Below are 55614 nucleotides of genomic sequence, written 5' to 3' on the forward strand. Positions count from 1 at the left end.
AACATCGCCACCACGCCCGGCGGCTACGCCATCCTCACCCGCTCCTGGACCTCCGGCGACACCGTCACCGTGCGCCTGCCCATGCAAATCGTCATGCGGGCGGCCAACGACAACGCGAACGTGGTCGCGGCGACCTATGGACCGGTCGTGTTGTCCGGTAACTACGGCAACACCACGCTCAGCTCCCTGCCGTCCCTGAACACCTCCTCGATCAGGCGGACCAGCGGCACCGAGCTTGCCTTCACCGCGACCGCCAACGGATCCACGGTCAACTTAGGCCCGTTCTATGAGGCGCACGGCCACAACTACACGGTCTACTGGAACGCCAGTGGGCAGAGCGTCGCGAGCCACCGCCTCGTGAACGTGGGCAGCGGCCTGGTGCTGGGCATCCAGAACATGTCCACAGCCGACGGCGGCCTCGCGCTGCAGTGGTCGGACTCCGGTACCGCCGACCACAACTGGGAGATGATCGCGGATGGCGACGCAGTACGGTTCCGCAACGTCAACAGCCGTAAGGTGCTCGGCGTGCGCGACATGTCAACCGCGGACGGCGCACAGGTACTCCAATGGTCCGACAACGGCACCGCCGACCACCGCTGGACCCTCGTCGACCTCGGCGACGGCACCTACAAGATTCGCAACGTGAACAGCGGCAAGCTGCTCGCCATCCAGAACAACTCCACGGCTGTCGGCGCATTCGCGGTCCAGGACTCGGACAACGGCACCGCCGACAATCGGTGGCGGCTCGTGCGCAACGGCTAGCTAGGAAGACTTGACCGTGAGAACCCATCGCCCTGCGCTACCGCCTGGCCGGGGAGGTCTCAGCTGCCCCGCTCGTTGGCAGGGGCGACGTACGAGGCCGGCATGCAGGACCCGCGCCGGTGGCGTGACATCCTCGCGGCGATGAGCGATGAGTTGACCTCGGCTATCAGCGGCAGAACGCCAGCACTCGCTTGGCCACGACCCGGGCTGATTTGCCTTCCGGGCCAAAGTGGTTCAACCCCTCCAGGGTTTCGTAGGTGGCGTGGGGCAGGGTGTCGCGCAGAGCGGCGCAGTTGGCCTTGGCGGCGGGGGTGCTGCGGCTGCCGTCAAGGATCAGCACCTGCGCGCTGACGGCGGCGAACTCGGGGAGCCGTCCGTATTGGGCCGCTAACTGCTCGTGTTCGGCCAGGTTGGGCTCGAGCAGGCTCCGCCAGGCCGGCCCCCGGAAAACGACGCGGAGCACCAGGCGCAGATACCAGTCCGGCATCTTGGTCATGAAGGCCGGTGCGCCTCCCGAACCGCGAATGAAATGGATGAACGCGCCATAAGCGTCGCCCGCGGCGAGGCGTTCGCGGTAAGGCGCCATCCAGGCGGTGGGTTCGGGCTGAGCGATGACGCCGGGTTCGTAGACGGCGACGCGATCGAAGAGCTGGAGCACGCGCGCGGTTTCCATGACGACCAGACCGCCGTAGCTGTGACCGACCGCCAGGCGTGCCCCCGTCCGCTTCTGGACGGCAAGGAGGTCTTCCACCTCCTTCTCCAGGCTGTAGTCGGGTCCCTGGGGGCCGCTGGCGCCGCGCCCGCGCCGGTCGACCACGTGCACGGTGAAGGCGCCGGCCAACGCGGTGGCCAGCGGCAGGTAATCCTTGGCGGTGCGATTCGCGCCACCCACGATGAGGAGGTCAGGACCGGATCCCACGCTCTGGTAGCTGATCGGCGTGCCATCGGCGGAGTGGGCGATCGTGCTCATGTGGACACCTCTCGTTCCCTTTCAAGGCGGTCGAACGTCTCAAGCAGCTGGGCGGTGTAACGGACATACTGGTCGTACGGCACGCCGCTTTCGGCCACCACCATGGCCAGCCGGTCTTCGAGGGTCCGCTGTCCCGCGGCGACGAGTCGCGCACCCCGCTCTGTCAGACGCAGCCGGCGGCGGTTGCCCCCGGCCGGGTCGGGCTGCACGTCAAGCAGCCCCTCGCCGGCCAGGACGCCGGTCATGCGGCTCACCGACGGCTCCGTGACGCCGAGGTATTCGGCCAGGACGCGTTGAGTGGCGCCCTCGAGCTCGCCGACCAGGGCGAGGGCGAGGAAGCGGCTGTAGGACACGTTGTGCTCGGCCCGCAGGATCCGGTCAGCCGCCCGATCCAGGCGGGCCGTCAGAACGTGCAGGTAGAAGCTCAGGCTGCGTTCCACATCCAGTAACTTAACATGCTAACTTAGCCAAGACAAGTTACGTCCGCGACCGCATCCTGGAGGGCAACGCGACCACGACACCCCGCCGGCGTCAGCGCGGCGGTGCCGGCTCACCGGGCGCCGCCCCCGCGACCCTGGCCTCTCCCGGACTGCGGGGCAGCAGGGCCACCGCCAGAGCCGGGACGGCGGCGAGGAGCAACCATGGCACGGCGGTAGGGAGGCCCAGGTCGAACAGGAAGCCGGTGGCGGAGCTGCCGATGAGGACGATCAGTCCGGAGACAGAGGACAGCGCGCCGGTGTAGAGGCCGAGCCGTCCGTTCTCGGCGAGATCGGGCACCCAGGCGCGGGCTGCGGGGACGACCAGCATCTGGCCGAGGGTGAGCAGGACGACGTATCCCGCGGCGGGGAGCAGACCGGCGACACCCGTCCAGTCAGCGGGGCGCGCGGCGGCGACGACCGCGAAGCCGGCCGCGACGAGGAGCAGCCCGATGGCCATGGAGCGGCGCAGGTCGAGCCGGTCGCCGATCCCGCGGGTGACGGGGAGCTGGGCGAAGACGACCAGCAGGGAGGAGAGAGCGAACAGCCAGGACAGGGGCGTCTGGGAGCCGGCCGCGCGCTCCACCTCGTCCGGCAGGGAGAGGTAGAGCTGGTTGTAGGCGAGCAGATAGGCGCCGTACGCGCAGCACAGGGCGAGGAAGCGGCGGTTACGCAGCATCGCGCGTACCCCGCCTCGCTCCCGGGTCGGCGTACGGCCGGGGATGTGCTGGGGCATCAGCCACGCGTGCCCGGCCAGGACGAACACGAAGACGGTGGCCCCGGCAAGGCAGGCGATGCGGAAGTCCACGGCGAGCAGCAGGCCACCGAGCAGCGGGCCGACGAAGGCACCCGCCTGGCCGGCCACGGTGAACAGCGCCAGCACCCTCGTGCGGGGGCCGTGCCCCTCCTGCTCCGTGATCATCGCCTGCCGGGCCACCTCGGATTCGACGGCGGGGGAGAACAGGGCGGCGGCGAAGCCGATCGACAGCACCGCCCCGATCACGGCCCAGGTCGTCTCGGCGTACCCCAGCCAGGCGAACCCGGCGATCCGCAGGGTGCAGCCGGTCAGGACGATCGGGCGTACGCCGTAGCGGTCCACGAGCCACCCGCCGACGACGAACAGTCCCTGTTGGCTGAAGGTGCGCAAACCCAGGACGAAGCCCACCATCCAGCCGGCCATGCCGATCGCGGTGCCGAGGTGTTGGGCCAGGAACGGCAGTACGGCGTAGAAGCCGATGTTGAAGGCGAACTGGGTGAGGATTAGCAGGCGCAGGAGCGGTGACAGCTTCGTCCAGGTCCGCCGGCGTGCGGGCTTCGGGATCCGGGTGGCTCGGGCGAGGGTGCGGGAGATCAAGTACGTCATGGGGGGCCGCTCAAGGAGTGTGCGTGGGTGGTGTGAGTAGGGGTGTTTGGGGTGGCTCCGGCACGAGTTGCGCCGGCTGGGCCGGCTGGCCTGAGCGCGGCTTCAGCCGGGGCCGGCGTACGCCGCCCGCCGCCGTCACCGCCAGCGCGCCGAGCAGGGCGAGGACGGCGGCCGGGGTGAGGACGGCCCAGGGGGCGCGTTCTGCGTAGGGCTGGTTCTCGGCGAGCAGCAGGCCCCACTCCGGGGACGGCGGCTGGGAGCCGAGGCCGAGGAAGCCGAGGGCGGCCAGGCTCAGGGCGATGCCGGGCAGCCGTAGCAGGGCATGGCGGATCACGGGTGGCAGGACGGCTGGGAGCAGCTCTCGGGTGAGCAGGTACCAGGGTCCGGCGCCGAGCGCTCGGGTGGCGGTCAGGTGGGTGGTGGCGCGCTCCTGCTCCAGGAGGGCCGAGGTGTGGGTCGCCAGCGGTGCCCAGGCGACGGCGGCGACCGCGAGTGCGGGTGTCCACGGGCCGCCGCCCGCGATCCCAGTGACAAGGAGGCCGGCCAGGACGGCGGGTACGGCGTTGACGGTGTCGGCCATCGGTCTGGACAGCCGGGGCAGCAGACCCAGGAGCGCGCCGGTGACGAGGGCGGCGGCGCTCACCGCCAGGGCGATGGCGAGGGTGTTCAGGGCGCCGTGGCCGATGCGGGCCAGGACGTCGCGGCCGAGGGCGTCGGTGCCGAACGGGTGCATCCAGGACGGGGCTTGGAGACGGGCGGCGGTGTCCAGGGCGAGCGGGTCGCGCTGAAGGCCGAGGCCGATGACGGCGGCGAGCAGCGCCCCGTACAGCAGTGGCAACGTCCGCGGCGCGGGCGGGGTGGGCCGGTGCAGGCTGTGCAGGGCGCCGTCGCGCAGCGCCGGTCCGATGAGCAGCCTGGCCGCGAGCCGGGCCAGCACCCCGGCGGTCGCCGCGAGCACGATCAGGGCGAGCGTGCCGGTCTGGAGGACGGGAAGGTCCTGGGCGAGCGCGGCGCGCAGGGTGAGCCGGCCGAGGCCGTGGATGTCGAAGATCTGCTCGACGGCCACGGCGCCGCCGCTCAGGCCGACCGCGAACAGCCCCAGGTTGGGCAGCAGCGCGGGCACGCAGCGCCGCAGCGCCTGCCGGGCCACCGACGTGGGCGGGATGCCGCGGGCGGCGGCTGCCAGGGCCCACGGCTCGACGAACGCGCCGGGCAGCAGGTCGTCCAGCATGCGACCGAGTACTGCTCCGGCCGGCAGGCCGAGGGCGAGCGAGGGCAGCACCATCCACTGCGGGCCGTACCAGCCGAGGGCGGGCAGCAAGCCGAGCTGCACGCCGATCACCGAGGCCAGAACGGAGGCGATGAGGAACTCCGGCAGCGCCGCCAGTACCGCTGTCGCCGTGCCGCCGGCCGCGCGTCCGCCGAGCCGGCGCCGCGAGCCGGACCACAGCGTGCGGATGCACACCGCCGCGGCCGTGCACACGGCAACCGTGAGGGACCCGGCCATCAGCATGAGGGACACGCCGAGGGCCTGGGCGGCGGAGGGCAGCACGTCGGTGCCGGAGACCCAGGACCGGCCGGCGTCCGCGCGCAGCAGCCCGCCGAGCCAGTGGACGAGCAGCCACAGCGGGCCGTCGTCCAGGCCGAGTTCGTCCCGTACGGCCCGCAAGGCCTCCGGGGTGGGATCGCCTTCCGCGGACCGCGCCTTGAGGACGGTCAGCGCCGGATCGGTGCGCGACAGCCACGGCAGCAGTCCGATTACGCACACCAGGGCGGCGGTGAGCGCTCCCCGCCACGCCAGCGTGAGCCCGCCGCCCCGCACGAAGGCGCGCAGCGCGGCGGGTATGACGGTGTTATCGCCTTTCACACGGCCGGACATCTGTTCAGCGCCGGGTTCCCGTGCCCACGACGAGACGCTCGTACGGGTCCATGAGCGTCCCCTTGACCGGCCTGGCGATGCCCATGGCGATCTTCATGTGCACCAGCGGGACCACCGCGCCCGTGGCCAGGACGGCGGCTTCGGCCGCCATGGCGGCGTCCTGGCGCTGGACGGCGTCGGTGACGGATGCGGCTTTGGCGACGGCCTGGTCGACCTTCTTGTCGCACAGCTGGGACTGGTTGTTGCTGCCCTCGCAGGTGTAGTCGCTGGCGAGGACGGAGACGGGGTCCCCGGTGTCCGACAAGACGTTGCGGGCGTAGACGACGGCGTCGAACTTCCCCGCCAGCGCGTCGCCTTCGAACCGCGCCACGTCACGTACGTCGAGCTTCACCTTGAACCCGGCCTTCTGCAGCTGCTGCTGCAGCACCTGGGCGACCTCGGGCAGCTCGGGCCGGTTGCTGTAGGTGGCGATCGTGATGGAGGCGCCGTTCGGATGTGTGGCCCTCGCCCGTCCCTTCGGCTCGATCCGCTTGCCCGCGGCCCAGGTCAGCGCGGGGCCGTAGATGCCCTGGCCGGGCTTGGCGTAGCCCTCGTACACGGTGTTGGCGAGGACGGAGGTGTCGATGGCCTCCCGGGCGGCGGCCCGCAGCGCCGGGTCGGCGAACGGGCCGGACTCCGTGTTCAGGTGCAGGACGACGTTGCGCGCGGTCGGCTTCTCATGGACCGTCGCCTTGTCCAGGGCGGCGAGCTGGGCGACGGGCAGGGACTCGGCGATGTCGGCCTGGCCGGTGCGCAGCGCGTTGGCGCGGGCGGTGCCGTCGGCTATGAACGTCGCGTCGATGCCGGGGGCCTGGGCGCGTCCGCCCCAATAGCCGTCGAAGCGGTCCAGGGAGGCCGCCGTGTCGCCGGTGATCTGCTTCAGTTGGAACGGCCCCGTGGCGGTGCCGACAGGGTTCACGGTGCCCTTGTTCGTGTACGCCTTCGGGGAGAACACCGCCAGGCGTGGACTGGACAGCCGCAGCGGCAGCACGGGGTCGGGGGTTTCGGTACTGACGCGCACCTGGTTGTCGCCCACGGCCTTGGCGGTCAGCTTCACCCCGGACAAGGCGACCAGCTCCGGCTCGGCCTGCGCGGCACGGGTGAGGGCGGACGCGACGGCGTCCGGGGTGACCTCACTGCCGTCCTGGAACTTCGCGTCCCGCAGCGTGAACAGCCAGCTGTGGCCGCCGTTCTCGGTGCTCCAGGACTCCGCGAGCGCCGGGATCGCGGTGCCGTTGGCATCCAGCTGGGTCAGGCCTTCCGAGACACCGAGCCGGGACAGTTGGTAGGCGTCATCCCCATACGGCGAGAAGTTCTCCGTGGGGGGGAAGGCGAGCGCCACCCGAAGCCGTCCGCCCTCTGAGGAGCCGGACGAGCCTGCGGGGGACGCGCCTCCGCCGGCAGGGGAGGCGAAACAGCCGGACAGGAAGGGGGTGAGGAGGAGGCCGGCTATCAGCCGACGGCGGGGGAGTCTCATGGTGCGCGTTGTCGTCTTTCTCGTCTTTCCGGTGTCCCGGCCATGGGGCACCTCTCGAAGAGTAACTGATTATGGTTTTCATTTTAAATTGGGGTGTCACCTCATCGGGATCTCGAAGTGGACGATCCCGCTCCCGCCGCCGGACACCTCATCGCGCTCGTCGCAGACAACCGTGCCCAGCGACCGCCACAGGTCCATCGCGCCCGGCGAATGCGGATACGTATGCAGATAGACCGACCGGTAGCCGCCGTCGGCCTTGGCGAACGCCACCAACTCGGCGACCAGCCGCCGGGCCAGCCCGCGCCGCCGGTGCTCGGGCCGCACGTACACCCGCCGCAGCTGCGCGGTCTCGCCCGACGGGTAACGCCCCGCCAGCCAGCGGGGGGACGGCGGGTGTGTGGGCCCGCGCGCGTCCAGTGCGGCCGTGGCGGCCACCGCCCCGTCCCGTTCGTCGACAGCCACCAGCAGCGTGTGCCGGGGCGGGGCGAGGTAGAAGCGCTCGGGATCGATGATGTCGCCGTGCCAGCGCGGTACGTATCCGGTGCCGAAGTCCCGATGGACGGTGTCGAGCATCACGGCCCGCGCCTCCTCGAGGTGGTCCCTGCTCGCCGTTTTGATGCCATAACTATGCATCTGCGAATTATATGCAACAGTGCATGGGCCATCGAGGTGGCTCTGGAGTGGACCCTGACCAAGGTGGCGGGCGCCCGGGGGGCGTGGGCGGGCTGCGGGCCCACATCGACCGGGGCATGGAGACCGCGCGCGTACCAGATGCGGAGGCCCTGACGGTCGGGCTGTGCGGGCGCGCGATGCTCGCGCACATCGCCGGGCGAGCTCGCCCTCCTCCTGGGCCGCCGGGACGAGGCCGCCGAGCACTTCCGGCACGCCGTGGAGGTCGCCCGCCGCTGGGGGGCGCCGCTCTGGGAGCGCGACGCGCTCCGCGCCGCCGCCCCGTAGCGGCTCTACTCCGGCTCGTTCTCCGCCGAGCCGCCCACGGTGAAGCGGGTGGTGACCCCCTCGTACACCAGGTGGGTGACGAGCCCCTGGGAGGCGTGGGGCAGGTTGTGGCAGTGGTCCATCCACACACCGGGGTTGTCGGCGACGAACGCGATCTCGTACGACTCGCCGGCCGCGACCTCGAGGGAGTCCACCCACCAGGGGCTGCCGGTGGCGGGCACGCCGTCGCGGCTGAGGACCACCGCGTGATGGCCGTGCAGGTGCATGGGATGGGGCTCACCGCTGTGGTTGGCGATGCGCATCCGCACCACGTCGCCCTCGGTCACGTGGAACATGGGCACGTCGGGGTAGAGGTGGCCGTTGATCGTCCACCACAGCCCCGGGACCCCGTCGAGGAAGCCGGGACGGCGCCCCATGTCGTACTCGAACCGCCGGTCGGGTCTGCCGGGGTCGAAGGCCGGCCGCGCCGGGGTGCCGTACGTGAGCGGGTCGAGCGTCGCCGCCGGCCGGGACACCGGGGGAGCGTCGTACGACGCCGAGCCGAGCACGACGCCGGTGGGGCCGCCCAGGTGGATCCGGACGGGGGAGCCGTTCTCGGGCATGGTCACCTCGATGTCGGCGCGTCCTCCGGCGGCGACCGCGAGGGCCTTGCCCGTGACCGGCGCGGGCCCGTTGACCTCCGTGCCGTCGACGGCCACCAGCCGGTACGGGGCGCCGCTGACCCAGGCCGGCATGACGCCGTACTCGGTGTTGACGACCCGCACCCGCGCCCGCGCGCCCGGCTTCGCCTCGACGCGGACGTCGCCCTCGAGCCCGTTGACGGTGCGGACCCCGTTGTACAGGTGCACCAGCGCCACGGCGTCGGTGACCTCGCCCTTGCCCGGTCCCGGCTCGACCACCAGCGCCCCGAGCAGCCCCCCTCGGACCTGCTCGTGCGACATCTGGTGAGAGTGGTACCAGAAGGTGCCCGCGCGATCGGCGACGAACCGGTAGGTGAACTCCTTGCCGATGCCGACCGCGTCCTGCGTGACGCCGGCGACCCCGTCCTCGGCGTTGGGCACGTCCACGCCGTGCCAGTGCAGCGTGATGCCGCCCGGCACCGACTCGTTGATCAGCCGCACCTGGACCAGCTGTCCCTTGGCCGCCTTGATGACGGGGCCGGGGGACTGGCCGTTGAGCGTGAAGCCGTCGAACGCGCGGCCGGAGGGCAGCCGGAAGGGCTGCTTGCGGGCGACCATGGTCACCGAGACGTCGGCCGGGCGGCCGGCGTCGGCGATCAGCTCCGTCACGTCGCGCCCGGCCCCCGGCCCGTGGGCCCCGGCATGAGCCCCGGCGTGGGCCGACGCATGGGCCGAGGCTCCTCCCGCCGCGTGCGTCTCGTGCCCGGAGGGGCCGTGCGGGCCGCCTCCGTAGTCGGCGTACCCCATGTCCATGACCGAGTACGCCTCCGGCATCAGGCTGTCCTGCCAGAGCCAGGCCAGCGGCCCGAGGACGGCCACCGTCGCGACCCCCGCGACGATGCGACGGACACGGCCGCCGCCCGGGGACTGTCGAACCATCGGACGCGCCGTCAGCCCTGAGCCGCGGGCTGAACGGCGACCGGCCCGCTCACGGCCGCGCCACGGCGCGCCGCGTAGATCGCCGAGCCGAACAGCAGCAGCGCGTTGATGCCGTGCACGGCGCCCACCAGCGGGATGTCGTGGCCGAAGAGACCGAACGTGACCTGCAGGACGACGAGCGCGAGCACCAGGCCGGCCGCCTTCACGGCTCCGGGGACCTTCGCCCAGAACGAGGTGATCAGCAGGAGCAGCGCGAGAGGCGGGATGACGAACATCCCGTTCATGCCGTGGATGACGACCCCCATGAACTCGGGGAACGGCGCCTGCCCGCTCTCGACGAGCGACTTGTCGACGACGCCGCCCTCCCCGACCCACTTGCCGAGCCCGGCGTCGAACCAGACCACCATCGACGCCTGTACGGCCACCTCGATCGCGATCAGATAGGCCAGGACCTTGTAGACCTGTCTCATTGAGCCCCTCCCCTTGCGAGACCGGCCGTCGAGGGCCGGTGTCCTCACGGTAGGGAGCGCGAGTTGCAGGGGAATGGTGGACGACTTGGCGCGCACTTGGCGGCAGTCCGTACCGACCACCACCGCCCGCCCCGAGCATCCGGCGGCCGCGCCGATCCACACCATGACGGACGCCGCAGGCCGCGCGATCTTCATGAAGGCTCAGTATGACCGAGCGGCTCACCCCATCCGAAGCGTCCGGCTAGGCCACCACCGCGCCGGAGCCGGGCAGACCCGCCTGGTCGGGTACGACGCGAGGCAGCCCGCGTAGCCATCCCTCCAGGTCGGTGGGCCACCACCGGCCCGCCGTCAGCCGGCCCAGCTCCTCGGCGACGGCCGCCGCCGAGGCGGGCACCGGCACGACCCGTACCGGCGCGGCTCCGCCCAGCACCCCGAGCCACCAGTGCCGCCACGTCTCCGTCATCCCGTCGGCGTCCAGCACCAGGTAGTAGTCGGGCAGCACCAGCCGGTCGGCGCGCAACTCGCCCAGCGCGGCCTCGACGGCCACCTCCAGGGCGCCGGCCACCCCGGTGCCGTCGAAGAACTCCGTCCAGGCCGCGGCGACGTCGGCGAGCGGATCGGCGTCGTGCACGACGTACGTCGCCGCCGACCGCCCGGCGATCTCCATCACCTCGGCAGGCCGGCGATCGCCCCGCGGGATCGCCCGTACGTTGTGCAGCCTGTCGAGCCCGGCGACCACGTCCGCGGCCCCGTCCCCCGCCACCACGACCACCGTACTGCTCAACCGCCGCATATCGGGCATTGTATCGACCAGGCCGGGTGTTGCCCTGACGTCGGTGTCAGGGTTCTACGATCCACTCCGTCCCTCGGAAGCGAGCAGAAGGAAGACGATGAAGTTCGGAGTCAGCTACAGCACGCCCTATCAAGGGGTCGATCCGGACAAGATCGTGGCCTTCGCCCGGCACGCGGAGGAGTGCGGCTTCGAATCGCTCTACCTGCCCGAGCACATCGTGCTGTACCCCGGCGCCGCGGTGGGGCCGTACGAGCTGCCGCCCACGCTGCCCTACGCCGATCCGCTCGACTGCCTGAGCTTCGTCGCCGCGGCCACGGAGCGGATCCTGCTCGGCACCGGCGTGCTGCTGCTGCCGTACCACCATCCGGTGACCCTCGCCAAGCGCCTGGTCACCATCGACGTGCTGTCCAAGGGCAGGATGCGGCTGCTGACCGTGGGACTGGGCGCGCTGCCGGGCGAGGCCCGGGCGGTGGGGGTGGAGTACGCCACCCGCGGCCGCCGCGCCGACGAGGCGATCGACGTGCTGCGCCTGCTGTGGGCCGGCGGCGAGGACGGCGTGAGCTACGCCGGCGAGTTCTTCACCTTCGAGAACCTGGTCAGCTTCCCCAAGCCCCACCAGGTCACTCAGCTGCCCATCCACGTCGGGGGGTCGAGCCGGGCGGCCGCGCGCCGGGCGGGGCGGCGCGGCGACGGCTACTTCCCCGGCGGGGCGCTGGACGCGCGGGAGCGGGCCCTCCAGTGGGAGCTCGCGCGCTCCACCGCCGCCGAGGCCGGCCGCGACCCGGACGCGCTGGAGTACACCCGCATGGGCTCGATCGACATGCCCGTCGAACGGGTCGAGCAGCTCGCCGCCCAGGGGGTCACCCGCCTCGTCGTCACCGTCGCGGCCACCGAACCGGAAGAGCAGCGCGAGGAGCTGTCCGCGTTCGCCAAGAGGTTCGGCCTCGCCCAGTAGGCTCTCCGGAAGGTCTAATTTGCCCACGTTTGACCTGGAGTGCGCTCCAGCGGGCAGGGTGTTCTCATGCACAACGCCATGAGAACGCGCGCCATCGGAAACCGCCAGGTCGGAGTGGTCGGGCTCGGTGCCATGCCGATGTCGGTGGCCGGGCACATGCCCGACGAGGACCAGTCGATCCGGACTATTCTCGCGGCCCTGGACGCCGGCATCACCCTGATCGACACAGCTGACGCCTACACCCCCTCGCACGACGACATCGGCCACAACGAGCGCCTGGTGGCCCGGGCCCTGTCGCTGTGGGGCGGAGACGCCGGCACCGTGCTCGTCGCGACCAAGGGCGGGCACACCCGCACGCCCGACGGCGGCTGGTCCGTCAACGGCCGCCCGTCGCACCTCAAGCAGGCCTGCGACCGCTCGCTGAAGGCCCTCGGCGTGGACAGCATCGGCCTCTACCAGCACCACCGGCCCGACCCGGGGGTGCCGTACGAGGAGACCATGGGCGCGCTCAAGGAGCTGCACGACGCCGGCAAGATCCAGATGGCCGGCATCTCGAACGCCGACCCGGCGCAGATCAGGCTCGCCCACAGCATCCTCGGCAGCGCCCTGGTGAGCGTCCAGAACGAGTACTCGCCGCGCTTCCGCTCCAGCGAGCCTGAGATCGACGTCTGCGCCGAGCTCGGCCTCGCCTTCCTCCCCTGGTCGCCCCTGGGAGGCATCGGCCGTACCGGGGAGCTGAGCCGGCTGAACGCCGCCTTCACCGAGATCGCCGCGGCGCGCGGCGTCTCGCCCCAGCAGGTCTGCCTCGCCTGGGAACTGGCCCGCAGCCCCGTCGTGATCCCCATCCCCGGCGCCAGCCGCCCGGAGACCATCATCGACTCGGCCGCGGCCGCCGACCTGGAGCTCAGCGAGGAGGAGCTGGCCCGCCTCGGCTGATGACGCTGATGACGTGCGCGGTGCGGCGGGCGGGCCGCCACCGGGCTCCATGGGTCCTCGTCACGCGTACTGCTTGAGCGCCACCACGTCCTCGGCCACCTCCACCGGGGGCTCGGTGGGCGGCTGGAGGAACCAGCGGGCCGCGGCCCGGCCGTGCCGCTGGTTGCGCTCGACGTAGTCGCGCAGGTGGCGTTCGTACGCGGCGAAGGCGGTGGTGTGGTCAGGGGCCTCGGCCAGCTCGCCCGCCAGCACGTACGCGCCGATCAACGCCTGGGAGGTGCCGCGGCCGGAGGTGGGGGCGGCGCAGTGGGCGGCGTCGCCCACGAGCGCGACCCGGCCGGTGGACCAGGAGTCCATCACCACCTGGCCGGAGGAGTCGAAGAAGAACTCCCCGGCCTCGCGCATCGCCTCCAGCAGCCGGGGCACCTCCCAGCCCGCGCCGTCGAAGTGCTTGGCCACCAGGTCCTCCTGCTGCCGGCGGTCGCGCCGGTCGTAGTCCAGGTGGTCGGCCCCGAACGACAGGCCGACGCGTAGCTCGGTGTTGTCGCGGGCGGTGAAGGCCAGCGCGTTGCGGCCCGCGGTGTTGTACATCAGGCCCGCGTTCGCAAGGCCCAGGATGTTGGGCGCGGTGAAGAGGGCGCCGTAGATGCCCAGGTGGCGGACGTACCGGGACTCGGGGCCGAAGGCGAACCGGCGCACGGTCGAGTGCAGCCCGTCGGCGCCGATCACGAGGTCGAACGTGCGGGGGCGGCCGCGCTCGAAGGTCACGTGGACGCCGGAGCCGTCCTGGTCGAGCGCGGTGATCGTGTCGTCGAACAGGTACTCCGTGGTGTCCCGGGTGGCCTCGTACAGGATGGCCGTCACGTCGGACTTGAGCACCTCCAGGTCGCCGGAGATGGCGGTGGCCGGCAGCGTGGACAGGGTGGCGCCGGCGTCGTCGACCAGCGTCATCGCGGTCATCCCCGTCTCGCGCCCGCGCATCTCCTCCAGCAGGCCCATCCACTCCAGCACCTGCAGCGCGGAGCCGCGGAAGTCGATGGCGGCGCCACCGCCGCGCACGCCCGGCGCCCGCTCCACGAGCGTCGGCCGGTGGCCGTGACGGTGCAGCCAGTAGGCCAGAGCGGGGCCGGCGACGCTGCCGCCGGAGATCAGGATCCGCATGGGAGGTCCTCCTCGGTTGGTGAGGACGCCACCGTACGACGGATTTGTGCAAATGCGCAAGACGCCTGTCTCATGCGTACGTGCTAGGCTTGCCTGCCATGGGAAACCGTGAGGACCTGCTGGCCGGGGCGCGGCGCTGCCTGGTGGAGAAGGGGTGGGCGCGCACCACCGTCCGCGACATCTCGGCGGCGGCCGGGGTCAGCATGGCCGCGATCGGCTATCACTTCGGCTCGCGCGAGGCGCTGCTCAACGCGGCGCTGGTGGAGTCGATGCGCGAATGGGGAGACCAGGTCGGCGCGGCGATGGCGGCCGCGGGCGACGCCGATGCCGCGCCCGCCGAACGCTTCCAGGCGCTCTGGGAGCAGCTGATCGCGTCGATCGGCGAGCACCGCACGCTCTGGCTGGCCAACCTGGAAGCCCTGGTGCAGGCCGAGCACTCGCCGGAGCTGCGCGAGCAGCTCGTGGCGGGGCAGCGCGAGGGCCGCCGCGGCATGGCCGCCCACCTGGCGGACGGGGACGAGGCCGACCTGGCCGAACGCGAGGTGCGTACGGTCGGCTCGGTGCACCTCGCGCTGCTGCTGGGAGTGATGGTGCAATGGCTCAACGACCCCGGCCAGGCCCCGACGGCGGCGGAGATCCTGGCGGGCCTGCGCACGTTGGGCGCCCGGTTCGAAGACCCCTCTCCTGCTTCCGGTACGGAAGTGGGACACTGACGGCCATGAGGCTCGATCAAATCCTGATTTATCCGATCAAATCGGGAAGCGGTCACTCGGTGGCAGAGGGGATCGTCCACCCCTGGGGCCTGGACGGGGACCGCCGGTGGGCGGTCGTCGACGAGCACGGCGACAATCTGTGGCTGGGCGAGTTCCCGCGCCTGGCCTCCGTCGCCGCGTGGCCCACGCCCGAGGGCGGCCTGCGGCTCACGGCGCGCGGGATGGAGGACGTGACCGTGCCGCCCGCCACCGGCGCGAAGACGCCGGTCGGCTTCACCGGCCTGGACCGGGCGGTGCTCGCCGGCGACGCGGCGCACGCGTGGTTCACGGAGCTGCTGGGGCGCCCGGCCAGGCTGGTATGGCTGGACGACCCCGGGCGCAGGTCGATCGATCCGGCGCACGGCGGGCTGCCCGGTGAGGTGGTGAGCTTCGCGTGGGACGCGCCGCTGCTGCTCGTCTCCGAGTCGTCCGCACGCCTGCTGGACGGGTGGCTTGACGAGGAGGCGGCCATGCATGGTGAGGCCGCGCCGGGGCCGCTGTCGCGGCTGCGGTTCCGTCCCAGTGTGATCGTCGAGGGCGCGGAGGCGTTCGCGGAGGACGGCTGGCGCGAGGTGCGGATCGGGTCGGTGTCCTTCCGCGTCTCGGAGCTCTGCGACCGTTGCGCGGTGACCACGATCGATCCGGAGACCCAGGTGAAGGGCAAGGAGCCGCTGCGAACGCTGGCCAGGCACCGCAAATGGGATGGCAAGACCTGGTTCGGCATCCGCCTCGTGCCCCGCGAGCCGGGCCGGATCCGGGTGGGTGACCCGGTCAGCGCCCAGTAGAGCCCGCGGCTTGTGGGGCGCGGTCAGTGCCTGGTAGGCCCGCGGCCCGTTCGGTGCCGACGCCGCGGGGTCACAGCCGCTCCCTGGGATGCCTGGACCGGCGGTGGGAGCGCATGATGTCCGTCATGATGAGCGCGATCACGACGCCGATGGCCGCCGTGAGCAGCGGAGTCCCGGCGGACACGCTCAGGACCAGCAGCCCGGCCGTGATGATCAGCGCGATCGAGCCCAGCATGATGTGCACCGCCTCGGCCGGAGTCTCGCTCGCCGTCGGCGCCTGTGTGCGCGAACGCCTGCCGGGCCACCAGTGCCCGGCGCGTCCAACCGGAGACATGTCCTCCTCACCGGCTACCCGCTCATCACGGGCTGTTTCTGCTCCTCGACGCAGGACTTCAGCCGCAGCAGGTCCTCCTTGAGCCTGGTCCCCGGGTCGGCGCCCAGCAGTCGCGCGATCGCGTGGCCCGCGGCGCCCGCCACGGGGTTGTAGGTCAGCTGCACCTGCAGCCGCGTCCTGCCGCCCTGCTCGGGCGCCAGCCGTACCTCGCCGGTGTGGGCGATCAGCTGCCCGTCGGCGGACTTCCACGTGATGCGGCTGCCCTCCTGCCGGCTGGTCTCGACGGCGTCGAAGCGGATCGGCCGGCCCATGGGACCGCGGATCTCCCAGTGCGACCTCGTGCCGTCGACCGACCGCCGGACCTCGCGGACGTCGGGCATGATCCGCGCGAAGATGGAGTAGTCGCTCAGCAGCTCCCAGATCTGCTCCGGGGGCGCCGCGATGGTGACCGCGCGGGTGACGTCGACGGCGCGGCGACCGGCGTTGATGCCCGTCAGCCGGCGCAGCGGCAGGTTGGTGGCGGAGCGCGCCGCCAGCATGATCGCGGTGCCGCGCAGCGGCCAGGCGACGGCCCGCGGGAACCGGCCGGCGAAGATCCACAGGGCGGCGGCGCCCGTACCGGCCAGGAATCGGGCCGACGGAGCCCAGTGCTGCTGGAGCAGCTCGGGGACGGGCGAGCGGACGCGGCCCGTGCCCTGGAAGCGCGGCACCTCGGACGGGTCGCGGTGGACGTGCCACCTGGCCTCGACGGACCTGATCCCGGGGATGCGGCGGACCGCCCGCACCGCGCGCCGGTCCTCACCGATGAGCACATCGCCGTTCAGCAGCGCCACTCCGTCGCCGACCTTCACCTCCACGGCGTGTGGATGGGCCAGGTAGCGGCCGATCTGCGCGCGTACGCGCTCGTACAGGATCCGATCGTCCGCGGAGCGGCCGAGCAGCCGGAACCGGGTGCCCGCGGCGAGGCCGCGAGAGCGGTTCCGCAGATCACGGCTCAGGCGGCCGACGCCGTAGGTCAGCTCATGTGTGGCGTGCGAGGCCTGGTCGCGTACCTTGGCCCGGCGGCTCCGGCCCCGGTCCGGATCGAACAGGTACTCCACTGCGGCGCCCGCTACGGCGCCCGCCACGGCCGCGAACCTGGCTTGCGGACCGTGGGTCTCCCTCGGTGCTTCAGAGTCGCTTCGGCGCGTGCGCATGATCTACCGCACCTCCCCTCCTCGCCTACCAGCGCGGCTACCCCAGGCCATGAGCCGCTAACAGCCGGGCCACCTGGTTTGGCGACGGCCTGCCGGGGGTACCCGCCGCGCTTCCTCCCAGGTCAGAGCGATAGTCGCCCGGATTCCGGGATAGGGGAGCCAGGAGGGAGGGGAGGCGACGACGCGACATGGCACGCACCAATGACGACGTGGCCGCGATGCTGGAGGAGTACGCCGACCTGCTGGCCATCACCGGCGGCCCGGACTTCAAGATCCGCGTCTACCAGAAGGCGGCCCGCTCCATCGGCGCCCACGTGCCGGACATCGCCGGCTACGACAGCGCCGAGCTGCGGCAGATCCCCAACGTGGGGGAGTCGATCGCCGAGAAGGTGGCCGGATACCTGCGGTCGGGCACCGTTCCGCAGCTGGAGGAGCTGCGCGGCCGGATCCCCGCCGGGGTCCGCGCGCTGACCCGCATCCCCGCGCTGGGGCCCAAACGGGCGATGGCGCTGCACCAGCGCCTGGGCGTGGACTCGCCGGAGAGCCTGGAGGCGGCGATCCACGCCGGCGCCCTGCACGGCCTGCCGGGGTTCGGCGCCAGGACCGAGGAGAATCTGCTGCACGGCATCGCCCTGCTGCGCGACGCCGGCGAACGGGTCCATCTCGGCGTGGCGATGCCGCTGGCCGAGGAGATCGTGACGGCGCTCCGAGCGGTCGGGGAGTGCCACCGCTGCGGGTACGCGGGCTCGCTGCGCCGGATGAAGGACACCATCGGCGACATCGACCTCCTGGTCACCTCCACGCACCCGAAGGTGCTCATGTCCGCCTTCGTCGGCCTCCCGCAGGTGATCGAGGTGATCGTGCACGGCGACACGAAGACGTCGGTCAGGACCGGCCAAGGGCTGCAGGTGGACCTGCGCGTGGTGCCGCCGGACGCGTGGGGCGCGGCCATGCAGTACTTCACCGGCGCCAAGGCGCACAACATCCGCACCCGCGAGATCGCCGTGCACCGCAAGCTGAAGCTGTCGGAGTACGGCCTGTTCGACGCCGTCACCGACGAGCTGATCGTCTCCAAGACCGAGGAGGAGGTCTACCAGCGGCTCGGCCTGCCGTGGATCCCGCCGACGCTGCGCGAGGACATCGGCGAGATCGAGGCCGCCCTGGCCGGGCAGCTGCCCGACCTGGTCACCGAAGAGGACGTGCGCGGCGACCTGCACACCCACACCGAGCTCACCGACGGCCACGCCTCGCTCGAGGAGATGGTCGCCGCCGCGGCCGGGCGCGGGTACGCGTACTACGCCGTCACCGACCACGGGCCCAAGCTCTACATGCAGCGGATGACCCTGGAAAAGGCCCTCGCACAGCGCGAGCGCGTCCGCGAGCTGGACGGCACGGGCGGGCTCCGGCTGCTGCACGGCGTCGAGCTGAACATCGACCCGGACGGCGACGTGGACTGGCCGCCCGACGTGCTGGCCGGGTTCGACGTGTGCGTCGCCTCGGTGCACTCCCACTTCGAGCTGCCCCAGGACAGGACGACGAGGCGGCTGGTCCGCGCTGCCGAGCACCCGTGCGTCAACATCATCGGCCATCCCAGCGCCCGGCTGATCGGCCGCAGGCCGCCGATCGACGCCGACTGGGACGAGGTTTTCCGGGCGTGCGCGCGCTCCGGGACCGCGTTGGAGATCAACGCCTTCCCCGACCGCCTCGATCTGGCCGCCGAGCTCATCCGGCGGGCCCGGCGGTACGGGGTGAAGTTCGCCGTCGACAGCGACTCCCACGCGGTCGGCCACCTCGCCAACCTCCGCTACGGCATCGGCACGGCGCAGCGCGGCTGGCTCACGGCGGACGACGTGATCAACACCTGGCCGCTGGACCGGCTCACCGCCTTCCTGCGCAAGAAGCAGCCGGCCGGTGTGTCACGGCCATGAATGCGTATTGTGCAATGCGCGGCCGTAGTCGATCATAACGGCACCATCATCATTCCTTTCTGGACAGCCCATCTCAACATGTGAGACATCGGGTTGCCGGTGGGAGGGAGAGAGCGTGCGCCCCTTACGTATGATCGCGGTGCTGGCCGCGCTGGTGACGGCCGCGGCAACACCCGGTGTCGCCGCCGCCGAGCCCCTGACCGGCCATGACCCCGGCGTCCTGGCCCGCGTGCACACCGCCGGCAGAGTCGAGGCCGGCCCGAACTCCGTCACGTACAGCTGGCCCGGTGTCTACTTCGAAGGCAGGTTCCGCGGCACCGGAATCGGGATCGTGCTCAACGACGCCGCCGCCGACTACGACATCCAGATCGACGGCACGACCGTCACCACGTTGGTGACCCCGGGACAGACCACGCACTGGGTGAACGGGCTCGCCAAGGGCGTGCACAGCGTCCGGGTCGTCAAGCGCTCGGAGAGCCCCTGGGCGACGAGCGAGTTCGGCGGGTTCGTCGCCGCCCCGCACGGCGCGATCCTGCGCGGCCCCCGTGCGCGGCACCGGCAGATCGAGTTCATCGGCGACTCCTACACCGCCGGCTACGGCAACCTCTCGGCCACGCGCGACTGCACCGGCGACGACGTCAACCGGACCACGAACGCGGACATCAGCTTCGGCGCCATCGCCGCGCGCCGCCTGAACGCCGACTACCAGATCAACGCCTATTCCGGCCGCGGGATGGTGCGCAACTACAACGGCAGTGATCCCCAGGTCAACTACCGCACGTTCTACGACCGGGCGCTGCTGAGCGTCGAGGGCGACGTATGGAAGAACCCGGGCACGTGGCGGCCGCAGCTCGTGGTGATCGGCCTGGGCATCAACGACTTCTCGACGGCCATCAACCCCGGGGAGCCGTGGACGCCGGAGAGCCTCGTCGCCGCCTACCGCACCGCCTACCACGCCTTCCTCGACAAGCTCCGGGCCCGGTACGGCCGCGACACGATCATCGTGGTGAGCGCGACGTACATGTCCAACACCACGGTGTACGCCGAGACCGCCCGGCAGATCGTCCAGGAGCGCAACAGCCGGGGTGACGAGCGGGTCCGCTTCTGGTACTACCCGGAGACCGGCCTCGACTACGGGGGCTGCCACTGGCACCCTTCGGCCCACGACCACCAGATCATCGCCGACCGGCTCGGCGAATTCGTCGCCACCCTTCCGCTGCGCTGGTGACCCGTCCGGCCGGGGGCCGCCCCCGCGTCCGAGCGGGCGGCCCCCGGCCGGACGGTTCTCGGCTGGACGGCCCTCGGCCGGGCGGTTCTCGGCCGGGCGGCCCCCGGCCGGACGGTCAGGTGACGGTCACCTCGCGGCAGTCCTTCTCCTCGCCGCCCTTGTAGAGGCACACCCGCACCGTCGGCGAGCTGACCGTGCCCGATCCGGTGGTGAAGGTGCCGCAGCGGTCGGCATAGGCGCCGTCGCTGCCGGTCGCGACCACGCTGCCACCCGAGCGGGCGCGTACGTAGGCGCGTACCCCCCAGCCGTCCGCCAGGTTGTCGCAGACCCGCAACTTGGAGCTGCTGTCGGCGTACACGGCGAGGTTGGCCCAGCCCTCGCGGGCCGCCGCCCCGGCCAGGACCGCCTTCGCCTTGGTGGCCGCGGTGGCGCGAGTCGTCACATTGGCCACCACCGGGTAGTGGTCCGAGGCGATGGTGGCGACGGTGTGGGCGTCGGCGACCTCTAAGCCGGGGGTGGCGTAGACGTAGTCGATCCGCGCGTCGTCGCCGTCACCGGGATGGGTGATGACGCCGGCGCCGATGTTGGCGTTGACCTGGGTCCAGGCGTCGTACCAGCCGGCCTGGGCGAACCAGGGCCGGATCTCGTTGTCCGGCCGCACGTTGAGGTCGCCGGTGAGCAGCATCGGCGTGGGCATCAGCGACGCGCTCGACACCTTGTCGATCACGGCTCTGGCCTGCCTGTTGCGCCGCTCGGTGGCCTCGGTGCCGAGGCCGGGGGAGAGGTGGGTCGTGTAGATCCGCACGTCGGTGCCGTTGACGTTGATCTTGACGCCGCCGAGGCTGCGCAGCACGGCCGCGCTGTCGGCCGGGTACTGCGGCAGCTGGTAGGTGAGCTTCTCGATGATGTCGTACTTGGAGAGAATGAGGTTTCCCGCCACCCCGCCGAAGGCGTTGGTGTCGCCCTTGGCGAAATGCGGCTTGTAGGCGGGGAACCTGTTCACCAGCAGCTGCCACTGGTTGTCGCCGCCGACGGAGGAGTTGTCGTGCACCTCCTGGAGGGTGACGATGTCCGGGTTCTCGGCGGCGATGACGTCGATGATGCGGCCGAAGTCGTACCTGCCGTCCGTTCCCGTGCCACCCTGGATGTTCCAGTCCATGATCTTCAGGCTGGTCGCCGTGGCCGCGGCGGGCACGAAAGCGACCGCCTCCGGTCTCTCGCCGGCCGTACCCGCTGCCATGGCCAGCACCACCGCCGCGGCCGTCAACGCCGTCCTCAAGCTGAGCTTCGCAAGCTCTGTGTGCTTCACAAGATCTTCACATCACACCAGCTGTCACAGGTCAAGATCCATCTGCTGGGCCGGCGAGGTCACGGCCGAACACTCCGGACCGGGCGAGCAGGGGCAGCACCTGGTTGCGGATCGCCGGTGCGAGACGAGGGATGTAGGAGTCCCGCCCGTCGGTCCAGCCCATGGCGGCCAGCTCGGCGGCAGGTGCCGGTGCGCCGTCGATCCGCGTCACGAACACCGTCAGCCGCATGGGGACGCCTTCCAGGACGGCCACGTCGTCAACGTGGCCGAGCAGGTCCATGTCGAGCGGGGAGACGCCGAGCTCCTCGTTCAGCTCACGTGCGAGAGTCTCCTCCGCGGACTCTCCGTACTCGGGCTTCCCTCCGGGCAGGTAGAACACCTCGGGGGCGATGTTCTTGCTGACCAGCAGCAGCCGTCCGTCCTCGACCACCGCGGCCGCCACCACCTGCATAACGTCACTGATCGCCATGCCGACGAAGTATGCCAGGAAGGGGGGAACTGCTCCCTTTGACGGGTTTTCCGCACGGCGTCGAAGACGTGCGCCGGCGGATTACCGGCTGCCGCCCGCCGCGCCGAGGAACGGCGCCGTCGTCGCCACGAACCGGCCGGCGTCGTCGACCCACGGGAAATGGCCCGCCTCCGGTTGAACGACGAACTCGGCCTTCGGGAACAGCTCGGCGAACTCGGCCACGGCGCTCGGGATCGAGTTCAGGTCGACCTCTCCGGCCAGCACCAGCACCGGCGCGTCGAAGGTGGCCAGCGCCGCGCGGGTGGCCTCCGGGTCGTAGGCGCCCTCACCGCCGTAGGCGGCCGCGGCCTCATCGTTGCGCCGGCCGGCCTGGGCCGCGTGGTGGGCCTGTGCCGCCGCGTCCCATCGGCCGTAGAAGAAGGGGTCGATGGCCTTCCAGCTGCCCTCGGTGACGTTGCCGGCCGCGATCTCCTCGAGGGCCGCGAACGCCGTACCGAACCAGGGCTCGTCTTTCCGGAGCCGCGCGAGCTCGAGCCGGGCCTCCCCGGTGGCCTGGATGCCGACGGCGAACGTGCTCGGAGTGATCAGCGCGAGCCTGCCGACGCGGTCGGGATGGCGGGCGGCGTACAGGACCGCGAGGTTCGCGCCGGCGCAGTGCGCGAGCAGGTCGAACCGGTCGAGGCCGAGGTGCTCGCGCAGGGCCTCGACGTCGTCGACGAGCCGGTCGCAGCGGTAGGAGGCGGCGTCCTGCGGTGTCGCGGAGCGGCCGGTGCCCCGGGGATCAACCATGATCAGCTGCCGATGCGCCGACAGGCCGCCGAGCTCCCCGAGGTACTGCGAGTCCTGCATGGGACCGCCCGGCAGGCAGACCACCGGCGTGCCCTCCCCGTACACGTGGTATGCGAGGTTGGTCCCGTCGTGTGCTGAGAGGGAAGGCATGGCGGCGATCCTCTCAGCGGGGCCCTGACCATGGCAAACGGTTTCCGCGCGCCGTCACCTGACTTTCGTCAGGGGTGCGAGGTGACGATCGGCAGATGATCCCCCCGCCGCGCCCTTGCCAGGCTGCGTCCCATGAACGCCTACTTCCCCGGTCGGTGGATCGGCGGCGTGACGCTCGTGCTGGGGCCGGTGGTGCTGTGCGCCGGCTTCCTGCTGCGCCACCTCGGCACGGTCACCGCCCTCACCCCTCAGCAGCAGGCCTGGTCCGAGGCCCAGCCGTTCGCCGCCTACGGCCAGCTGCTCGCCTACACCGCCCGACCCGCCCTGCTCACCCTCGCTTACGCGGTGTTCGCGCTGGGCGCGCTGCTGCTCTTCCCCGCCTTCATCGCCCTGGCCCAGCGCATCGGTGGCGCCCTCGCCTTCTGGGGTGCCGCCCTGCTGGTCGCCGGGCTGTTCGCCCGCCTCTACTTCGCCGGCGCCGACCAGACCGCCTTCCAGCTCACCGAGGTCCTCGGGCTGGACCGGGCGACTGAGGCGGTCATGAAGGAGTACGTGGACATCTCCTACGGGCCGTGGCGGGTGCCGGTCTGGGCGTCGGTCGGCCAGTACGCGGGCTCGCTCCTGCTGACCGTCGCCGCGTGGCGGTCGGGGCTGTTCGGCACCGCCCGGGCCGCGATGCTGCTGCTGGCGGGAGGCACCTGGATGGGCGTGCTGAAGGGCGCCTCGCTCCCTGACGTGCTGGTCACCGCGCTGCTCTGCGTGGCTCTGGTCCCGCTGGGCGTGGAGATGCTGCGTGACCGGCCGCCGGCACCGGCCGGGCGGCCGAAGGTGCTGAGCTGGTGAGCCGTCAGTAGGGGGCGACCCAGGTCTTGAGCGCGTCGAGCCGGTGCCCCACCTGCGCGGCGGCGGGCACCGGCTCGAGTACTGTGATCGCGTGACCGGAGTATTCAGTGTGTTCCCCGCCTCTCCCGACGACGGGGGCGTGGTGGGTGAGATCCACGCGGAGTCCTGGAAAGCCGCCTATACCGGGTTCTTCACCTCGGAGTTCGGCGAAGGAGCGGTGAGCCATCGGCGCGGCAAATGGCATGCTGTGCTGGCCGAGGGCAAGGACACGGTCATGCTGGCCGCGCTGGACGGCCGGCCGCTGGCCTTCTCCTACTTCGGCTCCTCGCCGGCGCGGCCGGACTCCGCGGAGATCTTCGGTTTCTACGGCCACCCGGACGGCTGGGGGAGCGGGGTCGCGCAGGCCCTGATGGCCGCCTCGCTGGAGGCGATCCGCGAGAAAGGCTTCAAGCGGGTGCATCTGTGGACGCTTCGCGACACGCCGCAGTCCCGCCGCTTCTACGCCAAGAGCGGCTTCACGGAGTCCGGCGAGATCCGCGACCACGACTTCGGTGACGGCAACCCGATCGCGCAAGTCGAGTACGAGCTGATCTTCCGCTGATCCGCCCCCGACGGAGTATCGTCGCGCGCGTCGGGGAATTACCGGGTATGGGTGGAACCATGATCTTTTTGAGACGGGCGATCCCAGTCGCCGTACTCACTGCTCTGGTCATCCCGTTCACCGCGGCGCCGCCCGCGACAGCGGACGCCCGAAAACGGTCGGAGGCCGAGGCCGGCGCACTGGCCCGGCGGATGCTGGCCCAGCTGAAAGTCGCCAGGCCGTTATCGATCCGGGGCTACAGCCACGAACGATTCATGCCTCGATGGGCTCACCACAAGGGCAAGTGCGACACCCGGGAGATCGTCCTGGCCCGAGACGGGCGGCGCGTGCGCAAGAACGCGGCCTGTCACCCGGTCAAGGGCACCTGGTACAGCCCGTACGACGGCAAGCGGCTGAAGAGCGAGAAGCAGGTCGACGTCGACCATGTGGTGCCGCTCTCGTACGCCTGGCGCTCCGGCGCCAGCAAGTGGAGCCAGACCCGCCGGCGTCACTTCGCCAACGACCTCACCCGCCCGGAGCTGATCGTGGTCAGCCACTCCGCCAACGTCGCCAAGGGCGGCAGGGGGCCGCAGAGCTGGCGCCCGCAGCGCCGCGCCTACTGGTGCCGCTACGCGACCTCGTGGATCACCGTGAAGCATCACTACCGGCTCTTCGTGACGAAGAAGGAGAGGGTCGCGCTGCTCAACATGCTCCGCACCTGCCGGTAGGGCCGGACGCCGCGACCGCACCTGCCCCTCGCCTGGATTGACGGCGCCGCCTTCAGGTGGTCATGTCTTTTGTAACACCCTACGAGAGGCAGGTGCAGCGCATGTCCCAGCCGAAGGATCAGGGCAAGAAGCAACCCCGCAGGATCCACGAGAAGAAGGTCAGGACCCGCGGCGAGGAGACGACCTGGCACAAGCCCGACTACCAGGTCATCGAGGCGTCCATGGAGATGTCGGCGTACTTCCTGGCCACCAGGTAGGCCGGGATCGCCGTGCGACTGCAGGTGCTCGGCACCGCGGCCGGTGGCGGCGTGCCCCAGTGGAACTGCGCGTGCCCTGGATGCTCCGGGGCGCGCGCCCATCCGGGCCGGCGGCGCCGCCACGCGAGCCTCGCCGTCCAGCGGGCCGACGGCTGCTACGTCGTCAACGCCACGCCCGACATCGCCGACCAGATCGAGGCGTGCGCCTGGCTCCGACCCGGCCCGGGCCCGCGGCAGTCACCGCTGAAGGGCGTGATCCTCACCGACGCCGAGCTCGACCACACGATCGGCCTGCTGCGGCTGAGAGAGGCCGACACGCTGGAGGTGCACTCGACCCCGGTGGTACGGCAGGCGCTGCGGCCCTTCGCCGACCTCCTCCGGCCCTACCTCCAGATCGCCTGGGCCGACGCCGAGGCCGTACCGATCTCGGGCAAGCGGCCCCGCTACGCCGCCGGCGCCCCCGACTCTCCGGGCTGGGTGTCCGCGCTGCGCCTCACCGACGGCGCCGCCACCCTGATCTACGCTCCCGCCATGGGGGTATGGTCCGACGAGCTGGACGAGGCGTTCGCCACGGCCGACTGCGTGATCGTCGACGGCACCTTCTGGGACGACGACGAACCCCGGCGCACCGGCATCTCCGCCAGGACCGCCACCCAGATGGGCCACCTGCCGATCACGGCCACCATGGAGCGCCTCTCCCGGCTGCCGGGCCGCTGCCTCTACACCCACCTCAACAACACCAACCCCCTCGTGGACCCGGCGGCCGGGCAGCACAAAGTGCTGGCCGAGCTGGGCGTCGAGGTGGCCGCCGACGGGATGGTGATCGAGCTTTGAACGACTTCGAGGCGGAGCTGCGTGCCGTGCCGGAGCGGCGCTACCACCACCTGCACCCGTTCAACCTGCGGATGCACGCGGGCGAGCTGAGCCGCGACGAGCTGAGGAGCTGGATACTCAACCGCTTCCACTACCAGCGGCACATCCCGGTCAAGGACGCGTTCATCCTCGCCAAGCTGACCACGCCGGAGCTGCGCCGGATGTGGGTGCGCCGCATCCAGGACCACGACGGCACCGGGCCGAGGGAGGGCGGCATCGAGCGGTGGCTGCGCCTCGGCGAGGCCGCCGGGCTGGATCGCGACGAGCTGCTGTCGGGCGAGGGCGTGCTGCCGGGCGTGCGGCTGGCGGTCGACGGCTACGTGAACCTCTGCCGCAACGGCTCCGTGCTCGAGGCCGTGGCCGCCTCGCTGACCGAGCTGTTCGCGCCCGACCTGATGCGTACGAGGATCGCCGCCTTCGAGAAGCACTACCCGTGGATCGACCGGGAAGGGCTCCGCTACTTCCAGGTACGGGTCTCGCAAGGCCGCCAGGACAGCCGCGAGGCCCTGGGCCTGGTTCTCGGCTGGGCGCGGAGCCGTACCGACCGGGAAAGGGCCATCGCGGCGCTCGGCTACAAGTGCGACGTGCTGTGGGCGCTGCTCGACGCGGTGGACGGAGCTTGTCGATGACAGAGCCGGCGGCCTGGCGGCCCGCCCTGTCCCGCTCGGCCCTGCTCCGTCACGATCCGGTACGGGGGGCGGACCTGCTCATCGTGCCCGAGCGGATCGTCGTGCTGAACGAGGAGGCGGCGGCCATCGTCGGGCTCTGCGACGGGAGGCGGACGGTGGCGGAGATCGTGGCGGAGGTCGTCGCGGAGTTTCCCGAGGGGGTCGAGGCCGACGTGGTGGACTTCCTCGACCGGGTGCGCGCCGAGGGATGGCTGCGGTGAACCCGCCGTGGGCCATGCTGGCCGAGCTCACGCACGCCTGCCCGCTGCGCTGCCCGTACTGCTCGAACCCGACCGAGCTCGCGGCCAGGTCCGGCGAGCTGAGCACGGGGGAGTGGCAGCGGATCATCGAGGAGGCGGCGGCGCTCGGCGTGGTGCACGCCCACCTGTCCGGCGGCGAGCCGCTGCTGCGGCGCGACCTGGCGCGGATCGTGGCGACGGCCGATCGGGAAGGCGTCTACACGCAGCTCGTCACCAGCGGCGTCGGGCTGACCGGGCGCCGGCTCGCGGAGCTGGCCGAGGCCGGGCTGCGCAGTGTGCAGCTGTCGGTCCAGTCGGCCGCCGAGCGGGAGTCGGACGAGATCGCCGGGGTCAGGTCGTTCGCGCGGAAGGAGCGGGCGGCCGCCGTCGTGACGGCCGCCGGCCTGCCGCTCGGGCTCAACGTCGTGCTGCACCGGGCGAACCTCGACGCCGTGGGCGAGATCATCGAGCTCGGGCTGGCGTGGGGCGCGGAGCGCATCGAGCTGGCCAACACCCAGTTCTACGGATGGGGGCTGCTCAACAGGGCCGCGCTGCTGCCGACCAGGGAGCAGCTCGCCCGCGCGGAGGCGGTCGTACGGAAATACCGTGAAAAATCAGAAATCGAGCTGATCTGGGTGATTCCTGATTACTTCGACGGCGTGCCCAAGCCCTGCATGGGCGGATGGGGCGCGATCTCGATCACCGTCGCGCCCGACGGCCGGGTGCTGCCCTGCCCGGCCGCCTATGACCTGCCGTTGCCGCTGCCGAACGCCCGTGACCGCTCGCTCGGCTGGATCTGGGAGCACTCGCCCGCGTTCAACGCCTACCGGGGGACCGCCTGGATGAGCGGGCCCTGTGCCGGCTGCCCGCGAAGGGAGCTCGACTTCGGCGGCTGCCGCTGCCAGGCGTACGCGATCACCGGGGACGCCGGGCGTACCGACCCGGCCTGCGCGCTGTCGCCGGACCACCACCTGATCGCCGAGCTCGCCGGTGGTGGCACCTGGACGTACCGGCGGCCGGCCCCTTCGACCGGCAAAACCCCCGGATAGGACATGTGAACGGAACCGCTTTCTTGACCCACGAGAAGGTGCGCGCCCAGCTCGGCACCGCCGGCTGAGTGTTTAACCGTTTACAGGAATGGGTGAGGCGCAAGACCGCCGACGCGTGCCCGATCGGCCCCTCAGTCTGCCTCGGCCACGGGATTTGACGTGCTGGATCGCATGGGAAATCATCCCGTTAAAACGGTTACATGAACGCACCACGGTGAGGGAGGCCGGATGCCCCGTCGGGCCACGCCCGAAGAAGGACGGCCTCGCCCCTCGACGATCCGGGACGTGGCCAGGCACGCCGGCGTCTCGGTCGCCACCGTCTCCCGCATCCTGTCCGGCAGCTATCCCAGCGCGCCCGCCACCCGCGGCAAGGTCATGCGCGCGGTACGCGAGCTCGACTACGTGGCCAACGCCCACGCCCGCGGCCTGGCCGGCGTGCGCCCCAAGAGCGTGGCCATCGTGGTCACCTCCGTCGTCTCCCCGCACTACGCCCATGTCGCGCAGGGAGTGCAGGACCAGGCCGCGCGCGAAGGCAGGCTGTGCATCGTGGGCACCACCGGCGGCGACCCGGAGCGGGAGCTCGCCACGGTCCGGCTGCTGCGCGAGGAGCACGCCGAAGCCGTCATCCTGGTCGGCAACATGCCGGCCGACGACGCCTACCGCGAGCGCATGGCGGACTACGCCCGCGCGCTGGCCGTGGCCGGCTCGCGGCTCGTGCTGTGCGGCCGGCCCCCGCTGGGCGACGACGTGCCCGCCATCGTGGTCGAGTACGACAACACCGGCGGCGCCCACGCCATCACCAGCCATCTGCTCTCGGCCGGTCACAAGCGCATCCTCTTCCTGGGCCGGCGGACCGGATACACCACGCCCGATAGCCGGATCGCCGGCTACCGCGCGGCGCTGGCCGCGCACCGCGTCCCGCACGACCCCGCCCTGGAGGTCGACAGCGTCGTCATGGACCGGCGCGACGGCCACCGCATGATGCGCGAGCGGCTCGACGCCGGGCCGCGCGACTTCACCGCCGTCTTCGCCGGCAACGACCTGATCGCCGCGGGTGCGCGCGCGGCGCTGCGCGAACGCGGCCTGAGCGTTCCCGGCGACGTCTCGCTGGTCGGCTTCGACGATCTTCCCCCTGCGGACGACATCGACCTCACCACCGTCCACGTGCCGCACGAGGAGCTGGGCCGCACCGCCGTACGGCTGGCCCTGGACACCGACACGCCGGGCGCCTCCCGGCACGTGATGCTCGGCACGCACATCGTCGTCCGCGATTCCGTCCGCCCCAACCTGGAAGAGCCACCGTCACCGTGATGCCGCCCGCCGACTTCCTGCTGTCCCCTCACACCGGCTGGACCCGCGCTCATTGGGAGCGCATGGCGGACCACCTGCTGGCGTCCGTGGTGCCCTACGCCACGGACGGATTCGCCCAGTTCCGCCTGCCCGGTCCGGCGAGCCGGTCAGGCCCGGTGAGCGACGGTCTGGAGGGGTTCGCCCGCACGTTCCTGCTCGCGGCCTTCCGCATCGCCGGGGCGGGCGGCGCCGTCCCGCCCGCGCTGCTGGAGCGCTACGCCGCCGGGCTGGTGGCCGGCACCGACCCCGCGCACCCGTACGCCTGGCCGCCCCTGGCCGACATGTCCCAGCCGCTCGTCGAAGCCGCCTCGGTGGCGCTCGCCCTGCACGAGACCCGCCCCTGGCTGTACGACCGGCTCTCCCCGGCCCAGCAGGAACGCGTGGTGGCGTGGCTGGCCGGGTTCGTCGGGCGGCGCACGCCGGCGAACAACTGGCTCCTCTTCCAGGTGGTCGTGGAGCAGTTCCTGGCCGAGGTGGGCGGGCCGCACGACCCGGCCGAGATCGCCGGCGGGCTGGAGCGGATCGAGGAGTGGTACGTCGGCGACGGCTGGTACTCCGACGGCAAGGGCAAGAACTTCGACTACTACTCCGGCTGGGCGATGCACCTGTATCCGGTGCTGTGGGCCAGAATGGCCGGCGACACCGCCCGGCAGCGGCTCTACGCGGAGCGCCTGCGCCGGTTCCTGGAGCAGTACCAGCACTTCTTCGCCGCCGACGGCGGGCCGGTGCACCAAGGACGCTCGCTGATCTACCGCTTCGCCACGGTCGCCCCGCTCTGGCTGGGCGCGCTGGCCGGCGCCTCGCCCCTCCCGCCGGGGCGCACCAGGCGGATCGCGAGCGGCGTGCTGCGCCACTTCGCCGAGCGCGGCGCCCCCGACGGCCGCGGCCTGCTCACGTGCGGCTGGTACGACGACTTCCCGCCCGGCAAGCAGGACTACTCCGGCCCCGCCTCACCGTACTGGGCCAGCAAGGCCTTCCTGGGCCTGCTGCTGCCGCCGGAGCACCCGGTCTGGACGGACGCCGAGGAGGCCGCGCCCGTCGACCTCGCCGACCAGGTCGTGGCGATGCCCGCGCCCGGCTGGCTGCTGCACGCCACCCGGGAGGACGGCGTCGTCCGCGTCGTCAACCACGGCAGCGACCGCGACCGCGTCCAGGATCCGCACGGCTCGCCGGACCCTCACTACCTCAGGCTCGCCTACACCAGCCACACCGGCCCCGACATCGGGGAGGAGGCGATCGACGGGCAGCTCGCCGTCGTCTCGCCGCAGGGAGCCGTCTCCCGGCGCCGCCGCATCGAGCCTCTCACCGTGGGGGAGCGCCTCGCCGCCTCGGCATACGAGGACGGTCCCGTCCGCGTGGTGACCGCGTCCGTGGTCGACGGCGCGGCCGAGGTCCGCGTCCACCAGGTCACCGCGCCCGCCGGGCACCGGATACGGGACGGCGGCCACGCGCTCGCCGACCGGGAGCCGCCGGCGATCGAGTCCGGGGACACCTGGGCGCTGGCCCGGCGCGCGGACGGCCTGGCCGCCGTGGTGCGCGGGCTGCACGGCTACACGGGGGCGGGCGTGGCGACCGCGCAGGGCGTGAACGCCTTCGGACGGCACTCCGCCACGCCGTACCTGACCTGCGACACCCATCCGGGCGGCACCGCCGTGTACGTCAGCCTGGTCCTGCTCACGGGAGCCGGGCAGGAGCCGCCCATGCCGGAGGTCCGGGTCGACGGCGCGGAGGTCACGGTGACGCTCTCCGGCGGCGAGCCGGTCAAGATCTCTCTCGGCGACGTCGCCGCCCCGCCGCGCTGACAGGCGGCGGCTCCGCGGGTGACCATCGTCATGAGGAGGAGACGATGAGCACAGCGGAGTGGTACAGGAGCTTCGGGGCCATGGAGGCACGCGGGCAATCCGCGACCTACGACATGCTGGCCGGCCGGATCGCCGAGGACGCCGAGTTGCTGGCTCTGATCGAGCAGCTGCCCGAGCCGAAGCGGCAGCCGAACCTGCTCTTCGGGGTGGTGCGGCTCCTCGGCGGCCCGGTCGAGGACTACCAGGCGTTCCGTACGTGGACGTCGGCCGAGTGGGACCGGGTGCGGCAGGCCGTGCTCCAGCGCCGTACCCAGACGAACGAGCCGGGCCGGTGCGCCGTGCTGCTGCCGGTCCTCGCCGCCCTGCCGCAGCCCCTGGCGCTGATCGAGGTGGGCGCGTCGGCCGGGCTGTGCCTCTATCCGGACCGCTACCGGTACCGCTACGACGGCGGTCATGTGGTCGGGCCCGCCGACAGCCCGGTCGTGCTCGAGTGCCGCGCGGACGGGCCGGTCCCGCTGCCCGCGGAGGTGCCCAGGGTGGCCTGGCGGGCCGGCGTGGACCTCAATCCGCTCGATGTGCGCAGCGCGGAGGACATGCGCTGGCTCGAGTGCCTGGTCTGGCCGGAGCAGCACGAGCGGCTGCCGCGGCTGCGGGGGGCCGTCCGCGTCGCCCGCAAGGAGCCGCCGCACCTGGTACGCGGGGACCTCAACGAGGTGATCGGGGACCTGGTCGCCAGGGCCCCGGCCAATGCGACGCCGGTGGTCTTCCACACCGCCGTGCTGGCGTACCTGTCTCCCGAGGAGCGGGAGGCGTTCGCCGGGAAGGTGCGGGATCTGCCCTGCCGCTGGGTCTCCAACGAGGCGGCCGGCGTCCTGCCGTCCGTGGACCGTCGCCTGCCCCGGCCCGCGCCTGACGACCGCCTGGCCTGCGTCGTGGCCCTGGACGGGCGGCCGCTGGCCTTCGCCGCGCCCCACGGCCAGTCCCTGGACTGGTTCGGCTGAGATCAGGAGCCGGTGATGCTGGTCTGGGTGAACCACTCCCCGGGGATGCGGACGATGCCCGGCGATTTCGGGACGACGGCGAGATACATCCCGGCGTCCTTGAACACGGCCTTGCGGGAGAAGCGGTTGCCGTGGCTCAGTGCCCTGCCGATGCGGTTGGTGACGCCCAGAGTGGTGCCGGCGCCCGGGCGGGCGGTCATGGTGAGCTGCTGCCTGATGCCGTACCAGACGAGCGCGCCGCCGGCGGAGGTCCTGAGCGCGTAGATCTCCTGCGCGGGCTGCGAACGGACGGTCATGGTCCACTGGTCCCGCAGTTCCTTACGATCGTCGGCCCTGCCCTTGGCGTTCAGCCTGGCGGCGGAGTCGGCCGCGAACACCCGCCCGGCGCGCCGGTCCTCGCCGAAGGTGCTCTGCAGGCGGGCGTGGGCCTGGGCGATCTGGCGCGGGGACGCGATGAGGGCGTCGCCGTCGTCCGGCGCCACCGTCGTGGCCAGGCCGTTCTCGTCACGTGCGGCGGCGGGCGGCCTGGCTTTCGACGTGGTGGCGGACATGGCGACCGCGCGCCAGCCGGCGGACGTCTTCTGGAAGATCGTCTGCCACCAGCCGGAGGCGCCTTTGCGGCCGAACTCGGCCATGAACCAGGGCGCGCCGGAGACCTTCCCGGGTATGGCGAATCGCGGTTTGACGACGGCCTTCCAGGAGGAGCTCTCGCCGAGCATTTTGTTGATCTTGCCCTCGGCGTTGCTGATCTCCGCGGCCAGGCCGGCCTCCGCCGCCGTCCAGTCCGTGGCGCCCTGCCGGTTGACCTCCTTCTCCGCCTTCTCCCACTGGTCGAGGATGGCCCTGGCCTCGGTGACGGTCACGACGCCGCGCGGCGCGGACGGCGCCTTCGATGCCGGCGCTCTCGAGGCCGGGCTGCCGAACGAGGTGGTAGCCGGTCCGCCGGAGCTGCAGGCGGCGGCCGGCAGAGCCAGTGCGACGAGTGCGACAAGTAAGGGACGGACGGTCATGGCGGTCTCCGGGAGGTTGATTGCCCGGGTGTACGCGGTCGCCGCCCGCCCGGGTTCAGCCCCGACCTCGGCGATAACGAGAAGGTTGGTGACACCTCCGAAGCATGAGAGTTCCGGTCATCCGTACAACTTGGCTAGCAGGGCGGGCGTAGCGCGAAGGCGGCGTGCGGGTTGGCGGTCAGCGCCGACTTGGCCGTCTCGCCGAGCCCCGCCGCCTCCAGCCGCGGCACGAACCGCTCCAGCAGGTACGTCAGCCCCGGCCCACCGCCCAGCCCCGGCCAGTACGAGCGCCGGGCCAGGTCCATGCCGAACAGCAGCCGATGCCCCAGCCCGCGTCCGGCCAGTTCGGCGACGAGCGCGACGATCTCGCTGTCCGGCCCGTACTTGATCCGCCCCGGGCGGTCGAAGGCCAGGTACGCCCCTCTCTCCGCCAACGAGGCGAGATATCCGGCGTCGGGATTGTGGTCGATGTGCCCGAGCACCACCCGATCGGCCGCCACGCCGCAGTCCGACAGCGCGTCCAGCAGCTCGTGCCCCATCGTGCCCTTGTCGCAGTGGGTGACGACCGGCACGCCGGTGCGGAGCGCGGCGGCGGCCACGGCGGCCACCAGCCGCTCCACCCCGCGCCCGAACGCGTGGTACGCGGTCGCGATCTTGATGGCTCCCGCGCGGGCGGACGACCGCCGTACCAGCGGCCCGACCAGCCCGTACTCGTCCATGCCCAGCTCGATCTCGGCCACCAGCAGCTCGGTGATCTCGTCGGGCGAGTAGCGGTGCAGCCAGTGTGCGTCGCTGTAGTAGGTGCTCTTGTGGAAGCCGGTCACCGCGATCACGTGCAGCCCGGTGCGCTCGGCCAGCGCCTTCATCAGCGACGGGCTGCGGCCGAAGCCCAGCGGCGTCATCTCGACCACCGCCGACAGGCCGAGCCGCTGGGCCGCCGCCACCTCGGCGACGGCGGCGTCCAGGGAGTCCAGCCGGTAGTCGGGTTCGTTGCGGACGGGCCAGTCACCGGTCATGAAAAGGTGCTCATGCGCATAGGTGACGCCGATCTCTTCGACGTCCCCCAGAACCGTACGGACCTTCACAGCAGCGCCCCTTCCTCGCGCAGCCGGGCGCGCAGCAGCTCCACGTCCACCGCCGCCGGCTCCACCCCGGCCTGTACGGCCAGCGCCGCGGCCGTCCCGGCCGCCTGCCCCATCGCCATGCACTGCCCCATCGACCGGGCCGAGGCGTGGGCGTCGTGCGTGGCCGACAGGCACCGCCCCGCGACGATCAGCCCGCCGACCTCGACCGGCAGCAGGCACCGGTACGGGATCCCGTAGGTCCCGTAGTCGTGCACGTACTCCCACCGGGTGCCCGACCCCGCGGCGTGGTCCTCGATCGGCGCGCCGCACCGGGCGATCGTGTCGGGAAAATCCCTCCCGGCCAATACATCATCAGAAGTCAGGACATATCGCCCGACGAGCCGCCGCGACTCCCGCACGCCGATCCGCACGGACGTGCTCAGCAGCACCGCCGACTCGTACCCGGGCACCTTGGAGCGCAGGAAGCGGACGTACTCGCTCACCTGCGCACGTCCCTCGCGCTCGGCACGCGACAGCTCGAAAGGGTCGGTCGGGTCGAGCCCGCTCACCCGGGTCAGATTGGTGTGCACGATCCCGTCGTTGACGGTCCTGTGCACCGAGCCCTCGCGCCGGGGCAGGTCGGCGTCGGCCATCAGCGCGTGCAGCTCCGCCGTGCCGGTGGCCGACAGGTCCACCCCGCCCAGCCGGAACGTGGCCGTCATCGGCTGCGACCGCATGCCGGGGCGCTCCAGCGTGGCCCCGGCCCGCCACGCCACCTCGCCGTCGCCCGTCGCGTCCACGACCACGCGGGCCTTGACCAGGAACCGGCCCGCCACGGTCTCCACCTCGACCCCGGCGCCCGGCACGTACGCGCACACCCTCGCGTGCAGCAGCACGTCGGCGTCCGAGGTGAGCGAGTCCCACACGAGCTTCAGCTCCTCCGGCTCGTACGTGACGCCGGTGCCGGCCCCGTACGTGTTGGGCCGCTCGAACGCGGCCCCGGCGGAGAAGAGCCGTTCGCACACCTCCCAGCCGATCCCGCCGACCACCCTCCGCGAGACCGGGCCGGGGGCGTAGAAGCCGTAGAACGTGTCGAGCACGGCGGCGCCGGTGCCGCCGAGGAAGCCCGCCGGCTCCACCAGCAGGCACGTCGCGCCGGCCCGCACCGCCGCGACGGCCGCCGCGCAGCCGGCACTGCCGCCGCCGGCGACGACCACGTCGCCTTCCCACAGGACGTTCACCGCAGATGCCACCCTCCGTCGACGGGAATGACCGCGCCCGTGGTCCGCCCCGACTGCGGGGAGAGCAGCCAGAGCACGGCCTGCGCGATCTCCTCCGGCCGGCAGGGCGACGCGCCGAGCGGCATCAGCGACGGCAGCCTGGCCTGGACGGAAGCGGACGTACGCGCTCGAACGCTCATCGGCGTGGCCACGAGACCGGCGGAGACCAGGTTGACCCGCACGCCGCGCGGCGCGGCCTCGCGGGCGGCGGTCCTGATCAGCGGGATCAGCGCGCCCTTGGCCGAGGCGTAGGCCACCGTGCGGAAGTCGTCGTCGATCGACGTGCCGAGCGCCGAGCCGATCACCACGATCGACCCGCCCTCGGGCAGCGCGGGGATCGCCGCGCGCAGCAGCCGGAAGACCGATTCGTGGTTGACCCGGTGCACCTCGTGCCAGGCCTCGTCCGTGCACTCGGCCACGCCGCCGTCGCCGAGCCGCCGGCCGGACATGCCGACCGCGTGGACGACGCCGGCGATCCGCCCGTGCCGGGCCTGCGCCTCGGCCACGGCCTTCTCGGCCCCGCCCGGCGCGGTGATGTCGATGCCGCCGGACAGGTCCACGCCGTACGCGCTCGTACCGGAGGCCTCGACCGCCGCCACGCAGGCGCGGCCGATGCCGCCGTCCGCCCCGACCACCAGCACCGCGCTCATGGCTTCCTGAGCACGGCGGCGGCGCGGCGGGCGTGTTCGAGGTAGGCGGCCTCGAACAGCTCCTCGGAGCGGGGGCCGCCGACGAGCTTGGCGCTGGAGATGACCGGCGGCGTCCAGCCGCCCGCGACGAGCAGCTCGGCCGTGCGGACCTTGATCTCGTTGACCACGGAGACGGCGGCCAGCGTGCTGCCCGGCCCGACCGGCTCGGCCAGCCCCTCGACCTGGCAGAGCGCGTCGCCCACCGGCGTGCGCAGGTCGATCACGACGTCGGCGTGGTCGGCGAGCCGGGTCCCGCTGGGGTGTCCCGGCTCGACGGCCGTGCTCTCGTTCATCGAGGTCACGGCCACGACGGGCAGGCCCGCCTTGCGCAGGCCCATCGCCATCTCGATGGGCACGGCGTTGAGCCCGCTGACGCTGAACACGATCGCCGCGTCGCTCGGCCGCAGCTCGAAGTTGGCGAGGATGGCGTCGGCCAGCCCTTCGACGCGTTCGATGAACATGGCCTGCCGCATCCCGTTCGAGCCGGCCACCTGGGTGTAGAACGTCGTGGCCAGCTCGACGATGGGGTGGAAGCCGGGGTAGGAGCCGTACCGGGGGAACATCTCCTCCACGCCCATCCGCGAATGTCCGGTGCCGAACGTGTGCACCACTCCGCCGCCGAGGATGGCCTTGGAGGCGATGCGAGCGGCTTCGGCAAGGGCCTCCTCCTGTGTCCGTTCGATCGCACCGAGCAGCTCTATGGCGCGGCTTATCCACTTCATCCAGATCTCCTCCCGTAAAGTGCCGCGCCGATCGCCCCCGCCAGGGGGCCGAGTACGGCGGGCAGCACCGCGATGTCGCCGATCAACGGCCGTCTCCGCGCAAGGTGGGCATGCAGTGCGGAGCGCATGAGATCGAGCGCGCCGGAGACGCCGCCGCCCACGACCACCGAGCCGACGCCGAGGACCGAGGCCGCGTCGCCCAGGGCCACGCCGAGCGCCCATCCGGCCCGCTCGAACACCCGGGCCGCCCGCCCGTCACCCGCCCTGGCCGCCTCGGCCACCTCCTCCGGGGTGACGCTGCCGCCGAAGGCCCGCACGATGCCGGGCCCCGCCGCGAACGTCTCCACGCAGCCCTTGTTGCCGCAGCAGCAGGCCGACCCCCAGGGGGCGACCGTGACGTGCCCGATCTCGCCGAGGTTGTCGCGCGGCCCGGCGAGGACGGCGCCACCCAGCGCCACGGCCCCGCCCACGCCGGTGCCGAGCACGGCGAAGAGCACGTCGGCCAGCCCGCGGGCGGCGCCCAGCTCCAGTTCGGCGAGCGCGAACGCGCGGGCGTCGTTCACGACGGCCACCGGGACCCCGGTCAGCGCCCGCAGCCGGGCGCCCAGCGGATAGCCGTCCCAGTCGCCCGGCGGATTCGGGACGAACAGCGCGGTGCCGGTGGCGCGGTCCACGTGCCCCGGGAGCCCGATCCCGATGGACTCGGCGTCCGGAGCCAGCTCCGAGGCCAGCGAGGCCGCGAGCTCCACCGTCTCGTCCGGGCCGGGCGGCGTGGGGACGGTGCCCGACCCGACGACCGCCTCCCCCTCCAGCGCCACCCATTTGGTACGGGTGCCGCCCACGTCGATGCCGAGCCGGGTCACGGCCCGACCTCCAGCACCCGGGAGGCGAAGCGGGCGCCGCCGCGCGGCCGCCGGAACGGCTCGACCCCGAGCAGCCGCAGGTAGGCCAGCAGCGGCTGGGAGTGGCTGTGCAGGTTCGCGACCGGGTACGCCTGCATGGCGACGCCCACGTCGGCGAGGTCCCACGTCCGCCCGGGACGGCCGGTCTCGGGCGCCAGGTACGCGTCGGGGCCCGACAGCGTGCCCTCCCAGACGTCCGGGTACGCCTCCGTGTGCGCGGCCAGCGTCATCCGCCGCCACCACTCCCAGGCCAGCTCGGGGAGGTGGGCGGCGGCGGCCCAGACGAGCGTCATGTTGACCGCGTACCAGATCGTGCCGACCCCGCCGGGGCCGTACGCGTCGCGCGCGGGCCAGCGCAGCCGGGCGCCCAACGGGGAATCGGCGGCGGCAGTGCGCTCGATCGTGCGCAGCAGCTCCACGGCCCGCTCAGGCGGGGCGGCCCCGCACAGAACGGCCCAAGGCTGCACCTCCAGCCACAGATCGTCGTCGCCGACGACCGCTCCCGGGCCGTACGCGCGGCGGTACCAGCGCCCGTTCCACTCGCCCGCGACCAGCTCGCGCAGCTCCTCGCCGAGCTTGCGGGCCTCGGCGGCGGTCGCGGCGTCGCCGAGCCGCTCGGCCAGCGTCGCGTAGCGCGGCAGGACCCAGGCGGCCATGGCGGAGTTCAGGACGGACTCGCCCTTCGTGATCATCACCTCGCGGGGCACGCCGCTCTCGGTGATGGCCATGTCGTTCCAGTCGGCGTTGAGCATGCGGATGTGTCCGTGCTCGCCCCGTCCGACCGTGTCGGTGAGGAACCTGAACTGCCTGCGCAGGTTCTCCTGCAGCGGCACCCCGGCAGCCCCGTGGACCGGGTGGTACGGCACCTCCGCCCGGAAGGCGGCCTCGTCGCCCGTCGCGCTCAGGTACTCGGCGGCCAGCCACAGCGCCCACAGGTTCTGGTCCGACGGGCGGAACAGGTCGGTCCAGGGCTGCTTGTCCGGTCCGAGCGCATAGGGCAGGTCACCGTCGGGCCCGCCCCATGCGCACGTGTTGCGCAGCACGGACAGCGCCAGGTCGGGCTCGATGTAGACGAGGGGGAGGGCGTGCTGCAGCGGGTCGCGGGCGGCGCCGTTGAAGCCGTGCCTGAAGGAGTAGCAGGAGCCCTGGTCGAGGGTGTGGCCGCCGAGCACGCCGTCGGCGCAGGCCGCGCCGGTGAGCAGGGCGGCGTGCCAGGGGATCTCCCGTTCGGCCTCCGGCGCCCGCGCCGCGGAGGCGCTGGGCAGCCGGGCGCGCAAAGCCTCCAGGCTGCCCTCCAAGGACGCGGTTTCGGAGTCGAGCAGGCCGTAGCGGAAGTCCAGCACCTGCTCCGCACCCGCCTCCAGCTCCAGCGGGACCCGCAACAGCCCGGACCGCGTCCTGGCCCCGTCTGGCAGCCCCTGGCCCAGCAGTTCCAGCTCGAGCCCGGGATCGTCGGTGTCCACGGGGCCGGTGATGAGCTCGATCCTGGCCGCCCTGGCCGCCCATTCCTCGGTCAGCTCCAGCCGTACGGGGGAATCGAGCAGGTTGCGCACCCGCAGCCGGATCAGCACCCACGGCTGCTCGCCCTCCGGGCAGAGGACCGTGCGCTCCAGGGCCACGCGCTCGTCGGCCACCCGGACGACGGCGAAGGTCGGCCCGAAAATCCGCTCAGACCCCGAAATATCAGTGGAAAGTCCGCCGACCCTGGTCACGCCGGTTCCCCGGGTGAGCCAGAGCAGGCCCGTGTGCTCGTCGAACAGGTCGCTCAGCCCGTAGTTGTCCGACACCAGCGTGATCCGCCGGTTGCCCACGTGGGTGAAGTGCCGCCGCGTGGGCGCGTCGAGCACGGGGTCCCACTCGGCGCGCGGGTCCCGCTCCTGGTCCATCGTGTACGCGAACGCCGGCAGCCCGTACGCCGTCGTCCACTCCCCGAACGCGCTCATTTCCGCAACCCTCCCAGCGTCAGCCCCGCGACGTAGTAGCGCTGCAGCAGGAACATCAGCGCCAGCGGGGGCACCGCCGTGATCAGCGCGGCGGTGCTGACCAGGCCGATGCTGAAGTCGTACTCGGTCTGGAGCTGCGACAGCCCCACGGGCAGCGGCCACAGCCCGGGATCGTTGGCCACGATGAGCGGCCAGAGCAGGTTGTCCCACTGCGCGAGGAACTGCAGCAGGAAGAGCGTCAGCAGCGCGGGCCGCAGCAGGGGGAGCCCGATTCGGACGAAGATGCGCAGCTCGCTCGCCCCGTCCACGCGCGCCGACAGCAGCAGCTCGCGCGGCAGCGCCAGGGCGAACTGCCGGACCAGGAAGACCCCGAAGGCGCTCATCATGAACGGCACGATCATGCCCTGGAAGGTGTCGATCCAGCCCAGCGCCTTGACGACGAGGTACATCGGCACCAGCACCACGATCGGCGACAGCGACAGCGTCCCCACGATCACCGTGAACAGCGCGCGGCTGCCGGGGAAGCGGAGCTGCGCGAGCGCGTACCCGGCGGCGCCGGAGAGGATCACCTCGAGCACCGCGACGCCGAGCGCGAGCACCAGGCTGTTGCGCAGGTAGAGCGGGAAGCCGCCCTGGCCGAACAGCTGCGCCAGGTGCGCGCCCAGCTGGGAGAGGTCGAACGACAGCCCGCCCAGGTCGTTCGCGTCCGAGGCCGAGGAGACGGCGACCATCGCGTACACCGGCAGCAGCAGCACCGCCACGACCAGCGTGAGCACGGCCTTCACTCGTCATCGCCTCCCCGCAGCACGCGGAACTGCGCGAGCGAGAGCGCCAGCATGGCCACGAGCAGCACCATCGCGATCGCCGACGCGTAGCCCATGCGCTCGAACGTGAAGCCGGTCGCCCACAGGTAGAGCGGCAGCACCTCGGTCGCGCCCGCCGGCCCGCCCTTGGTCAGCAGGAAGGCGGGCACGAACGACTGCATCGCCCCGACCACCGCGATGACCAGCACGAACAGCAGCGTGCGGCGCAGCAACGGCAGCGTGATGCGGTAGAAGATCCGTAGAGGACCCGCACCGTCGAGCGCGGCCGCCTCGAAGACGGCCGGCGGCAGTCCCTGGAGGCCCGCGGTCAGGATGATCACGAACAGGCCGAGGTGCTTCCACGTGGTCATGATCACCAGAGCCCAGAGCGCGAGCCCCTCGTCGGTCAGCCACGGCTTCGGCTCGGCGCCGGCCAGCCCGATCAGCGTGTTCGCCAGTCCCTGGTCGGCGAAGATCACCGACCAGGTCATCGAGGAGGCCACCAGCGGCATCGCGGCGGGGATCATGATCAGCGCGCGGAGAAAGGCGTTGTAGCGGCCCGGCTTGCTCAGCGGCACGGCCAGCGCCAGGCCGAACACGATCGACGGGACCACGGACGCGACGGTGTAGACGGCGGTGACCTTCGCCGAGTTCCAGAAGCCGGGGTCGGCCAGCATCCTGCGGTAGTTCGCCAGGCCCGTCCACTCCGGCGTCCCGGCCAGGTCGTAGCTGGTGAAGCTGAGGTAGACGGCCGAGACGAACGGCACCAGCCAGAAGAGCAGGAAGTACAGGGCGGCGGGGAGCGCCAGCAGGCCGCCGGTGCGTGCCTCCGCCCACCGCTGCCCCTTGCCCGACACCCGGGCGACGCGCGGTGCGATCTCCAGGGACAGCGTCATAGGGCGATCCGCATCGCCTGGTCGAAGTCGGCCGCGGCCTGCTCGGGAGTCTTCTTGCCGAACGCCACCGCGTCGGCGGCGTCGGTCAGCGCTTTGGCCATCTCGTTCCAGACCGGTGTCTGCGGGCCGAAGTCAGCATGCGGGGCCGAGTCGGCCATGATCTCAATGGCCTTCTGGTCGGCTCCCGGCAGCTTCTCCCAGCCCTTGACCGGCGTGAGCAGGCTCGCGTCCTTGAGCTGCGTGGCGGCGACGTCCTCGCGCTGGAGGTAGTCGATGAAGTGCCAGGCGGTGTACTGGAGCCGGGACTTCTCGGCGACCGCCCAGCCCCAGGTGTAGGCGGGCGCGACGGGCGGGCCCGCCTCCCAGCGGGGCATCGGCGCGATGTCGAAGACCTTGCCGAACGTCAGCTTGGGGTTCAGCGTCGGGAACAGGTCCATCGCGAACAGCCCGGACACCAGCATGGCCGCCTCACCGGTGGCGAAGAGCCCGAAACCGGATAACGGGTTCGACAGCTTGGGGTTGCCCAGGCCGCCGTAGTAGCGCAGCGCCTCGACCCCGGGGTCCGTGGCGAGTGTGGCCTTGCCGGCGTCGGGGCTGAGTATCGCGCCGCCCTTCCCCTTGACCAGGGCGAGCAGCTGCATGAGCGTCCACTGCGGGTTGCCCAGGATCCACTGCAGGCCCACCTTCTTGCCGTCGGCCGAGGTCAGCCGCTTGCTGTACTCGGCGACCTCCTCCCAGGTGGCGGGCGGCTTGTCCGGATCGAGCCCGGCTTCCAGGAACCTGTCCCGGCGGTAGTAGAGGTAGCAGATCGTGTAGTCGATGGGGACGCCGTACAGTTGGCCGTTGTACGACAGCGAGCCGATCGCATGCTCGTCGTACGTCTGCACCAGCGCTTTCTCGTCGGCCACGCCCATGGCCTCGGGCATGATCGGGGCCAGCCGGCCCTTGCGCGCGTGGCCGGGGACGGTCCAGCCGCCGATCTTGAACAGGTCGGGCGGCACGTCACCGGCGAACGCGGTCAGCAGCTTGGCGTCGAGCTTGTCGACCGGCACGTACAGGGGAGTGACGTCCACGCCGCCGAACTCCTGCACGTAGCTGTGCAGCAGCGGGTTGAACACCTTGTCGTACGCCTTGGTCTGGTGCAGCCAGACGGAGAGCTTCCCCCGCGGCACTCCATCGGCGGGGACCGCGGCGACCGGGTCCGAGCCGCAGGCGGCGAGGAGGCCGGATGCCGTCGCGAGTGCGGCGGTTCTGAGCAGGGCACGACGGGACAACCTGGTCATGCGCGACCTCCCGGTATGGGGGCTACTGGCCCATCAGCGCGTTCTTGGCGTCGTTGAGCTCCACGGAGAACACGGTGAGATCGCCGCGGGCGTGGCGGATGGTGTATTCGAGCGCGATCCCGCTCTCCGTGCACGTGCTGCGCGCGGTGGCGAGCAGGGCCGCGGCCATCGGCACGCGCAGCAGCTCGGCGAGGCGGTAGTCGGCGTTGACCGCGCCGATCGTCTCCCGGCCGCTCGCGGGGGTCAGGCCGTACTTGGTGCGCAGCAGGTCGTACAGGGAGCCGGTGAGATCCTCGTCGAGGATGCCGGGGACCAGCTCGACCGGCAGGTGGGCGCTCTCCAGCATGCACGGCACGCCGTCGAGCAGGCGCAGCCGCTCGACGAAGACGACCTCCTGGCGCTCCCGCACGCCGAGCGCGACGGCGACGTCGGGCCCGGCGTGCTGGAGGCCAGCTCTGAGCACCTGCGTCGTGGGCTTGCGGCCCAGCCGCGCCATCGTCTCGGTGAACCCGACCGGCCGCGAGCCCAGCTCGGGGGAGACGGCCAGCGGCGCGGTGTAGGTGCCGCTCCCTTGCCTGGCCACCAGCAGGCCCTCCTGCACCAGGTCGCCGATCGCCCGGCGGGCCGTGGCCCTGCTCACGCCCGCGTAGGCCATGAGGTCCTTCTCGGCGGGGATCATCGTGCCGGGTTCGCAGTCGCGGATGACCGCCCGCAGCCGCTCGCGCAGCTGGTAGTAGAGCGGCACCGCGGCGGACGGGTCGAGAGCGAGCCTGCGTTCCCAGTCGGTCATCCATCCTCCGCCCAAGTTGTACGGACAACCGTATCTTTTACGCTCGGCGGGAGAGTGTCAATAGTGGATCACTCCAGGGCCATGAGCACCCAGGACTGCCCCGGAGCCAGCCCCGCCAGCTCGCGGCCGCACTCCTGGAGCGCCTGCGGGCTGGAGGTGATGTGCGCGGTGCCGGTGTGGACGTCCCTGAACAGCCGCTGGATCAGCCCGTCGCGCACGGCCATCGTGCCGCCCGACGCGTAGGCGAACCGGGCCACCTCGGCGACGGTCCAGGTGACGTGGTTGAGCGCGAGCCGCACCATCATGTCCTGCCGGACGTCGAGGTGGCGGCCCGCGTCCAGGGTGCGCTCCACGTCCTCCCATGTCTCGTGCACCAGGGCCTTCGCCGCGCGGAACGACGCCTCGGCGCGGGCGAAGCCGGCGTGGAAGGCGTCGCTGCCGGCGATCTGGCCGGGCCGCCCGGTCCGCGCCGCGACGTAGCCGGCCAGCTCGTTGAGCAGCCGGCGGCCGACGCCGAGCGCCCAGGCGGAGTGGCAGATCAGCGCCTGGTTGAGCAGGCCGAGCCGGAAGATCGCGCCGCCGCGCAACGGCTCGTCCCGGTCGAAGACGTGCGTCTGCGACTCCGGCACGAAGGCGTCCTCGATGGCGTAGTCGATGCTGCCCGTCGCGCGCAGGCCCAGGACGTCCCAGTTGCCGAGCATCTTGACGTCCTCGACCGGGGTGATGAAGATCCGGACCTCGTCGGTGCCCTCGATGGCGCCCAGGCTGTGGGCGTACTGGGCGTGCAGCATGCCGGAGGCGAAGCTCCACTGGCCGCTCAGGCGGAAACCGCCGTCCTCGCGTACGGCTGTGCCCGGCCGGGTGCCCTGGCCCGCGATGAGCGGCATCCGCGCGCCCGTGAAGATCCGCTCGACGGCCTCGTCGCCCAGGTAGGCGCCGGCCGTGCCGTTCTCCAGGGTGGTGGCCATGACCACCCAGCCCGTCGAGGGGTCGGCGTACGAGAGCTCCTCGAAGACGGCGATGAGTTCCCTGGGGGAGAGCTCGGAGCCGCCGAGCGGCACAGGGACCCAGATGCCGAAAAGTCCTGCCTCGTGCAGGGCGTCCACGACGGGGGTGGTGAGCCTGCCCTGCGCCTCGGCCGCGTCCGCCTCGCGCTCGATCAGCGGGCGCAGGCCGCGGGCCCGCTCCAACAGGGTCGTGCCGGCGGTGTGCAGTCGCAGCGTGTCGCTCATGTCCAGGTGCTCCTGTTCTGATCGTCGGCGCTTTTACTCCGTCAGATCACGCAAGTGCCGCCTTGTCCAGAGCCGATGGCGGGGTCGGGCACTCGACGGCCCTGCTATACAGTGTATTGAGCAATACAGTGTATCGAGGGCTCGACCTCAGAAGAGAAGGAGATCTCCACCGTGATCCTGGTAACCGGTGGCACCGGAAACGTCGGCGCCAACGTCGTCCGCCAACTGCTCGAAGCGGGCGAGAAGGTACGCGTCATCACTCGCAACCCCGGCGACCGTTCCTTCCCGGACGGCGTCGAGGTCGTGCCCGGCGACCTGACCCGACCGGAAACCCTGGCAGCGGCGCTGTCCGGCGTGGACCGCGCCTTCCTGTTCCCCGTCTTCAACGCCGTCGACGGATTCCTCGAAGCGGCGCGGAAAGCCCACCTGGGGCATGTGGTGCTGCTGTCGTCGGCAGCAGTCACCTACGTCACGCCTGGGTGGATCAGCGAACAGCACCTGCGGCTGGAACGGGCCGTCGAAGCGTCCGGGTTGCCGTGGACCTTCGTGCGCCCCGACGCGTTCATGACCAACGACCTGGCCTGGGCGCCCCAGATCGTCCACGGCGGGGTGGTCCGCGGAGTGTACGGCAATGCGGCGCTGGCCCCGATCGACCCGCGCGACATCGCCGCGGTCGCCGTACGCGCCCTTCTCGATCGGCGTGTCGGCGAGGCGTGTCTCCTCACCGGACCCGAGTCGCTGACCCAGATCGACCGCGTGCGGATCATCGCGGAGACGATCGGCCGGCCGCTGCGGTTCGAGGAGCAGCCCCGAGAACAGTTCCGGGATCAGATGCTCGGCTACGGCATGCCCGCGCCGGCGGTCGCCGAGCTCATCGACCAGCTCGCCGCAAGGGACGGTAAGAGCGCGCAAACCGTCAACACGGTCGAGGAAGTCACCGGCCGGCCGGCCTTCACCTACGCGGAATGGGCCGCCCACCACGCGGCCGACTTCGGCTCGACGCCGGCCTGACGGCGACCGGAGTCATAGGCCGATACTGGCCTTGGCGCCCATGTAGGAGCCGGCGCCGGGCCGGCCGGCCTGAGCTGCCACGTCGAGGCCGGTCTCCTCGCGCATCTCTCGCACCAGCGCATCGCCGAGAGACTCGCCCGGCTCGACCTTGCCGCCGGGCAGCGACCAGGAACGGCCGCTGCCCGTGTGCTGCTCCAGAAGCACAGGATCGTGCCCTCCTCGACGAGCATCCCGGTCACGCGCACCTCCACCCTCGATGCAGGACACGCGGCCGGGCAGTGCTCTGGAGCCCGGACGGCCCGGGGGAGCGGTGCTCAGTCGGTGCCGGACTCCATCGCGGCGTGGTCGAGCAGCTCGTCGTCGTCCGGAACCGCGACATCCTCACCGCGGGAGGCGATCGCCTCGGCCCCGCCCTCGGGCATCGCCCCGATCAGCCCGGTCGCCGCAGTGCTTTCCCAGCCAACCAGCCCCGACCGACCTCCCGGCTGAGCAGCGTCGATCAACGTCGGGTGCCCGCTGCCGACCAGGCCGAGCCTGGCATACTGCTCCAGCTTGGCACGGGAGTCGGCGATGTCGAGGTTGCGCATGGTCAGCTGGCCGATGCGGTCGAGCGGCCCGAACGCCGCGTCCTCGGTGCGCTCCATGGAGAGCTTGTCCGGGTGGTAGCTGAACGCCGGCCCGGACGTCTCCAGGATGGAGTAGTCCTCACCGCGCCGCAGCCGCAGGGTCACCTCGCCGGTGACCGCCGCGCCGACCCAGCGCTGCAGCGACTCGCGCAGCATCAGGGCCTGCGGGTCCAGCCAGCGGCCCTCGTACATGAGCCTGCCCAGCTTCCGCCCCTCGTTGTGGTAGGCGGCGAGGGTGTCCTCGTTGTGGATGGCGTTGACCAGCCGCTCGTACGCCGCGTGCAGCAGGGCCATGCCGGGCGCCTCGTAGATGCCCCGGCTCTTGGCCTCGATGACGCGGTTCTCGATCTGGTCGGACATGCCCATGCCGTGCCGGCCGCCGATGGCGTTGGCCTCGAGCACCAGGTCGACGGCGGAGGGGAACTCCTTGCCGTTGACGGTGACCGGCCGTCCCTGCTCGAAGCCGATCGTGACGTCCTCGGTGTCGATCTCGACGGCGGGGTCCCAGAACCGCACGCCCATGATCGGATCGACGATCTCGATGCCCGCGTCGAGGTGCTCGAGCGCCTTGGCCTCGTGGGTCGCGCCCCAGATGTTCGCGTCGGTGGAGTAGGCCTTCTCCGTGCTGTCGCGGTAGGGCAGCCCGTGGGCGAGCAGCCACTCGGACATCTCCTTGCGGCCGCCGAGCTCGCTGACGAAGTCGGCGTCCAGCCACGGCTTGTAGATCCGCAGGGAGGGGTTGGCGAGCAGGCCGTAACGGTAGAACCGCTCGATGTCGTTGCCCTTGAAGGTGGAGCCGTCGCCCCAGATCTGCACGCCGTCGTCGAGCATCGCGCGCACCAGCAGGGTGCCCGTGACGGCCCGCCCGAGCGGGGTGGTGTTGAAGTAGGTGCGGCCGCCGGAGCGGATGTGGAACGCCCCGCAGGCCAGGGCCGCGAGCCCCTCCTCCACGAGGGCGGCCCGGCAGTCGACCAGCCGGGCGACCTCCGCGCCGTACGCCTTGGCGCGGCCGGGCACCGAGCCGATGTCGGGCTCGTCGTACTGGCCGATGTCAGCGGTATAGGTGCACGGCACAGCACCCTTCTCGCGCATCCACGCGACCGCTACCGAGGTGTCGAGGCCGCCGGAGAAGGCGATCCCGACGCGTTCGCCGACAGGCAGGGAGGTGAGCATCTTGGACACGAGTAGAAGTATATACACACCAATGCATGGCCATGCAACGCTGGGGTGCCTTCTTCGCGGCGCGTCGCCCGGTCGTCAGAGCTCGACCCGCATGACCACGCGCCGTACGGTGGGGTGGCTGACCTCCGCGAACCCGGCCTCCTCGAAGACCTGACGGGCTCCCACGTGCAGCTCGCCCCAGGTGATCTCCTTGCCCGGCTGCGTGATCATCGGGTACGCCTCGAGCGCCCGCGCTCCGTGCTCACGGGCGTAGCCGATCGTGGCCCGGGCGAGGGGATAGGTGAGGCCGCGGCCCCGGTAGCGCTTGCGGATCACGAGGCAGGTCACCGCCCAGACGCCGTCGTCGTCCTTGTCCTCGGAGCGGCCGGCCCACGGGACGCGAGAGGTGCGCAGCTTGGGATAGGCCGTCCGCGGCTCGACCGCGACCCAGCCCGCCGGCTCGTTCCCGACGTACGCCACCAGCCCGCTGGTGGCCACGGCGTCCGGATCGCCGCAGGCGGTCTGCGCCCGGAGCATCGCGGTCCGCTGCTCCTGCGTGGAATCGCGCCAGATCCAGCCGGCCACCTTGAACCTCTGGCACTGGCACCGGCCCGCGTCGGTGCCGAAGATCGCGACCAGGTCGTCCCATGACGCCTCGTTGGCGGGGACGATGGTCACCTGCTCGGCCGGGACGATGCCCGGAACGGTGTCCTCAATCATGCCCGGCATGCTAGGTCCCGTTCCGGACGTTCCCCTTCCGTAATGCGGGGACTTCCTGGATTCCGCGGCTCTCGCAGCCTCGAAGTCTCCCGGCTACTCGGATCAGCTTCCGGCGCGGCTCGGCTCAGCCGATGCGGATCGGCAGCGTACGGGGGCCGCGGACCTGGCTGGCGGCCCAGGTGACGGCGGAGGGATCCTCGAGGGTGAAGTCAGGGACCCGCTCCAGCCAGACCTCCAGGGCGACGCGGAGCTCCATGCGGGCCAGGTGGGAGCCGACGCAGCGATGGATGCCCAGGCCGAAGGCGGCGTGCCGGTTGACCTCGCGGTCGATGACCACCTCGCCCGCCCGGTCGAACTGGGCCGGGTCGCGGTTGGCCGCCGGGAACGGCAGCAGCACCCAGTCGTCGGCCTTCATGTCCACGCCGTTCCAGTGCACGTCCTCCCTGACCAGCCGCGCCATCGTGACCGGCGCGTAGGCCCGCAGGAACTCCTCCATCGCGGTCGGCAGCAGCCCGGGCTCGGCCACCAGGCGCTCGCGGTCGGCGGGCGTCTTCGCCAGGTGCCACAGCGAGGCCCCGATAGCGCTCCAGGTCGTGTCGATACCGGCGATGAGCAGCAGGTTGATCGTGCCCAGCACGTGGTTGGGATCGAGTTTCTCCCCGAACAGCTCCGCGTTGAGGAGGTAGGTCGTCAGGTCGTCGCGGGGGTTGTCGACATGGTCGCGGATCTGCGCGAGCAGGTAGTCGGTCAGCTGGGTGAGCCGCGCGATGCGCTCCTCCTGCGGCCGGTTGATGCTTTCGAGCGAGCTCTCGACGAACTCGCCGAACATCGGCGCGTCCTCCTGCGGGAAGCCGAGCATGTCGGCGATGACCCGCGTCGGGATGTGCTGGGCGTAGTCACGGGCGGCGTCGACGACGTCCCGCCCCTCGAACGCGTCGATGAGCTGGTGGCAGAACGTCCTGGTCGCCGGCTCCAGCCTGGCGACGGCGGTCTTGGTGAAGGCCGGCAGCAGCAGTTTGCGCGCGTCGTGGTGGAAGGGCGGGTCGGAGGAGATCGGCGGCACGGCGCCCACCGGGGCGAGGTCCTTGGGGGGCTTGAAGTTGCCCACGACGATCGCCCGGGAGGTGAATTTCTCGGTGTCGTACGCGATCGCCGCCACGTCCTCGTAGCGCGTGGGCAGCCACACGCCGCCGAACCGCTCGGTGTGCGCAATCGGGCAGCGCTGCCGCAGGTCGTCCTGGATCGAGTACGGGTCGGCCGCCCACTGCGGATCGACGTGGGAGAAGTCGGTCGCCCAGTCGGAGACGGGGTCCGTGACGACCTCGGTCCGGTAGCCGTTGAGGAACCGTTCCCTGCGCGCCTCTTCGAGGCCCTCACCGAAGCGGTCGTCCACGGTCATAGCGCGGCTCCCTCGACGTCGATCGCCCGCTCGGGACAGTTGGACGCCGCCAGGCGCGCATGAGGCTCCTCGCCCGGCGAGACGGAGCCGTCGCCGAGGACCGTCCCGTAGCCTTCGTCGTCCTCGCCGAACACGTCGGGGGCGAGGTCGTAGCAGCGGCCGTGTCCCTGACAACGTGTGGAGTCGATCAGTACTCTCATTGCCTCGTTCCTGTCTGGGTCTCGCCTGACTTTGCGGTGATCTCCGTTCCATTAGACGCCGGTTCGGGGCTTGTGGTGCGCCTTATGGCGATATCAAAAAACCGTTCATTTGATATGTCAAGGCTCGGACCGCAGGGCGGGCGGGTTGTCTGACGGCCTTGCAGATGTCAGTACGGCACCAGGGATGTCAGTGGACCTGGCAGTAGGCCCATCGGAGATGTCAGTAGGCGCGTGTACAGCAGGGGGTCAGCCAGGGAAATGATGACGGTATGGCCCCGACGGCTGGCGTTGGTGGTGGCACCGGCGTCCGGCGAGTCGTTCGCGTCGTGGGTTGATCGGATGGCCCTGCGGAACGGATGTCCGGCGTGGACGATAGTCGAGGCGTTAGGGCTGGATGTACGCGCGTCAGGTGACGTCCGTTCACTGGCGTACGGCATCGTCACGACGCCGGAGACGCGTAGAGCGATTGAGGCTGCTACAGGCGTGAGCTCCGAGGTCGTGCGTGGGATGCACCTGGAGGTGTTCGACGGCTCGGCTGTGGATCTGACAGGTGTCCGCGTGGGGGAAAAAGACTCAGTCCGCCTGGCAGAGGGCCGTGAGTGGGTGCAGTTCTTCGGCAGCCGGGCATGCCCGAAGTGCCTGGCGGCTTCGGGCGGAGCGTGGCCGCTCTGGTGGAAGCTGGGCTGGGCCGCGGTTTGTCCCGAGCATCGGATGCTGCTGGTGGATCTCTGCCCGAGATGCCGCGTTTCCGTGCGACGGGGCCCGGCCGGCCAGCCAGGCCGCCTGTCTCGCTCACGGATGCCGGCTCCGTTGCGATGCGGCGCGATCCTCAGCGGGACCGTATGCGATCAGCCGATTCCACAAATCAGCACGAGCGTGGTGAATCGCAAACTCGCTGATCAGCAACAGCTCGTGCTCGAGATGGCGATGCGCCGCCAGCCTGCGCTGTTCGCGGGCCAGGTGGTGAGTGCCGGTCAGTGGTTCGCGGCCTTAAAAGCGACGGCGATGCTAGTCCGGCTGGGGGTGCCGGAGGTTCTCCCCCTGTTGGATGTGACTGCGGATGGCCGGGGCGCGCTGGCCGCAGAGGCCGCTGCTGGGCAGCGGTGGAACCGGGCGGGGCCCGCAGGCCGCTTCGGGATGGCTCCGCGGACGGCGTTGGTAGCTGCGGGACTGCTGGCGGTGGCTTTGGAGGTGGCCGCAGCGGAAGGGGAGTCGGAGTTGGTGGCCCGGTTGATGCCGCTGGCCGTCGCCGCACAGATGAGATGGAAGGAGCGGCGGCGAGATTCGTTGACGCTGGTGGCTCTACCGTCGGTCTTCACAGCAGCCTTGGATGCCGTGCTCGGTGGGCAAGCTCGCCGCCAGTGAGCGGGCCACCGGGGGTGGCCAGAGATTGGCGCGGAAAGTGAGGACGAAGTCGACCATGGGGCGCTAACGTGATCTCCGTCACACGATTCTGCTCCGCGTGCTGACGTTCTGGATGAAGGCGAGCAGCCGCTTCTTACGGTCTCGGGAGGCGTGATGAAGGCCGCCGACTTGCAGTTACGCAGCGTCCAGGTTCGCTTTCTGCATCCGGACGGGCAGGAAGAGCAGCTTCCGCTGGAAGTCGCTGCCGAGGTGGCGTTTGAGAACTGCGGCGCGATCCGGCGGATCCCGCACCGGGCTGATCAGGCGCACACGCCGAGCATGCACTGGTCATCCACAACGAACCGGATGATCGAGTGTGAGTCGTATCTGGAAAGCGTCTGGATGACGATGCTGGACTTCGATCCCGAGGTAACCGGCTTCTCTGGCCAGCCAATGCAGCTGTTCGGCGTGGACAATCGCGGCGCGTGGAAGGCCACGCCGGACCTGTTCGTCCGCCGGGTGGACGGCTCGGCGACGGTGATGGAGGTCAAGAACCCCGGCCGGTTGAACGACGCGAAAGTGAAGACGACCGCTGAGCGGGTCGCGGCCTGCTGCGCGGTGGCGGGCTGGGGCTATCAGCTGGTCGGCGAGCCGGCCGGGCGGCAGCGCACGATCAACGTGCTGGCGTTGGCGGGCTATCGCCGCGAGATGGTCGGGGTGAGCGACTACCGGGCGCAACTCCTGTCGCTGGCCAGCGAGCCGGTGCCGCTGGGGCAGCTGGTCAGCTTCACCGCCGAACCCCTGGTGGCCCGCGCGGTCGTGCTGCACCTGTGCTGGACCGGCGAACTGGCGGCGGAGCTCTCACGCCCGTTGGAGGACACCACCATGGTCTGGGCCGTTGCGGCGACCGGCGATGCCGGAGTACTCCCATGAGCGAGCTGGACGAGGCTGGCGGCCGTCGGCTGGCCAAGGGCACGTGGGTCTGGTTCCGCGACGAACGCCACCAGGTGGTCGGCCAGGGTGGCAGCGAGGTTCACCTGCTGTCGGCCGCTGGGGAGTGGACCACCATCTACATCGCGGCCTTGATGGCGGCGCCCGGGTTCCGACTACTGAGCGAAAGCCCCGTTGACCTGCCCTCCAGCCTGGTCGATAGAGGAGCGTTGCTGGACGGTCTCGCCGAGGACAAAGCGGCCTCGGTGCGTGACCTCGAAGCGCACCTGAACGAGATCAAGACCGGCTACCGCAGCGGCGATCCGGAGCAGGCCGCGCCAGGTGAGCCGCGGCCTGCCTACGATCTGGTGTTGCATCCCCGGCGCAGCGATCGGGTCAAGGCCAAGGCCGCTGAACTCGGCATCAGTGAACGGACGGTCTGGCGCAAGCTGCGCCGTCTCCGCACAGAGGAACGCCCCGGGCTGATCGATGGGCGCGGTGCCGAGGCACGCGATCCACTGGCCCGCGCCGATCGGCGGGTGCTGGATGCGATTCTCGCCCAGCATCGAGTCGGTGAGCGGGAGGACTCCAACGGCGGCCTGGACCGGTTCTATCGGCGGCTGCAGGATCGGCTGGACGACGAGCACGGGCCGGGTGTGGTGAAGCTGCCCTCGAGTTCGACCATCGCCCGCTATGTCGAGGTGCTGCTGCCGGGTCAGTACACCTTCGGGCGGGCGCCGTCGCGGCGCAGCGCGGCGGCGCGGCCGCAGCGTTCCTACGGGCCGGACGAGGCGGTGCGGCCGGGGCAGGTGGTGATGATCGACGCCACCCCGCTGGACGTGATCGCCTACGACCCGATCGGCGACGTCACCCACAAGGTGCATCTCGTGCTGGCGATCGATGTCGCAACCCGGACGCTGCTGGCCTGGCGGATGACGGTGGGCGACACCCGGGCGGTCGATGTGGTGATGCTGCTCAACGACTCGGTCACCCCGGAGCCGATGCGGCCCGGCTGGGAGCAGGCGCTGGCCTTCCGGATGCTGCGCCTGCCCATCACCCGCGAGGTCGAACTGGAGGAGCGGCTGGAGCTGGCCGCGGCCCGGCCGGTGATCTGGCCGGAGCAGATCCTGGTCGACCACGCCAAGGTCAACCTGTCCGACGCGCTGCGCGAGGCATGCCTCGATCTGGGGATCAACCTGGGTTTGGCCCGGAAGGCCAACCCGACCGACAAGGCCAACATCGAACGCGCCTTCGGCACCGTCCGGGAAGATTTCGCCAAGCATGTCGCCGGCTACAAGGGCTCCGACACCTCCAGCCGGGGCCGGCTGGTGGAGCACGCTGCCCGGTGGAGCCTGGAGGACCTGGAGGAGTTCTTCGCCGAATATGTGGTGGCCGTCTATCAGCGGCGCGTGCACTCCGGGCTGGTCGTCCCGGGGTTCCCAGAGCTGGAGATGTCGCCGAACCAGGCCTACAGCCTGATGGTGGCCCGCTACGGCTACATCGTCTGCCCGCCGCAATCGCACCACTACTGCAAGCGGCTGCCGATCGAGTATCGGGTGATCCGCCCGGAGGGGGTGCAGCTCGACTACCTCATCTATGACGATCCGGTCCTGGGCGACCATAGGCGGGCGATATCGCCGGTTCCGGGCAAGGGCCGGAAGTGGCCGATCCGCTACAACCCCGGCGACCCCAGCAGAGTGTTCATCTTCCTCGAAGGCGCCTGGCAGGTGCTGTTCTGGACACACCTGCCGGATCCGGCCATCCCATTCACCACGCGGATGGTCGAACAGGCCCGCAAGCTACTCCGCGACGGCGGGCTGCGAGAACCGAGCCAGCAGGAGATCGCCGAGGCGCTGGTGGATCTGCAGCGCCGGATGGACGCGCCCGAGTCGGCGACCGCGCGCAGCCGACGCGAGCTGCTGCGGGCCCGCGAGGACGCGCGCGCCATCAAACGTGATCAAGCTCGCGGTCGGTTCGGTGAGCAGGAGGAGCCTCCGGCGCTGACCCTGGTCCCGCCGGCCGATGAGGAGAAGTCGGCGGAGGACGCCGTGGTGGACCTGTCCGAGCTGGAGAAGTTCGAGATCTGGGATCCCGGCGGGCGGGGTCCGGACCGCGCATGAGAAAGCGGGTCGCGCAGCCACGCACCAAGGAGCAGTGGCGGGAGTTCTGCGCCCGCCCGGCGCCACCCCGGCCGGAGCCGGTCAGCCGCGGCGAGTACGACAGCTGGGCCGCCGACCGACAGGACCCGTTCGATGAAATGCGCAGAAGCTGCAACGCCAACCCGCCGTTACTCAAGCATCCGCAGGTCCTGCGGGTGCTGGCCGCGTTGAAGCCGAAGCTAACGCAGGGCCGCTACAGTCAGGACGCCACCTTTCACAGCGCGATCATTAACGGCCCCGGGCACTGCGGCAAAACGTCCCTGCTCAAGTTGATCGGCAAAGAGTGCGAGCTGGACTGGTGGCGCCGCCACCCCGACCTGGCTCCCGACCCAGGAGTGTCACCGGCCGACTTCCGCGGCGACTTTCTCGGCGACCGGGTGCCGGTGATCTATGTCAGCGCCAGCACCGGCGCGACCGCGGGCATGTTGTCGCAGGCCATCGGCAAGTTCCTGCACGTCCCGAACCCCGGCCGCACGGCGACGAAGTGGACGCTCACCGATCCCGTGCTGGACGCGATCGAGGCCTGCGGCACTGAACTGCTGCTCCTGGATGACCTGCACATGCTGGACAAGATCCGCGACGGCGGGCAGGAGACCAACGACCACATCAAGAACCTGGCCAACCACGCCGCAGTCACCATCGTCGGTGCCGGGATCCTGCTGGAGGAGGGCAACCTGTTCACCGATGGCGCCCCACCCCGCACCCGCCCGGGCAAGGCAGGCAGCGCTGCGCAGGGACAGGAGCGCGGGAGGGCCGGTCAGTTCGGTTCCCGCTTCGCCGACCTGCAGCATCTGGCCCCGTTTCCGATCGCCACCCGCGAGCAGCAGCGCACCTGGATGTCGCTGGTGCGTCACTTCGAGAGCAACCTGATCCTGCTCGATCACCAGCCTGACGATCTGACCTTGCACCACTGGCGCTACCTGCACGAACGCACTTCCGGCTACATCGGCGCGCTGGCCATGCTGTTCAAAGAGGCCGCTCACACGGCGATGGACACCGGCGTCGAAGCGCTCACCCGCTACGTCCTCGACAGCGTGGTGCTCGGCCACGACGACGAGGTCGACTACGCCAAGACCCAAGCCCGCCGCCAGGCCGCTGCACGGCGCCGCACCAAGAAGGCCCCGCCCGCCTCCGGCCAGGACGCGGGCACCGGATGATCCGGCACCACCTCGAACTCGAGGAGCGGCAACCGGACCGGCCGCCGCCTCGCCGGCTGGCCCTGGTGCCGCCACCGGCCGACGGCGAGGCCTTCCACTCCTGGTTCTTCCGCCTGGTCGAAGTGCAGCACAGCCACCGCGACACCGTCGCGTCCCTGCTCGGCCT

56 protein-coding genes (2 of these 56 only partly in view) are annotated in these 55614 nt (G+C 71.4%); 24 read left to right on the forward strand and 32 right to left on the reverse strand.

The window, feature by feature from the left end; translation table 11 throughout:
* Positions 1 to 762: the 3' end of a beta-L-arabinofuranosidase domain-containing protein gene (locus AB0H84_RS28375; protein WP_357610418.1), read on the forward strand. Its footprint begins 1560 nt before the window's first position; 762 of the gene's 2322 nt are visible here — the last part of the coding sequence; its start codon lies off the left edge, out of view; its stop codon occupies positions 760 to 762.
* Between the two features lie 166 nt (positions 763 to 928).
* Here AB0H84_RS28375 and AB0H84_RS28380 read toward each other — a convergent pair whose 3' ends face one another.
* From AB0H84_RS28380 to AB0H84_RS28420, 9 genes are all read right to left on the reverse strand, one after another.
* On the reverse strand, positions 929 to 1732 hold the full coding sequence (locus AB0H84_RS28380) for an alpha/beta hydrolase (protein ID WP_357610420.1): 804 nt from the start codon (positions 1730 to 1732) through the stop codon (positions 929 to 931).
* Complete coding sequence (locus AB0H84_RS28385; RefSeq protein ID WP_357610422.1) at positions 1729 to 2172, reverse strand: MarR family transcriptional regulator; 444 nt, start codon at positions 2170 to 2172, stop codon at positions 1729 to 1731. Before AB0H84_RS28385 ends, AB0H84_RS28380 begins: the two co-directional genes overlap by 4 nt.
* Positions 2173 to 2263: 91 nt before the next feature.
* Positions 2264 to 3571 carry an MFS transporter gene (locus tag AB0H84_RS28390; protein ID WP_357610425.1) on the reverse strand — a complete coding sequence of 436 codons (1308 nt, stop codon included), beginning with the start codon at positions 3569 to 3571 and terminating at the stop codon, positions 2264 to 2266.
* A 10-nt stretch (positions 3572 to 3581) separates the two neighbouring features.
* On the reverse strand, positions 3582 to 5438 hold the full coding sequence (locus AB0H84_RS28395; protein WP_357610428.1) for an ABC transporter permease subunit: 1857 nt from the start codon (positions 5436 to 5438) through the stop codon (positions 3582 to 3584).
* Between the two features lie 16 nt (positions 5439 to 5454).
* Positions 5455 to 6966 carry an ABC transporter substrate-binding protein gene (locus AB0H84_RS28400; protein ID WP_357610431.1) on the reverse strand — a complete coding sequence of 504 codons (1512 nt, stop codon included), beginning with the start codon at positions 6964 to 6966 and terminating at the stop codon, positions 5455 to 5457.
* Between the two features lie 96 nt (positions 6967 to 7062).
* Positions 7063 to 7599: a GNAT family N-acetyltransferase gene (locus tag AB0H84_RS28405; RefSeq protein WP_357610434.1), complete on the reverse strand. Its 537-nt coding sequence runs from the start codon at positions 7597 to 7599 to the stop codon at positions 7063 to 7065.
* A 329-nt stretch (positions 7600 to 7928) separates the two neighbouring features.
* On the reverse strand, positions 7929 to 9482 hold the full coding sequence (locus AB0H84_RS28410; RefSeq protein WP_357610437.1) for a multicopper oxidase family protein: 1554 nt from the start codon (positions 9480 to 9482) through the stop codon (positions 7929 to 7931).
* An 11-nt stretch (positions 9483 to 9493) separates the two neighbouring features.
* Positions 9494 to 9952: a hypothetical protein gene (locus tag AB0H84_RS28415; RefSeq protein WP_357610439.1), complete on the reverse strand. Its 459-nt coding sequence runs from the start codon at positions 9950 to 9952 to the stop codon at positions 9494 to 9496.
* A gap of 241 nt (positions 9953 to 10193) precedes the next feature.
* Positions 10194 to 10745, reverse strand: a complete 552-nt coding sequence (locus AB0H84_RS28420; RefSeq protein WP_357610442.1) for a hypothetical protein — start codon at positions 10743 to 10745, stop codon at positions 10194 to 10196.
* 97 nt (positions 10746 to 10842) lie between these two features.
* Here AB0H84_RS28420 and AB0H84_RS28425 point away from each other — a divergent pair, with 97 nt between their 5' ends.
* Positions 10843 to 11700 (forward strand): TIGR03619 family F420-dependent LLM class oxidoreductase, encoded by an 858-nt coding sequence (locus tag AB0H84_RS28425; RefSeq protein WP_357610445.1) that lies wholly within the window; start codon positions 10843 to 10845, stop codon positions 11698 to 11700.
* Positions 11701 to 11766: 66 nt separating this feature from the next.
* The gene (locus AB0H84_RS28430) at positions 11767 to 12636 is read left to right on the forward strand and encodes an aldo/keto reductase (RefSeq protein ID WP_357610448.1); all 870 of its coding nucleotides are present in this window, start codon (positions 11767 to 11769) and stop codon (positions 12634 to 12636) included.
* 60 nt (positions 12637 to 12696) lie between these two features.
* Here the strand turns inward: AB0H84_RS28430 and AB0H84_RS28435 are convergent, their stop codons facing one another.
* Complete coding sequence (locus AB0H84_RS28435) at positions 12697 to 13797, reverse strand: FAD-dependent monooxygenase (RefSeq protein ID WP_357610451.1); 1101 nt, start codon at positions 13795 to 13797, stop codon at positions 12697 to 12699.
* 98 nt (positions 13798 to 13895) lie between these two features.
* On the opposite strand from AB0H84_RS28435, the gene AB0H84_RS28440 reads away from it, so the two are divergent.
* Together AB0H84_RS28440 and AB0H84_RS28445 are read left to right on the forward strand one after the other, a co-directional pair.
* Positions 13896 to 14510, forward strand: coding sequence for a TetR/AcrR family transcriptional regulator (locus AB0H84_RS28440; protein WP_357610454.1), 615 nt, complete (start codon positions 13896 to 13898; stop codon positions 14508 to 14510).
* A 5-nt stretch (positions 14511 to 14515) separates the two neighbouring features.
* The gene (locus AB0H84_RS28445) at positions 14516 to 15334 is read left to right on the forward strand and encodes an MOSC N-terminal beta barrel domain-containing protein (protein WP_357610457.1); all 819 of its coding nucleotides are present in this window, start codon (positions 14516 to 14518) and stop codon (positions 15332 to 15334) included.
* A 70-nt stretch (positions 15335 to 15404) separates the two neighbouring features.
* On the opposite strand, the gene AB0H84_RS28450 is transcribed toward AB0H84_RS28445, so the two are convergent.
* Entirely contained in the window at positions 15405 to 15668 is a 264-nt protein-coding gene (locus AB0H84_RS28450) for a hypothetical protein (protein ID WP_357610458.1), read from the reverse strand.
* Between the two features lie 14 nt (positions 15669 to 15682).
* Positions 15683 to 16864, reverse strand: coding sequence for an SRPBCC family protein (locus AB0H84_RS28455; RefSeq protein ID WP_357610461.1), 1182 nt, complete (start codon positions 16862 to 16864; stop codon positions 15683 to 15685).
* Positions 16865 to 17052: 188 nt separating this feature from the next.
* Here AB0H84_RS28455 and polX point away from each other — a divergent pair, with 188 nt between their 5' ends.
* Together polX and AB0H84_RS28465 are read left to right on the forward strand one after the other, a co-directional pair.
* Entirely contained in the window at positions 17053 to 18792 is a 1740-nt protein-coding gene (polX, locus tag AB0H84_RS28460) for a DNA polymerase/3'-5' exonuclease PolX (protein WP_357610464.1), read from the forward strand.
* Positions 18793 to 18907: 115 nt separating this feature from the next.
* On the forward strand, positions 18908 to 20020 hold the full coding sequence (locus tag AB0H84_RS28465) for an SGNH/GDSL hydrolase family protein (protein WP_357610467.1): 1113 nt from the start codon (positions 18908 to 18910) through the stop codon (positions 20018 to 20020).
* A 115-nt stretch (positions 20021 to 20135) separates the two neighbouring features.
* Here the strand turns inward: AB0H84_RS28465 and AB0H84_RS28470 are convergent, their stop codons facing one another.
* From AB0H84_RS28470 to AB0H84_RS28480, 3 genes are all read right to left on the reverse strand, one after another.
* Complete coding sequence (locus tag AB0H84_RS28470) at positions 20136 to 21299, reverse strand: endonuclease/exonuclease/phosphatase family protein (RefSeq protein WP_357610471.1); 1164 nt, start codon at positions 21297 to 21299, stop codon at positions 20136 to 20138.
* Between the two features lie 61 nt (positions 21300 to 21360).
* Positions 21361 to 21798 carry an NUDIX domain-containing protein gene (locus tag AB0H84_RS28475; protein ID WP_357610474.1) on the reverse strand — a complete coding sequence of 146 codons (438 nt, stop codon included), beginning with the start codon at positions 21796 to 21798 and terminating at the stop codon, positions 21361 to 21363.
* A gap of 81 nt (positions 21799 to 21879) precedes the next feature.
* Positions 21880 to 22737: an alpha/beta hydrolase gene (locus AB0H84_RS28480; protein ID WP_357610477.1), complete on the reverse strand. Its 858-nt coding sequence runs from the start codon at positions 22735 to 22737 to the stop codon at positions 21880 to 21882.
* Between the two features lie 132 nt (positions 22738 to 22869).
* Between AB0H84_RS28480 and AB0H84_RS28485 the strand changes: the two genes are divergently transcribed.
* The 11 genes from AB0H84_RS28485 to AB0H84_RS28535 all read left to right on the forward strand — a co-directional run bounded on the left by AB0H84_RS28485 (position 22870) and on the right by AB0H84_RS28535 (position 32127).
* A complete protein-coding gene (locus AB0H84_RS28485) occupies positions 22870 to 23580 on the forward strand; it encodes a hypothetical protein (protein ID WP_357610480.1) in 711 nt (236 codons plus the stop codon).
* Between the two features lie 91 nt (positions 23581 to 23671).
* Entirely contained in the window at positions 23672 to 24181 is a 510-nt protein-coding gene (locus AB0H84_RS28490) for a GNAT family N-acetyltransferase (protein WP_357610483.1), read from the forward strand.
* Between the two features lie 59 nt (positions 24182 to 24240).
* Positions 24241 to 24888 carry an HNH endonuclease family protein gene (locus tag AB0H84_RS28495; RefSeq protein ID WP_357610485.1) on the forward strand — a complete coding sequence of 216 codons (648 nt, stop codon included), beginning with the start codon at positions 24241 to 24243 and terminating at the stop codon, positions 24886 to 24888.
* A gap of 101 nt (positions 24889 to 24989) precedes the next feature.
* Entirely contained in the window at positions 24990 to 25145 is a 156-nt protein-coding gene (locus AB0H84_RS28500) for a hypothetical protein (protein WP_357610488.1), read from the forward strand.
* A 12-nt stretch (positions 25146 to 25157) separates the two neighbouring features.
* Positions 25158 to 25979, forward strand: coding sequence for an MBL fold metallo-hydrolase (locus AB0H84_RS28505; protein WP_357610491.1), 822 nt, complete (start codon positions 25158 to 25160; stop codon positions 25977 to 25979).
* The gene (gene pqqC / locus AB0H84_RS28510; RefSeq protein WP_357610494.1) at positions 25976 to 26647 is read left to right on the forward strand and encodes a pyrroloquinoline-quinone synthase PqqC; all 672 of its coding nucleotides are present in this window, start codon (positions 25976 to 25978) and stop codon (positions 26645 to 26647) included. The genes AB0H84_RS28505 and pqqC overlap by 4 nt, the downstream gene beginning before the upstream one ends.
* A complete protein-coding gene (pqqD, locus tag AB0H84_RS28515; protein WP_357610497.1) occupies positions 26644 to 26907 on the forward strand; it encodes a pyrroloquinoline quinone biosynthesis peptide chaperone PqqD in 264 nt (87 codons plus the stop codon). The genes pqqC and pqqD overlap by 4 nt, the downstream gene beginning before the upstream one ends.
* Positions 26904 to 27974, forward strand: a complete 1071-nt coding sequence (pqqE, locus tag AB0H84_RS28520; protein WP_357610500.1) for a pyrroloquinoline quinone biosynthesis protein PqqE — start codon at positions 26904 to 26906, stop codon at positions 27972 to 27974. The genes pqqD and pqqE overlap by 4 nt, the downstream gene beginning before the upstream one ends.
* Before the next feature lie 228 nt (positions 27975 to 28202).
* Positions 28203 to 29285 carry a LacI family DNA-binding transcriptional regulator gene (locus AB0H84_RS28525; RefSeq protein ID WP_357610505.1) on the forward strand — a complete coding sequence of 361 codons (1083 nt, stop codon included), beginning with the start codon at positions 28203 to 28205 and terminating at the stop codon, positions 29283 to 29285.
* Positions 29285 to 31126, forward strand: coding sequence for a DUF2264 domain-containing protein (locus tag AB0H84_RS28530; RefSeq protein WP_357610508.1), 1842 nt, complete (start codon positions 29285 to 29287; stop codon positions 31124 to 31126). The genes AB0H84_RS28525 and AB0H84_RS28530 overlap by 1 nt, the downstream gene beginning before the upstream one ends.
* A 44-nt stretch (positions 31127 to 31170) precedes the next feature.
* Positions 31171 to 32127 carry a DUF2332 domain-containing protein gene (locus AB0H84_RS28535; RefSeq protein ID WP_357610510.1) on the forward strand — a complete coding sequence of 319 codons (957 nt, stop codon included), beginning with the start codon at positions 31171 to 31173 and terminating at the stop codon, positions 32125 to 32127.
* Positions 32128 to 32129: 2 nt separating this feature from the next.
* Here AB0H84_RS28535 and AB0H84_RS28540 read toward each other — a convergent pair whose 3' ends face one another.
* The 12 genes from AB0H84_RS28540 to AB0H84_RS28595 form a co-directional block, all read right to left on the reverse strand.
* Positions 32130 to 33137 (reverse strand): hypothetical protein, encoded by a 1008-nt coding sequence (locus AB0H84_RS28540; protein WP_357610513.1) that lies wholly within the window; start codon positions 33135 to 33137, stop codon positions 32130 to 32132.
* Between the two features lie 134 nt (positions 33138 to 33271).
* Positions 33272 to 34222: a hypothetical protein gene (locus AB0H84_RS28545; RefSeq protein ID WP_357610516.1), complete on the reverse strand. Its 951-nt coding sequence runs from the start codon at positions 34220 to 34222 to the stop codon at positions 33272 to 33274.
* Positions 34219 to 35442 carry an FAD-dependent oxidoreductase gene (locus AB0H84_RS28550; RefSeq protein WP_357610519.1) on the reverse strand — a complete coding sequence of 408 codons (1224 nt, stop codon included), beginning with the start codon at positions 35440 to 35442 and terminating at the stop codon, positions 34219 to 34221. The genes AB0H84_RS28545 and AB0H84_RS28550 overlap by 4 nt, the downstream gene beginning before the upstream one ends.
* Positions 35439 to 36131 carry an SDR family oxidoreductase gene (locus AB0H84_RS28555; protein WP_357610522.1) on the reverse strand — a complete coding sequence of 231 codons (693 nt, stop codon included), beginning with the start codon at positions 36129 to 36131 and terminating at the stop codon, positions 35439 to 35441. The genes AB0H84_RS28550 and AB0H84_RS28555 overlap by 4 nt, the downstream gene beginning before the upstream one ends.
* Entirely contained in the window at positions 36128 to 36892 is a 765-nt protein-coding gene (locus AB0H84_RS28560) for an SIS domain-containing protein (protein ID WP_357610525.1), read from the reverse strand. Before AB0H84_RS28560 ends, AB0H84_RS28555 begins: the two co-directional genes overlap by 4 nt.
* Complete coding sequence (locus AB0H84_RS28565; RefSeq protein ID WP_357610528.1) at positions 36889 to 37755, reverse strand: ROK family protein; 867 nt, start codon at positions 37753 to 37755, stop codon at positions 36889 to 36891. The genes AB0H84_RS28560 and AB0H84_RS28565 overlap by 4 nt, the downstream gene beginning before the upstream one ends.
* Positions 37752 to 39737, reverse strand: coding sequence for a hypothetical protein (locus tag AB0H84_RS28570; protein WP_357610531.1), 1986 nt, complete (start codon positions 39735 to 39737; stop codon positions 37752 to 37754). Before AB0H84_RS28570 ends, AB0H84_RS28565 begins: the two co-directional genes overlap by 4 nt.
* Positions 39734 to 40522: a carbohydrate ABC transporter permease gene (locus AB0H84_RS28575; protein ID WP_357610533.1), complete on the reverse strand. Its 789-nt coding sequence runs from the start codon at positions 40520 to 40522 to the stop codon at positions 39734 to 39736. The genes AB0H84_RS28570 and AB0H84_RS28575 overlap by 4 nt, the downstream gene beginning before the upstream one ends.
* Positions 40519 to 41436 carry a sugar ABC transporter permease gene (locus AB0H84_RS28580; protein WP_357610536.1) on the reverse strand — a complete coding sequence of 306 codons (918 nt, stop codon included), beginning with the start codon at positions 41434 to 41436 and terminating at the stop codon, positions 40519 to 40521. Before AB0H84_RS28580 ends, AB0H84_RS28575 begins: the two co-directional genes overlap by 4 nt.
* Positions 41433 to 42719, reverse strand: coding sequence for an extracellular solute-binding protein (locus AB0H84_RS28585; RefSeq protein WP_357610538.1), 1287 nt, complete (start codon positions 42717 to 42719; stop codon positions 41433 to 41435). The genes AB0H84_RS28580 and AB0H84_RS28585 overlap by 4 nt, the downstream gene beginning before the upstream one ends.
* Before the next feature lie 22 nt (positions 42720 to 42741).
* Positions 42742 to 43509: a GntR family transcriptional regulator gene (locus AB0H84_RS28590; protein ID WP_357610541.1), complete on the reverse strand. Its 768-nt coding sequence runs from the start codon at positions 43507 to 43509 to the stop codon at positions 42742 to 42744.
* A 68-nt stretch (positions 43510 to 43577) separates the two neighbouring features.
* Positions 43578 to 44741, reverse strand: a complete 1164-nt coding sequence (locus AB0H84_RS28595; protein WP_357610544.1) for an acyl-CoA dehydrogenase family protein — start codon at positions 44739 to 44741, stop codon at positions 43578 to 43580.
* Positions 44742 to 44912: 171 nt separating this feature from the next.
* Here AB0H84_RS28595 and AB0H84_RS28600 point away from each other — a divergent pair, with 171 nt between their 5' ends.
* Positions 44913 to 45752 (forward strand): NAD(P)H-binding protein, encoded by an 840-nt coding sequence (locus AB0H84_RS28600; protein ID WP_357610547.1) that lies wholly within the window; start codon positions 44913 to 44915, stop codon positions 45750 to 45752.
* Between the two features lie 12 nt (positions 45753 to 45764).
* Here the strand turns inward: AB0H84_RS28600 and AB0H84_RS28605 are convergent, their stop codons facing one another.
* From AB0H84_RS28605 to AB0H84_RS28625, 5 genes are all read right to left on the reverse strand, one after another.
* Entirely contained in the window at positions 45765 to 45956 is a 192-nt protein-coding gene (locus AB0H84_RS28605) for an NUDIX hydrolase (RefSeq protein WP_357610550.1), read from the reverse strand.
* Positions 45957 to 46066: 110 nt separating this feature from the next.
* Positions 46067 to 47560 (reverse strand): argininosuccinate synthase, encoded by a 1494-nt coding sequence (argG, locus tag AB0H84_RS28610; RefSeq protein WP_357610553.1) that lies wholly within the window; start codon positions 47558 to 47560, stop codon positions 46067 to 46069.
* Between the two features lie 75 nt (positions 47561 to 47635).
* The gene (locus tag AB0H84_RS28615) at positions 47636 to 48259 is read right to left on the reverse strand and encodes a GNAT family N-acetyltransferase (RefSeq protein ID WP_357610556.1); all 624 of its coding nucleotides are present in this window, start codon (positions 48257 to 48259) and stop codon (positions 47636 to 47638) included.
* Positions 48260 to 48383: 124 nt separating this feature from the next.
* A complete protein-coding gene (locus AB0H84_RS28620; RefSeq protein WP_357610559.1) occupies positions 48384 to 49658 on the reverse strand; it encodes a cytochrome P450 in 1275 nt (424 codons plus the stop codon).
* Positions 49655 to 49858: a ferredoxin gene (locus AB0H84_RS28625; RefSeq protein WP_357610562.1), complete on the reverse strand. Its 204-nt coding sequence runs from the start codon at positions 49856 to 49858 to the stop codon at positions 49655 to 49657. The genes AB0H84_RS28620 and AB0H84_RS28625 overlap by 4 nt, the downstream gene beginning before the upstream one ends.
* Before the next feature lie 261 nt (positions 49859 to 50119).
* Here AB0H84_RS28625 and AB0H84_RS28630 point away from each other — a divergent pair, with 261 nt between their 5' ends.
* The 5 genes from AB0H84_RS28630 to AB0H84_RS28650 all read left to right on the forward strand — a co-directional run.
* Positions 50120 to 51223, forward strand: a complete 1104-nt coding sequence (locus tag AB0H84_RS28630; RefSeq protein ID WP_357610687.1) for a TniQ family protein — start codon at positions 50120 to 50122, stop codon at positions 51221 to 51223.
* Between the two features lie 153 nt (positions 51224 to 51376).
* Positions 51377 to 52135, forward strand: a complete 759-nt coding sequence (locus tag AB0H84_RS28635; RefSeq protein ID WP_357610565.1) for a TnsA-like heteromeric transposase endonuclease subunit — start codon at positions 51377 to 51379, stop codon at positions 52133 to 52135.
* Complete coding sequence (locus AB0H84_RS28640) at positions 52132 to 54252, forward strand: hypothetical protein (RefSeq protein WP_357610566.1); 2121 nt, start codon at positions 52132 to 52134, stop codon at positions 54250 to 54252. Before AB0H84_RS28635 ends, AB0H84_RS28640 begins: the two co-directional genes overlap by 4 nt.
* Positions 54249 to 55448 carry a TniB family NTP-binding protein gene (locus AB0H84_RS28645; protein WP_357610569.1) on the forward strand — a complete coding sequence of 400 codons (1200 nt, stop codon included), beginning with the start codon at positions 54249 to 54251 and terminating at the stop codon, positions 55446 to 55448. The genes AB0H84_RS28640 and AB0H84_RS28645 overlap by 4 nt, the downstream gene beginning before the upstream one ends.
* A protein-coding gene (locus tag AB0H84_RS28650) for a TniQ family protein (RefSeq protein WP_357610572.1) crosses the window boundary here: on the forward strand, positions 55445 to 55614 show its 5' portion. The gene runs 1144 nt beyond the window's last position; the window shows 170 of its 1314 coding nt (coding positions 1-170); the start codon lies at positions 55445 to 55447; the stop codon falls past the right edge of the window. The genes AB0H84_RS28645 and AB0H84_RS28650 overlap by 4 nt, the downstream gene beginning before the upstream one ends.

It is taken from the genome of Nonomuraea sp. NPDC050786 (assembly GCF_040654115.1).
Lineage (GTDB): Bacteria > Actinomycetota > Actinomycetes > Streptosporangiales > Streptosporangiaceae > Nonomuraea.

Excerpts from the sequence above, each read along its gene's own strand:
- AB0H84_RS28380 (WP_357610420.1), bottom strand. The coding sequence starts at position 1,732 with ATGAGCACGATCGCCCACTCCGCCGATGGCACGCCGATCAGCTACCAG.
- AB0H84_RS28390 (WP_357610425.1), bottom strand. The coding sequence starts at position 3,571 with ATGACGTACTTGATCTCCCGCACCCTCGCCCGAGCCACCCGGATCCCG.
- AB0H84_RS28400 (WP_357610431.1), bottom strand. The coding sequence starts at position 6,966 with ATGAGACTCCCCCGCCGTCGGCTGATAGCCGGCCTCCTCCTCACCCCC.
- AB0H84_RS28405 (WP_357610434.1), bottom strand. The coding sequence starts at position 7,599 with ATGCATAGTTATGGCATCAAAACGGCGAGCAGGGACCACCTCGAGGAG.
- AB0H84_RS28410 (WP_357610437.1), bottom strand. The coding sequence starts at position 9,482 with ATGGTTCGACAGTCCCCGGGCGGCGGCCGTGTCCGTCGCATCGTCGCG.
- AB0H84_RS28415 (WP_357610439.1), bottom strand. The coding sequence starts at position 9,952 with ATGAGACAGGTCTACAAGGTCCTGGCCTATCTGATCGCGATCGAGGTG.
- AB0H84_RS28420 (WP_357610442.1), bottom strand. The coding sequence starts at position 10,745 with ATGCGGCGGTTGAGCAGTACGGTGGTCGTGGTGGCGGGGGACGGGGCC.
- AB0H84_RS28425 (WP_357610445.1), top strand. The coding sequence starts at position 10,843 with ATGAAGTTCGGAGTCAGCTACAGCACGCCCTATCAAGGGGTCGATCCG.
- AB0H84_RS28430 (WP_357610448.1), top strand. The coding sequence starts at position 11,767 with ATGCACAACGCCATGAGAACGCGCGCCATCGGAAACCGCCAGGTCGGA.
- AB0H84_RS28435 (WP_357610451.1), bottom strand. The coding sequence starts at position 13,797 with ATGCGGATCCTGATCTCCGGCGGCAGCGTCGCCGGCCCCGCTCTGGCC.
- AB0H84_RS28440 (WP_357610454.1), top strand. The coding sequence starts at position 13,896 with ATGGGAAACCGTGAGGACCTGCTGGCCGGGGCGCGGCGCTGCCTGGTG.
- AB0H84_RS28445 (WP_357610457.1), top strand. The coding sequence starts at position 14,516 with ATGAGGCTCGATCAAATCCTGATTTATCCGATCAAATCGGGAAGCGGT.
- AB0H84_RS28450 (WP_357610458.1), bottom strand. The coding sequence starts at position 15,668 with ATGTCTCCGGTTGGACGCGCCGGGCACTGGTGGCCCGGCAGGCGTTCG.
- AB0H84_RS28455 (WP_357610461.1), bottom strand. The coding sequence starts at position 16,864 with ATGCGCACGCGCCGAAGCGACTCTGAAGCACCGAGGGAGACCCACGGT.
- polX (WP_357610464.1), top strand. The coding sequence starts at position 17,053 with ATGGCACGCACCAATGACGACGTGGCCGCGATGCTGGAGGAGTACGCC.
- AB0H84_RS28475 (WP_357610474.1), bottom strand. The coding sequence starts at position 21,798 with ATGGCGATCAGTGACGTTATGCAGGTGGTGGCGGCCGCGGTGGTCGAG.
- AB0H84_RS28480 (WP_357610477.1), bottom strand. The coding sequence starts at position 22,737 with ATGCCTTCCCTCTCAGCACACGACGGGACCAACCTCGCATACCACGTG.
- AB0H84_RS28485 (WP_357610480.1), top strand. The coding sequence starts at position 22,870 with ATGAACGCCTACTTCCCCGGTCGGTGGATCGGCGGCGTGACGCTCGTG.
- AB0H84_RS28495 (WP_357610485.1), top strand. The coding sequence starts at position 24,241 with ATGATCTTTTTGAGACGGGCGATCCCAGTCGCCGTACTCACTGCTCTG.
- AB0H84_RS28500 (WP_357610488.1), top strand. The coding sequence starts at position 24,990 with ATGTCCCAGCCGAAGGATCAGGGCAAGAAGCAACCCCGCAGGATCCAC.
- pqqD (WP_357610497.1), top strand. The coding sequence starts at position 26,644 with ATGACAGAGCCGGCGGCCTGGCGGCCCGCCCTGTCCCGCTCGGCCCTG.
- AB0H84_RS28525 (WP_357610505.1), top strand. The coding sequence starts at position 28,203 with ATGCCCCGTCGGGCCACGCCCGAAGAAGGACGGCCTCGCCCCTCGACG.
- AB0H84_RS28530 (WP_357610508.1), top strand. The coding sequence starts at position 29,285 with ATGCCGCCCGCCGACTTCCTGCTGTCCCCTCACACCGGCTGGACCCGC.
- AB0H84_RS28535 (WP_357610510.1), top strand. The coding sequence starts at position 31,171 with ATGAGCACAGCGGAGTGGTACAGGAGCTTCGGGGCCATGGAGGCACGC.
- AB0H84_RS28540 (WP_357610513.1), bottom strand. The coding sequence starts at position 33,137 with ATGACCGTCCGTCCCTTACTTGTCGCACTCGTCGCACTGGCTCTGCCG.
- AB0H84_RS28555 (WP_357610522.1), bottom strand. The coding sequence starts at position 36,131 with ATGAGCGCGGTGCTGGTGGTCGGGGCGGACGGCGGCATCGGCCGCGCC.
- AB0H84_RS28560 (WP_357610525.1), bottom strand. The coding sequence starts at position 36,892 with ATGAAGTGGATAAGCCGCGCCATAGAGCTGCTCGGTGCGATCGAACGG.
- AB0H84_RS28570 (WP_357610531.1), bottom strand. The coding sequence starts at position 39,737 with ATGAGCGCGTTCGGGGAGTGGACGACGGCGTACGGGCTGCCGGCGTTC.
- AB0H84_RS28580 (WP_357610536.1), bottom strand. The coding sequence starts at position 41,436 with ATGACGCTGTCCCTGGAGATCGCACCGCGCGTCGCCCGGGTGTCGGGC.
- AB0H84_RS28585 (WP_357610538.1), bottom strand. The coding sequence starts at position 42,719 with ATGACCAGGTTGTCCCGTCGTGCCCTGCTCAGAACCGCCGCACTCGCG.
- AB0H84_RS28590 (WP_357610541.1), bottom strand. The coding sequence starts at position 43,509 with ATGACCGACTGGGAACGCAGGCTCGCTCTCGACCCGTCCGCCGCGGTG.
- AB0H84_RS28595 (WP_357610544.1), bottom strand. The coding sequence starts at position 44,741 with ATGAGCGACACGCTGCGACTGCACACCGCCGGCACGACCCTGTTGGAG.
- AB0H84_RS28615 (WP_357610556.1), bottom strand. The coding sequence starts at position 48,259 with ATGATTGAGGACACCGTTCCGGGCATCGTCCCGGCCGAGCAGGTGACC.
- AB0H84_RS28620 (WP_357610559.1), bottom strand. The coding sequence starts at position 49,658 with ATGACCGTGGACGACCGCTTCGGTGAGGGCCTCGAAGAGGCGCGCAGG.
- AB0H84_RS28625 (WP_357610562.1), bottom strand. The coding sequence starts at position 49,858 with ATGAGAGTACTGATCGACTCCACACGTTGTCAGGGACACGGCCGCTGC.
- AB0H84_RS28630 (WP_357610687.1), top strand. The coding sequence starts at position 50,120 with ATGACGGTATGGCCCCGACGGCTGGCGTTGGTGGTGGCACCGGCGTCC.
- AB0H84_RS28635 (WP_357610565.1), top strand. The coding sequence starts at position 51,377 with ATGAAGGCCGCCGACTTGCAGTTACGCAGCGTCCAGGTTCGCTTTCTG.
- AB0H84_RS28640 (WP_357610566.1), top strand. The coding sequence starts at position 52,132 with ATGAGCGAGCTGGACGAGGCTGGCGGCCGTCGGCTGGCCAAGGGCACG.
- AB0H84_RS28645 (WP_357610569.1), top strand. The coding sequence starts at position 54,249 with ATGAGAAAGCGGGTCGCGCAGCCACGCACCAAGGAGCAGTGGCGGGAG.